Source organism: Thermogemmata fonticola (assembly GCF_013694095.1).
In the GTDB taxonomy this organism is placed as follows: Bacteria; Planctomycetota; Planctomycetia; order Gemmatales; family Gemmataceae; genus Thermogemmata; species Thermogemmata fonticola.
The window spans coordinates 1-57,671 of sequence record NZ_JACEFB010000020.1; the positions used below are offsets into that span (position 1 = coordinate 1).

Genomic DNA, 57,671 nt, shown 5'->3' on the forward strand with positions numbered 1-57,671 from the left:
ACGGTGGCGATGGTGACGGTGACGGCGATGGCGGTGGTGACGGTGGCGGCATCTCCGGCAAAGTTCCCTCAGCCGAGGGGGCGCCAAAAAACAATGACGCTACCCAGTCAGCAACCGGGAATGAAGCGGGAGAAGCAACGGGGATTCAAGGGCAGGCTGATGACGGCAGTGCGGGTCAGAGTGCGGTGGATCACGGGGGAACGGCGGGGAGGGGTGCTGAGGAAGGGGTGGAGGCCGGTTCATGGACGGAGGGGGAGGCGGAACTCGGTGTGTGGCGCTTCCTTCATCATCGTGCAGATTGCATGATCGGTCTTTCGTATGAATCAGTTATCATTAAATCTCTGGTTCCTGATCGATCAACGTATACTCAGATAAATCAGGTTGTCTTGAGTTTTTTGGAAAAAGATCGGAGAAATGCTTCAGCATATCCTGGTGGGAGGAGATATACTGTCATTGTTATGTCACCATTGCTCCTGGCATGTCGTAGTCGGGGTCCGCCGAGGGGGACGAGGCGGGATGGCCAGGGCGTGTCATCGGGGATTGCGGCCGCTGGATAGGGCAAAGTCCAGGAGTTTTGCCGGGGAGGTGCAGAGATGAGCGGGCCAGGCCGGTGTTTTGTCCGGGAAATTTCGGGAAAACGGGCTGTGCTGGGCTTGCCGTTACAATCGGCGCCAACGGCGGAGCTGGCAGTGTTGTTTGGGGGATTGAGGGAGTGGCCGGGGTCTTGGGGCGAAAGGCCTTCCAGGTGGGACTTTCGGCGTGCTAGGATAGCTGGAGCGGCGTCTCCGAGAGTTGAGGAAGCCGGAAAAAGGAGTGAGGCGGCGCAAGTTTGCGAATCCGGGACGTTCCTCATGGGGGTGTGTGGTATGGCGGTCCTTTTCGCCCTGGACCTGGCAGGGTCCGCAGGGCAGAGGCGGCAGGGAAGGGTAAGGACCGCGGAAACAGGAGGGTATAACTAGAAAGCGAGGGGTCATCATTTCATTTGTGGAGGAAGAGCCATGTTTCGTACCCTGCATCGCGTATTGGCGGTGTCCGCCTTCGTATTGACTCTGTGTGCATTGTTGCCGCTGGCCGGGGTGGTGAAGGCCCAACCGGGGAAGGCGCCGTTCCGTCCGGGGTTTTTGCCGTATGTGCCGCCTGGGGAGTGGCGGCCGGCGGGGAACCTGGGGGTGCAGGGGAACCAGGGCGTGCAGGGGAATCAGGGCGTGCAGGGGAATCGCGGGATTCAAGGGAATCAGGGAGGCGTTCAGGGGTTCCAGAACTTTGGGAACCGCGGGGGATTCAACGCTTTCGGGGGTAATTTCAACGCCTTTGGCGGCGGGTTTGGCAGCTTCAATGCGTTCGGCGGGTTTGGCAGCTTCAACGCCTTTGGCGGCGGCTTCAATATGATGGGGATCGGTGGCGGATTTGGTGGCATGATGGGGATCGGTGGCGGATTTGGTGGCATGATGGGGATCGGTGGCGGATTTGGTGGCATGATGGGGATCGGTGGCGGTTTCGGCGGGAACAGCGGCATTCAATTCCTGCCTACGATTCCCGGCGGCTACTTGGGCGGCATGGGTGGCATGATGGGCATGGGTGGCTTCAACTTCGGAGGGTTTAACTTTGGTGGATTCAACTTTGGTGGATTCAACTTTGGCGGGTTTAACTTTGGTGGATTCAACTTTGGTGGATTCAACTTTGGCGGCTTCAACTTCGGGGGCTTTGGCGGGTTCAATTTCGGGGGGTTCAACTTTGGCGGATTCAACTTTGGCGGGTTCAATTTCGGGGGGTTCAACTTTGGCGGCGGATTCAATGTGTGGGGCGGGATTGGAGGATTTGGCAAAATTGGATTTGCAGGTGAGTTGGCGCAATAGCGTCTGACGGACTCTACCGTGGCTCCGGGTGGGGAGCGGTGGGGTCGAGAGGTGAAGGTCTGAGGGCAGCGCGGCTTTCTCCTTGTGAGGGCCGCGTTGTCGTTTGAGGGAAATGCAAGCGGCGGCCGCGGGGTGGCGTTGCTCTGGAGCGGGGCGGGGGTGTTTCCCTATAATTGTCCTCCACACATCGATCCCCGGAACGGAGAGGCGCGGAGATGCACGAGCGAATCGTTTATCAAGGGATCACTTTCGATGACGTGCTGCTAGAGCCGGCGTACAGCGATGTGGTGCCGCGGGATGTGGACGTGCGCACGTGGCTGACGCGGAATGTGCGGCTGAACATCCCGATCGTGTCGAGTCCGATGGACACGGTGACGGAAAGCGAATTGGCAATTGCTTTGGCACAGGAGGGAGGCATTGGCATCATCCACAAGAACATGAGCATCGCCCGGCAGACACGGGAAGTGGACAAGGTCAAGCGGAGCGAGAATGGGATCATCACCGATCCGATCACGCTGTCGCCGGATGAAACGGTGGGCCAAGCTCGGCGGATCATGGAGGAGCACAACATTTCCGGGGTTCCGATCACGGTCAACGGCTATCTCAAAGGGATCCTGACGCGGCGGGACTTGAAGTTCCTGGATGACAACAGCCAGCGGATCAGCGAGGTGATGACCAAGGACAATCTGGTCACCGCCCCTGAGAACACGACCCTGGAGGAAGCGGAACGGATCCTGACGCGGAACAAGGTGGAGAAGCTGCTTTTGGTGGACAAGGAATACCGGCTCAAGGGGCTGATCACGATCAAGGACATCGACAAGACGCAGAAGTTTCCCAATGCTTGCAAGGATGCACGGGGGCGGCTGCGGGTGGGAGCGGCGATCGGGGTGTACGAATTCGAGCGGGCGGAATCGCTGATTCAGGCCGGGGTGGATGTGCTGGTGGTGGATTCCGCCCACGGCCACAGCAAGAATGTGATCGAGACGGTGCGGGAATTGAAGCGGCAGTTTTCTATTGACGTCATCGCGGGGAATGTGGCCACGACGGAAGGGGCGCGAGCGCTGGTGGAAGCCGGTGCGGATGGCGTCAAAGTCGGGATTGGTCCTGGTTCGATCTGCACGACGCGGGTGGTCACGGGAGTGGGTGTGCCGCAGATTTCGGCGATTGCGAATGCAGCCAAGGGGTTGGAAGGCAGCGGGGTGCCTTTGATCGCGGACGGCGGCATCCGTTACAGCGGGGACATCACCAAAGCCTTGGCAGCGGGGGCGTATTGCACCATGATCGGCGGGCTGTTTGCCGGCCTGGCGGAAAGCCCTGGACAGTTGATTCTCTACCGCGGCCGATCTTTCAAACAATATCGGGGGATGGGGTCACTTGGAGCAATGATGGCGGGTAGCGCTGACCGATACCAACAAGGGGACGCCCGGAGTGATTCCTCCCGGCCGGATAATGGCAAACTGGTTCCCGAAGGGGTGGAAGGACGAGTCCCCTACAAAGGCCATCTGGCTCCCTTTGTTTACCAATTGGTCGGGGGGCTGAAAGCGGGGATGGGATATTGCGGCTGCCGGAATCTGGAAGAGCTGCGGACCAAGACGCGGTTCATTCAGGTGACGGCAGCGGCGGTGCAGGAGAGCCATCCGCATGACATTACCATTACGCAGGAAGCGCCGAATTACAGCGTGGCTCACACGGTGGTGGACGACGGTCCATGATCCGACCTGGGTCGGGGGAATGCTGGCGATCGCCGCGACCGCCGGTCCGCTGCTTGCCCAAGGACCACCTCCATCGTCCCCTTCTCCCCCGCCGTTCCCGCCTCCGATCATGTATTACCATAAACCCGCCGACTCTTCGATGCCCCGGCTGAGTTCGACTCCGGACGGGCCGCAGCGGCCGACCGCCTCTCCCTCCGTTCCCCAACCGGCCCCTGCACCCTTCGTTCCCCCGGATGCACCGGCGGAGCGCAGTCGGCCTCCTCTGGGAGCAACGCCGGCAGTCCCCTGGACGAGTCCGGTGACCGCGCAACCTCCTGCCGCTCCGTTTTCTGCTCAGAAGACGGAACCACCTCTGGGAGACAAGCGTTCCTTTGAGGAAAAAGAGCGGGACGATCGGGCCAAGCTGGTGTACAGTCCCCGCCCGGAAGATGTGTTCACCTTGGCCAATGATGGGACTTTGGAGCGGCGGATCATCGAGCGCTTGCGGGAAGAGGAGCGCAAGGCGGGCCGAGACCCGTTCGCCAAGTATCCGAAAGGGATCACGTTTCCGCCAGCTTCGCCCGCGGGCGCCGGTCTGTCGTATGTGGCCAAGACGGCCGATTATCCCCCCCGGCAGGTGGAATACGTCAACGGTTATGTCGTGCACCGCCGCTTGCATTTTGAGGAAAAAAATGCCGAACGCTACGGGTGGGACTTGGGCATTCTCCAGCCCCTGGTGTCCGCGGCGTATTTCTACAAGGATGTTCTGCTTTGGCCGAACAGCCTGGCTTCCGGCGTCGCCTACGGCTTCTGGGACACCAACATGGGCAAATGCCTGCCCGGCAGCCCCACACCCTACTATCTCTATCCTCCGGGGTTGACGATCACCGGCAGCGCGGTGGAAGGGCTGGTCATCACCGGTGCAGCGTTCGCCATCCCCTGAGCGCATCAAGCGGAGGACGGCGCGGCTTTTCGCAGGGGAGATGTGTTTTTTCTTCCCGTGGGGCCGGAGCTGGGGGAGTTACGATCATGAGGCGCAACCGGGTCAAGCAGCGGCTGCGGGCAGGCCAGCCAGTCATCGGTACGTGGTTATCTCTGGGGAACATCATCGCGGCGCGCTTCCTGGCCCGCATCGGCTTCGATTATCTGACCATCGATGTCGAACACACCCTGGCCGGGATGGAAACGACGACGCACATGCTGGCGGCGATCGCCGATGCGGGATGCGTGCCTCTGGTGCGGGTGCCGGCCGGGCGGCATGATCATATCAAGCGGATGCTGGATAACGGGGCCTATGGCGTGGTGGTGCCGATGGTCAACACCGCGGAGCAGGCACGCGAGGCAACTCTGGCCTGCCGTTATCCTCCGCGGGGCAACCGGAGCGTGGGCGGAAGCGTCCATGCCCTCAACTTCGAGGCCACGCCGGCGGAGTATTATGCCGCTGCCGATGAGGAAATCCTGTGCATTCTCCAATGTGAGCACATCGACGCGGTGCGGAACTTCGACGCGGTCTTCGGCCATGAGGGGGTGGATGCTGTCTTCGTCGGACCCAATGATCTATCGGCGAGTTTGCGGGACTGTGAGGGCCGTCCTCCGGCGACGGAGGTGCTGGAGCAGACGCTTGCGGACATTCTCCAGGGCTGTCGGCGCTTGGGAATCCCGGCGGGGATACATACCTTCAGCATCGCCGAGGCGCGCCAGCGCCTCAATGAAGGCTGGCAATTCATCGCCATCAACAGCGAGCTGCGCTTCATGATGGAGACGGCCCGGCAGGTGGTCGAGGCCCTCGGCTGCCACACGGCTGCCCGCGAAGTCGCCCGCTATTGACTCCGCCTTTTTCTGAAGCTGGAAAAACGGGCCTAGCCTGGCTCCCTTCTGCCTGGAAGACACCCTGGATTGCCTTTGGGAAGCGCTTTGTGCCCCGCGCTTGGAGGAAAGCCTGCCCCGTGCGTCTCGTCTCGTGTGGAGGAAAACCTGCCTCTCCTTCGGAAGCGAACCTTCGGAGGTAAAAATGAAGAGACCCCGCCGAGACGCCACAGGCAGTCGCCCAACCTGCCGTATGACGCCACCGGACGGGGCAAGTAGTTTGTAACATCCCGTTCCAGGTCTGTCCAGAAAATTTTGCCCTTTTTTCTCTCTAAACATAATTTTATCTACTTCATTCTGTCGGGGGCTGAAAAGTCTTTTTCTGGAAGAATTGGCAAACTGATAAGGCGAGCCAGATTTTGAGCGTCTCCCGGCTCTATTTGCGTTTCTCGGAGCGGCGTGCCCGTTTCAAGGGTGGGCAGACAGCCGGAGGCGGTGGGGCGGCGGCGGAGTCACGTCCAAGGGGGCCGAGGAGGTGGTTTCGGCGGTGGCGGATTCTGCAGTGGCGGTCTCTGGGGCGGCGGAGAGGGAGCAAGTATTCGCGCCGGAGCGGAGCATTTGCTGGACGGCAGCGGTGAGGGCACGGGGCGTGTAGGGCTTATGGATGAAGCCAGTGTAAGGCTGGTCGGTGGGAAGCTCCGTGCCGGAATGGCCGCTGGCGAAAAGGATGGGGACGGTCGGGTGCAGTTGGCGGATCTGTTCGTAGGCTTCCCGGCCGCAGAGGCGGGGCATGCTAGCATCGAGGACAATCAGGTCGATGCGGTCGGCCGCTTGCTGGAACAGTTCGACGGCCTGGAGACCATCTTCGGCGGCCAGCACGCAGTAGCCGGCCTGTTGCAAAGCAGCCACAGCGACCGCCCGGACATACGGTTCGTCATCGACCACGAGGATGGTTTCGCTGGGATTCGGGGGGGAAGCTGGAGTGGACAATTCCGCCGTCTCCTGGCGCACCGGACCGCTCGGAGTGTCCACCGGCACATAGGGCAGGTAGATGTCGAAGCGTGTGCCTTGGCCCGGCGCACTCTCGCATGCGATCCAGCCTTCATGGGCGCGTACAACGCCATACACCACAGCTAGCCCTAAGCCGGTGCCCTTGCCAATTCCCTTGGTGGTGAAGAAGGGGTCGAAGATGCGGTTTTTCACTTCCTCGGTCATGCCGCAACCAGTGTCGGCGACGCTGAGACGGACATAGGGCTTGGGTTCGTCCGAGGCATGACGTTCGCCGGAGGTAGGCCCTGCGGACGGGGGCGGAGCGGCTTGGGGGAGAATGGCGGTGGTGATGGTCAGGAGGCCGCCTTCGGGCATGGCATCGCGGGCATTGAGGCACAGGTTCATCAGGACCTGCTGCATCTGGACGGGATCGCCCCGGATGGAAGCTGGCTCCTCAGCCGGCTGATAGTGGATAGTGATGCGGGGATCGATGCTGCGGCGCAATAGACGGATTTCTTCCCGGATGAGCGTGTTGAGGTCAATAGGAACGTTTTGCAGGGGTTGGCGGCGGGCGAAGCCGAGCATCTGGCGGGTCAGCTCGGCAGCCTGTTGTGCAGCATGAGCGGCGGACTCCAGACAGGCCCGGATGGGGGACGATTCCTCCGCCTGAGTCAGGGCCAGTTCCAGATTGCCCAGGATGACGGTGAGGAGGTTGTTGAAGTCATGGGCGATGCCGCCGGCGAGTTGGCCGAGGGCTTCGAGTTTTTGCGATTGCCGCAATTGTTCTTCCAGGCGGGCCTGCTCGGTGACATCGCGGGCCACGATGATCACGCCGGAAGGGGGCGACTCCGGTGCCGTCCGCAGCGGAGCCACGACGATGTCGAGCAGCAGGGGCGGTTCCCCTGGGGGGCGGGGGATGGCTTCGCGATTGCGGATGGTCTCGCCGGTCTTGAGGACCTCCTTTTCGATCTGCCGCCGTCGTTGAATGACTTCAAGCGGTACCGGGAAAACGTCCTCGCAACGCAAGCCGATGAGCTGCTCGATGGATCGGCCGGCATATTGAGCGAAAACGGCGTTGCCGCCGAGGAAGCGGAGATCGCGGTCCTTGTAGCAGATCATGTCCGGCACGGAGGCGAAGAGGCTGTGGAGCAGAGTATTCTGGCGGACCAATTCGGCCGCGGCGGCTTGCTGCTCCGTGACATCGACCAGGCAGCCATCGAGGCGGACGGCCCGCCCGCTTTCCTCCCGCACGATGGTTAGGCGGTCGCGGACCCAGCGCGTCTCCCCTTGTGGCGTACAGATGCGGTACTGATGCTCGCCGTGAAGCGCCTTGCTGGAGAGGAGTTGTTTGAGCCAGTTGTCGCACTGGTCGCGATCTTCGGGATGAACCGCTTCGAGCCATTGGAACAGTTGGTGGAAGGTTTCGACGGGCCGGCCGATGAGCCGCCCTAAAGCGGGGGAGATATAGCGGAAGCGCCAGGTGCTTTTGCCGCTGCTCGTGGTGATGCGTTCCGCGCTCCACAAGGCCGCCGGGGAATGCGCCAGGACCGAGCGCAGCTCCGCTTCGACGCGGCGGAGTTGCTGGAGGTTTTCGCGCCGCTCCCGGTCATCCCGGGCCACCAGCAAGCCGAGCGTGCGCTGCGGCAGATGCAGGCGGGACACCGTGAGGGTCACCGGAATCCAGCCCTGCTGCTTGCTGCGGAGCAAATACCCATCCTGGCCGTGAAAGACGACAGTTTTGGTGAACGCTCCCCGCAAGCGATGCTGGCCGTGACTGTGGTTGTCCTCGTAACGGAAGAGCGCCCCACTGCTGATACCGAGCAACTCCTGGCGGGAAAAGCCGGTCAAGCGCAACGCCACTGGATTGACTTCGAGAACCTGATCGGTTTCCGGATCGAGCAAGAAGAGGGCGTCCCCGCTTTCCTCGAACAGGATACGGGCCAGTTCCGCAGAGGCAAACAGAGGGTGGGATTCATACATGGGCACGGGCATGGGCGTGAAGAAAAGGGTGAGGAAATCGGGTTACGGAATCCTGGTCCAGTCCGCTTTGAGGCCTGCTGTTGGTATCGACAATTTAGCATTTGTTTTGTTGTTGGGCGGAGGGATCTGTCGGAAAAGGCGGCAATTATTCCCGTGCGAGTGATAACTTTTCGGTTTGGGGAGAAATGCGTGAGGCAGGACGAAAAGCGCCCAGGCGGTCCAAGCCGCGGGGTGCCTGCCGTTGGGGGAGTGGGAAGGGGAGGCAGGGGGAAAATCAGGGGGATGGCGGCGGTGCGGAGGGTGTGGAGGCGCCGAGGATTTCCACCATTTTTTCGGTCAGCATGGGGTGTTCGCCCAGGTGGTCGGCGCTGAGGCGGAGGCGGAACCAGGCCTGGGCCGGCTGGCGGGCTTGATAGGTGATGGTAAAGACGGCCTCACCAGAAGGGGGGATAGTTTGAGGGGGAAAGAGGAGCTTGGCGGCGGCGGGAGAGACGGAGGGCTGGCTGTCGCGGAAGGTGACGGCCTCGGGGAGTTCCACTTCCAGGCGGACGTTGCGTGCCGCTTCCCCCCCGCCATTGCGCACGCGGATGGTGAGGGTTCCCGGCTGACCGACGGAGAGGGAGAGCGGCTGGGGGATGGTTTCCCAACTGAGGGCGGGCGTGCCTTGGAAGAGGATGGCCAGTTCCTGGCGGGCCTGCTGGCCGCGGGCATCGGTGGCGGAGGCGGTGAGGAGGCGGCGTCCGGTCGTGGCGGCTTTCAGCTCGTAGCGGAAGGTGCGGGCTTCGCCCGGTTCCAGGCGGGGAATGATCCAGACGAGGGCGTCGGAGAGCCATTGTCCGCCTTCGGTTTTGCGGGTGGGTTTGCAGTCGGGGGGGATCGAGCCGCGGACGCGGACTTGCAGAGCCGGCAAGGTGCCGGTGTTGCGCACGAGGATTTCCACTTTGGCTGGAGCACCCGGAGGCACGGGGGCGTTGCCGGGCGGACCTGACACCTGGACGCTCAGGCCGGGAACCAGGACGCGGGTGTGTGCCTCGGCTTTCTCCTGAATCCCTCCGGCGGCGGACACGTGCGTGAGCGTGAGCACATCGCGGGATTCACGCGGAGTGAGGCGGTACTCGATGATCTGGTACTGTCCCGGCAGCAAGCGGGGGATTTCCCAGACCCACTGCTGGGCCGGCGGGCTGGACGGCGGAGTGGAGGCCCGCTTGCCTCCTGCGGTGATCGGCTCCACTTCCGCCGAGACGGGGACATTTTCCACCAGGCGGATGTTCTCTACCGGCACGCTGCCCGTGTTGCGGAGGCGGATGCGGACGAGCAGGGGTTCATCCCGCACGGCTTGTTGCGGCGCCGCTTTGCTGAGCTGAAGCGCAGGCGGGCGCAAGCGGGTCGTGACCGCCTGGCCATGCTCATAGCTGACATAGGCGAGGTTGCGGACTTCCTGGGCATCGGGCTTGGGCCGCAAGGTCAGGCGGATGGTCCGGCTCTCCCCGGCGGCGAGTGTGCCGAGCTTCCAGACCAGGACGGCAGCCGAGGGCGAAGGGGCGGGCGGGGGCGGTGCCGCGGCGGGATTTTGACCTGTGGGCGTCAACAGCGGTGGAGCGGCGGGCGGAGCGGACCCTGCCCCGGCAGGCTTTTCCGGCGCGGGATCGGCTGCGACAAACTCCGCCGCCTCCGGCACAGGGTTGCGCACCACCACATTGTAAGCCGGTGCCGTGGAGGTATTCCGTACGTGAATGTGGTAAACCAACTCCTTCCCCGGTGGAGACGCCGCCGGTACACGCACCTGAATCCGCACCAGTGGGGCTGGCGGGTCCACCACGGCCTGGCTGGGGGGTGGATGCGCGGCAGGCGGCAAGCTGGGCACCACGCCGGCAGGCAATAACCCCTGCGCCGGTATGACCGCAGGATCGAACCGCATTCCCTCCGGCAGTAGGGGGTCACTCCCTTCCGCGGGAAGAGTTTCGACGGGAAGTCCCTCCTCCTCCCCCGCCGCCGCGGCGGAAGCAGAGGGCAGCTCCGCTTCGCCGGTGAAGGTCATTGCGGCTTCCCCACAAATTTCCTCCGAGAATCCCCGGACGGACTTGCCCCCCAGCAGCCACAGGGCGGCCATCACGGCCAGAAACAGTCGGGAGGAACGGATCCTGATCCCACCGGTCAGAGGCAGTTTGAGCAGAGCCATCCTGGGCCAAGCTGGGCGGATCGGCAGGCCAGTCGGCGTAGTTGTCGCGAGCATGGTTCTCACCCTCTCCCTGGCGGAGGCGAAGCAAGGGGCGGCGGCACTCCTGGAAGACAGCGCCATAGCAAACCGGGCGTGCTGGGAAAAGAGCGCTTGGCCCAAGCGGAGTGGGGGCCAGGGTTGGAGGGGAGAGCGGCGCCGACTCGCCTTGACGCGACCGGCCAGCGGCGGGTAGGCAGTGGCCACACGGTGAAGGAGAAGGAATCGGCAACCCCCATCCGCCCTTGCACCGAAGCCGCCCGGTTCAGGCACGGCTCGGCGTGGGAGACAGGCGGCCGAGGAGGAAACAGGCGTGGTTCAGACAGCAGCCGAGGCGGTCTCAGTACCGCTGTGTGACATTGCGGGTCAGAATGCGGCGTTGGCCGGCGAGATCGAAGCGGCCTGGCGGCGGGTTTTGGCCAGCGGCCAGGTGATTTTGGGACCCGAAGTGTCGGCCCTGGAAGCCGAAGTGGCGGCGTTCTGCGGCGTGCGGCATGCCGTGGCCTGCTCGTCAGGCACCGATGCCCTCGTGCTCGCGCTGCACGCCTTGGGGATTGGACCGGGGGATGAAGTGATCGTGCCGGCCTTCACCTTTTTCGCCACGGCGGGAGCCGTCTGTCGTGTCGGAGCGACGCCTGTCTTCGCTGATATTGATCCGGCCACGTACCTGCTTGACCCCGCGGAGGTGGTGCAGCGGCTCAGTCCGCGCAGCCGGGCGGTCATTCCTGTGCATCTATTCGGCCAGGCGTGCGACATGGCAGCCTTGCGGGCCGTGGCGGAGGAACACACGCTTTACATCGTGGAAGATGCGGCCCAGGCCTTCGGCAGCGGCTATGCCGGGGAACAGTGCGGGCGCTTCGGCCATGCGGCGGCCTTGAGTTTTTATCCCACCAAGAACCTGGGGGCGGCCGGGGATGCGGGCATGGTCCTGACCGATGACGTCGGTTTAGCCCGGCGGATGCGCGCCCTGCGGGTCCACGGCTCGGAGGTGCGCTACTACCATCGGGAGGTGGGGTACAACATGCGGCTGGACGCCTTGCAAGCCGCGCTTCTGCGTGTCAAGCTCCGCTATGTCCCCCAGTGGCTGGAGCAGCGCCGCCAGGCCGCCGCCCGCTACGACGCTTTGATCCAGCAGGCCCAATTGCAGCAATGGCTCCAACCGCCCGTGGTTCTGCCCCAGCGCTACCACACCTTCAATCAGTACGTGGTGCGCGTACCAGCAGCCCATCGGGACGCCCTGGTCCAATTCCTCAAATCCCACCAGATCGGCGTGGAAATCTACTATCCCCTCGGCTTGCACGAACAGGAATGCTTCCGCCATCTCGGCTACCAGCGGGGCGACTTCCCCCGCGCCGAGGCGGCTGCCGCGAGCGTCCTGGCCTTGCCCATGTTCCCGGAAATCACCCCCGCCCAGCAACAGCGCGTGATCGAGGTGTGTGCCGCTTATGCGGCAGCGCATGCCCCTTCCCTCCGCCGCGCCGCCTGAAGAGAGCCGCAGGTCAGAAACGCCCTCAGTCCGAAAGCGAAAACGGGAGTTTCTCGGTAGCGAAGGCAGAGGTTCCCCCCGCAGAGGGCCAAAGTCCCAAAAGCGAGGGCTGAAGTCCCGACAGCGCGAGGCGGATAATGCCCCGCTAAGGCAGACCAAAAACAAGATCGCTCCGGTTTTCCCGGCGCACTGCGATGCCGAGCAGAGTCATCACCTCGCGGAGCAGTATCTGTCGGGCCGTGCGATCCCTTCAGCAACGGGATCAGAGGATTTGCCGGATCGGCTTGCCTTCGGGGCAGAGTTCGATGGGCCGGCCATCTGGCGTGCGGTACCAGGTGTGCAGGTTGATGCCCAGCACGGTGTAGATGGTGGCGGCCAGGTCTTGGGGTGTCACCGGATTATCGATGACATATTCCGCCAAAGCGTTGGTTGCTCCCACGACTTGTCCGACGCGCAAGCCGCCGCCAGCGAACAAGGCCACCCCGGCGGTGCTCCAGTGGTCCCGCCCGGCCGAAGGATTGACCTTGGGCGTGCGGCCAAAGTCGCCGAACCAGACGATCAGGGTTTCGTCCAGCAAGCCGCGGGCTTCCAGGTCGTCCAGCAGGGCAGACATTCCCTGGTCGACGCGCGGGAGCAAGCGTTCCCGGAGGCTGCGGAAGTTGTTCGTGTGGGTATCCCAGCCGCCATCGGTGACCGTGACGAACTGGACGCCCGCTTCGATCAGGCGCCGGGCCAGCAGGCAGGCTTGGCCCAGATAGTTCCGCCCATAGCGATCACGCACCTTGGCCGGTTCCTGCGTCAGGTCGAAGGCCCGCTTGGCCAGCGGACTGGTGATGATGCCGTGGGCCTTGGCGTAAAACTCATCGCGCGCAAGTACCGCCTCGTTGCGCTCCACCCGGCGCTGATAATTTTCCAGGTCCGCCAGCATGGAATAGCGGCGGTCGAGCCGCTGCCGCTCCGCTTCGCTGGATAGGCTGAGATCCCGCACGCGGAAAGCCGGAGAGTTGGGATCGTCCGGCACTTCAAACGGGTTGTATTGGTCGCCCAGAAAACCGCCGATGCCGCCGTTGAACCGCCGGTCGATATAGCGCCCGATCTGCACGAACGGCAGCATGCCGTTGACGTAACCCCGCTCCTTGGCCACGACCGAACCGTAGCAGGGGAAGGGAAGCGAAGGGTTGAACTTGTGGCCGGTCATCATGAGGTGGTCGGCGACGCCGTGGGAGCCATTTTGCGGATCATGCCCGCGGATGGTCACCAGCTTGTGGGCACGTTGGGCCAGCATCGGCAGGGGTTCCGCATAGCGCACGCCCGGCAAGGTCGTCGGCACGGTCCCAAACTCACCGCGAATCTCCACCGGGGCATCCGGCTTAGGATCGAACGTGTCGATGTGGCTTGGCCCGCCTTGCATCCACAGCAGGATGCAGCGCTTCGCCCGCGCCGGGGTCTGCGGCGCAGCCGCCCGCAGCCGCAAATACTCCGGCAAACCCAAGCCGAAAACCGACAAGCCTCCGACACGCAAAAACGTGCGCCGGGACACCCCAGAACAATCCGACGTCCGACCGGTGAAGAGATCGAGCATGGCAGGCACCCCTTGCAACAAGATAAGGGTGAGATTCAGGCGGGAAACTACCACAGGCGGGAAACACTGCCTGCGCCGCGCAGCACCGACGCGCGCAACCAGACAGCATTCTGCTATATAACATCCGCGATGCCTCCCCTTTTGTCAACGGAAAAATCTGCCCCGCCCCTCGTTTTTTCGGCCACCCTATCTGACTTTTGTTCACCACCTCCCCTGCCGTCCTATCCCCTCTCAAGCGGCTAGGGCTTTCTCAGTCTCAAGCGGCTCAGGGTTTCGATCCGAGCCAGAGGCAGCGCCGAAGGGTGATCACATAGTACCTACCGTCACATAACGGCCCTTCGCATCACAGAGCGGAATGTTCCGGCGCTCTCCAGCGACAGGGTTCTGTCGCCATTCTCCTGCGGCAGGGGTGGACCGCCGTTGGCCTGCGGCAAGAGGTTGTGTCACCATTCTGTCAAATTCGAGCCGTGCTGCCAGCGATGGGAGCAAAATATCGGCGGAATCTTCGGAAAAATACTCAGAGGGTTTGGGCAAGCGGTTGCATCGGAGCCGGAGCTGCGGTACAGTTTCTGCAAGGGCTGCGGGAACTTGCTCTGGAATCCCCTGCCGAGTGCGGGGATGGGCCTATCAGGACATTCCATCGACTGCCCATGTCCAACACCACACACCACCCGTCCGATGAAGCATGGGACCCCTCCGATGACGGCACCTGGGCGCGACGTTGGATTGAATCGGTGCGGGACCGTGCCCTGATTTTGACTGAGGCGGACGGATCGATCCGCTGGTGGAACCTCGGCGCAGTCGCCCTTTTCGGCTACACGGCGGCGGAGGTGGATCGCCAGGGCCTGGCCCGGTTATGTCCGGAATCTTCTCAGACGCTCTTGGCGGCGCTGTTGGCTCAGGCGGAGTCGGCAGGGGCGGCGGAAGGGGAGATGGAATGCCTGCGCCGGGATGGGAGCCGGTTCTGGGGTTTGGTCAACATCACCCCCCTGGAAGTGCAAGGGCAGCGGCGTTACGGAGTGGCCATCCGTGATCTGAGCGAACGCAAGGCAGCACAGGAAGCCCTGAAGCGGAGCGAGGCCCGTTACCGAACCACTTTGCAAAGCATCGGGGATGCCGTCATTGCCACGGATGCCCAAGGACGGGTCGAGTTGCTCAATAGCGTGGCGGAAGAATTGACCGGCTGGACCGCTGCCGAAGCGCAAGGCCGACCGCTGGAGGAGATTTTCCGCATCGTCAACGAGGAGACGCGGCAGCCCGTGGAATCGCCGGTCCGCCGGGTGTTGCGCGAAGGGGTGGTTGTGGGGTTGGCCAATCATACCGTGCTCCTCCGCCGCGATGGCCGCCCCATTCCGATTGCCGACTCCGGCGCACCGATCCGGGATGACCAAGGACGATTGGCTGGGGTAGTGCTCGTCTTTCGCGATCAGTCGGCGGAACGGTTCCACGAGCGGCGGCGCGAGGCGGAACGCCGGCTGCTCGAAGAGTTGTCCCGCGGCCGACCCCTCCATCTCTGGCTGGAGTCCCTCTGTCGTGAATACCAGGGCCTTTATCCCGAAGCGCTGGCTTCCGTGCTGCTTCTGGAAGGGAACCGCCTGCGCCACGGAGCTGCCCCGGATTTGCCAGCGGAATACAACCTCGCCGTCGATGGCGTGCAGATCGGCCCGACGGTGGGGTCCTGCGGTACGGCGGCTTTCCGCAACGAGTTGGTCATTGTGAGCGATATTGCCACCGATCCCCTCTGGGATATCGGGCGAGACCTGGCCTTACCATTCGGCCTGCGGGCCTGCTGGTCCATTCCGATCCGAGGGCGGCAGGGTGAAGTCTTAGGAACCTTCGCCGTCTATTACCGGACCCCGCGTTCGCCCCAGGAGCCAGAGATTGCCGACTTGGAGCGCTGGGCGGACATTGCCAGCCTGGCGATCACCGGCTTCCGCGACCGGCAAGCCCTGGAGGAAAGCGAGGAGAAATTCCGCCTGCTGGCCGAGGAATCCCTGGCCGGGGTCTACCTGATTCAGGATGGCCGGTTTGTTTACATCAACAACGCCATCGCCCAGATGTACGGCAGCACGCGGGAGGAGACGCTGGCCTTGCCGTCCGCTCTTGATGTGGTAGCTCCGGAAGATCGGGCCATGGTGGCGGAAAACCTGCGCCGGCGCCTCAGCGGGGAGACGGTGAGCCTGCGCTACCGGTTCCGGGTGGCCCGCCGGGATGGCAAGATCGGTATCGTCGAAGTCATGGGGCGGCGTATCTTCTTCCAGGGCCGGCCCGCGGTTCTCGGCACCGCCTTAGACACCACCGAACAGTACCAAGCGGAACAGGCCCTGCGGGAGCGGGAGGAATTCCTCCGGTCTCTGATTCGTTCGATCGACGGTGTGGTCTGGGAGGCGGATCCGCACACCTTCCGCTTCACCTTCGTCAGCGAACGGGCTGAAAAGCTTCTGGGTTACCCCGTGCAGCGGTGGCTGGAAGAGGAGAATTTTTGGGCCAATCACCTCCATCCGGAGGATCGGGATCAGGCGGTGCAGTTCTGCCAGTCGGCGACGGCCCGCGGCGAGGACCACACCTTCGAATATCGTATGGTGGCGGCGGATGGGCGGATCGTCTGGGTGCGGGATTACGTCACGGTGGAGAAGGACGCGGCAGGCCGGACGGTGGCGTTGCGCGGCATTCTCGTGGACATCACGGAGCGCAAGCGCTTGGAGGCGCAACTGCTCCAGGCCCAGAAGATGGAAGCCATCGGGCGGCTGGCCGGCGGCATTGCCCATGACTTCAACAACCTGCTTACGGTGATTCTGGGATACAGCCAGATGTTGCTCCAGCGGCTGCCCCCAGCGGAAGGGGGGCGGGAGTTGGTCCAGACTATCTTCGAGGCCGGGGAGCGGGCTTCCAGTCTCACGCAGCAACTGTTGGCCTTCAGTCGCCAGACGATCGTCGAGCCGAAGCTGATTTATCTCGACCAGTTGATTCACGACATGGAGAAGATGCTGCGGCGGCTCATCGGCGAGGACATTGTGCTGGCGACCGCTTCGGCGGGCCGCCTTCCCCCCGTGCGGATCGATCCCGGCCAGATGAGCCAGATCATCCTCAACTTGGCGGTCAATGCCCGCGATGCCATGCCGCAAGGGGGACGCCTGACCCTGGAATGCAGCACCATCGAGCTGGACGAGCACTACTGCCGCCTCCATCCCCAGGCTCAGGCGGGGCGCCACGTCTGCCTCGCGGTCAGCGACACCGGCATCGGCATGACCCCCGAAGTCCAGGAGCGCATCTTCGAACCCTTCTTCACCACCAAGGAGTTGGGCAAAGGCACCGGCCTGGGGCTGGCTGTGGTTTACGGCATCGTTCGGCAACACGGCGGGCACATCGAGGTGTACAGCGAAGTGGGGCATGGAACGACCTTCAAGGTGTATCTGCCAGCGGTGCAGGAGCCGGGTTGGCGGGAGTTGTCCCTGGTGGAAGAGACGCCACGCGGGCACGAAACCATCTTGCTTGTGGAAGATGACGAGGCGGTCCGCGGTTTGGCCCAGACCTCGCTGGAGATGTACGGCTACCGGGTGCTGTGGGCCGCCGACGCGGCTGAAGCCCTGCGTCTGGTCGAGGAGCACGCGGGCCGCATCGACCTGCTGCTGACCGACGTGGTCATGCCGGGCATGAGCGGCCGGGAATTGGTGGAGCAGGTCCGCCAGCGCCAGCCCCATCTGAAAGTCCTCTTCATGAGCGGCTACACCGACGATGCGGTGCTGCGCCACGGCCTGGTCCATGCGGAAGTCGCCTTCTTGCAAAAGCCTTTCACCCCCGCCGGACTGGCCCGCAAAGTCCGGGACGTGTTGGACGCCAGCCGCTAAAACAATCCGCCAGAGAATCCCTCCGGGAAGTGCTTTCGGAGCGAGCGGCCAGGCTAAGGGACCCGCCGCCGCCCGCCGCGAGGCGTCCCTCGATACCCCCCGCTTCCCGCCATTTCCCGAAGGGTAAGGGCCGTCCCTGTTTGGACCTGGAGACAGCCTCCTGGACCCTCTAGACAACAAGGATCAGGCGCATGAGCGGTATTCCGTGGTGGGGATATGTGCTATTAGCCGGACTGGCCTGGGGGACCTATGTGCCGTTGATTTTCTACGGCGGTACGGAGCTGACCACGCGCCCCGGTACGATCGGCGGGCGGCTCGCTTCCATCCTCTGCGTCGGCGTGGCTTATTTTGTCCTAGCGGTGGTCATCCCTGTAGCCCTGATGCTTACGCGGGACGATGCCAAGCCGGAATGGCGGCTGACCGGCCTGGTGTTCAGCGCCCTGGCCGGGGCGGCGGGGGCCGTCGGCGCCATCTGCGTCATCTTTGCCAGCAAAGCCGCGGTGGATCAGGCCCGCTTGGCCGGCCTGGAACCGGCTTCTTACCGCATTTACATCGCGCCTCTCATCTTCGCCTTGGCTCCGCTCATCAATACCTTGCTAAGTCTGGTCTGGCATCCGCAGCCGGGCAACCCCTGGCACTTCGCCTGGGAAACACCAGGGTGGAAGCTCCCCGCCGGGATCGTGCTCGCCGCCGTCGGGACCTTCCTCGTCCTCTTGTCCAAGGAAGACCTGGAAGCCCGTAAGGGGAAGCCTGCTCCGGCTGCCGCCACGGCCCGAACCTCCAGCGCGGCTGCTTCGCCGAGCGAGCCGGCCTCAGCGGGTGGGAAAGCGGAAGACAACCGCCCGCAGCCCCAGCCGTCCGCCCCAACCGCCGCGATGCCCGGTGGTTCCTGAAGCGGGAAAGTTCGGGAGCCGTCCCGCTGGGTCTAGCGTTTCCAGCGCTCCGGCTTGGCAGAGCTGGACAACCGCCTGACATGGGAGGACTGCCCCATGCCGTCAGACGAGGTGCAACCCCTCAGCCCGCAGGAAGCGGTGGAACGCCTGGAAGAAGTGCTTGCCCACGCCTGGATGGTCCGCACCTTCCTCAAGCACGCCGAGGAGATTCAGGGCTGCCCCGACATGCTGGCCGTGCCGCGGACCCTCTTCGACACCATCCGTGCGGTGGAACCAGCCCGTCAGCGCGGCGACCTGGCCGCCTACTTGCGCCGCCTCCAGGGCAAGCTCGCCAAGCTCCGCCGCATCACCCAATACTACAGCGAGCATTACGCCCGCTTCTCGCCGCATACCAACTACGCTATGGCCGCCCTTTCCCTGCGGGGCATTCTGCGAGCGATGGAGGACATCTTTCAGCGTCTGGACTGGGAGGCCGTCCGCCAGTTGCCCGCGGTGCCGCCCTCCCGCTCTGCCTTTCCCTCGGCTGCCTCCTCCGCTTCCTCCCCCGCCGCTCCCCCCGCTTCGCCCTCCGGCTCTTCCCCCCCCTCCGCGAACCCTCCCTCGGATCCCCTCGATTCCCTCGATATTCCTGAAGTCTGAGCTGCCCTCGCCGGCCCTGGAACCTGGCCCGCCGACGCTCCATTCCCCCCTGTTTCCCCAGAGCCGGGAGTGCTTTTCCCCTGGAACCCAAGCGGCGGGATCGGCGTTATAATGCAGGGGCCGTCCTTTCTACTGACTTCTTCGGTCCTTCTGGGAGCCTTTCCGATGTATCACGCCATTGGCCTTCTCACACCGCAGAGCGATTTTTCGCTCGCCGAAGCTGTCCGCCGCCTGCAAGCCCACCTGCCGGACCACCAGGTTATCCTGGAAGGACCGCGGATCACCGTCCGACAGCAGGATTGGTCCATCCACATCGAAGAGGAACAGGGAGAACACCTGCGTGAAGAGATCGAAGGGCTAGTGGACCGCCTGGCGGGCGTGGAACCGGACGAAGCGGAGCGCTACCTCGCTTCCCTCCGCCGTCTGCAAATCTTCAGCGAAGATGTCGATCCCAGGATGGAGCATTTCCACACTTACCTGGGCGTCATTGACGTGCTCAAATCCTTTGCGGGAGTACTTCTGGTGGACCCGAAAGAGCCGGGCGTCCTCTGAAAACGGGACCCTTCTGGAAGCCGGTGCAGGAAGCCGGTGCACACCTGAGAAAGGCCGCTCAAAAAGGCCGCTGAGGCGGAAGAAGCCGCCGTACCAATGTGCCTCCCCCCAATGGCGTGTCTGGGTCTGCCGGAAGCGGCCGAGCACCGTCAGTGCTGGGAAGCCGGCGGCGGCTCGGTCTCCGAGACTGTTTTGTTGGAGGGATCGCAGGGGGAGGTGTCGGCAGCGGAAGAAGAGGGGGAGGCGGAAGGTTCAGCAGCCGGCGATGTCGTGGCTCCAGCAGGCGGCGATTCCGCAGCGGAAGAAGGGGCCGACGCTGGATCAGCAAGCGAGGGATCGGCGGGATCGTCAGCAGAGGAAGCGTCGGGACCGGCGGAACGATCCGCGGCGGGGAAAGACGCCGAGGCTGTGACACCCCAATAGCGATGCATCACCGCGAAGAGAATGGCACCGGCTAGCAGGGAGGCCGCCCAGGGGCATTGCCAAAGCGCCGCGGGCAGGTAGCCGAAGGCCACCGCCGCCGCCGCCACCACCAAGCCATAGGGAAGCTGCGTGTAGGTATGGATCATCAGCGGGCAGCCGCTGGAGGTGGCGCTCAGGATCGTCGTATCCGAAATTGGGGAGCAGTGATCGCCGAAGATGGCCCCATCCAGCACCGCGCCCAGGGACATGATCGTGATCAGGCCATAGGTCTGCTGGTCAAGCTGGAAGGCGACGGGGATGGCCGTGGGGATCAGAATGGCCATCGTGCCCCAACTGGTTCCCGTGGCGAAGGCGACAGCGGCGGCCAGCAGAAACAGCAGCGCAGGGAAAAGGAAGGGGGCGATGTTTCCTTGCAGGGTCGTCGCCAGAAACTCGCCGGTGCGTAAGGCAGCACAGCTCTGTTGCAGCGACCAGGCCATGAGCAGGATCGCCCCTGGGTAGAGAGCCAGGCGCAGACCCTGGAGCAAGCAGCGGAGGATGGTTCCCCAGCGGAGGCCGCCGAGCAGCCAGGCGGACACGATGCCGGTGAACAAAGCGGCGGACGCGGCGAGGGCGATGACCTGAACCGAGCGGGTCACGCCGCCGAGCACGTCCCGCCAGTAGCTGATCTGCCAGAGCTGGCGGCCTTCCTCCTGCAAGCGGGCGAGACCGCCGCCATCCAGCCACAGACCCACGAGAATGCCGCCCACGAAGACGCTCAACGGCAAAAGGGCGGCCCAGGGATTGCGCCGCGGGGTAACGGGAGCGGTGGGTTCGTGGGGCAAGCGGCTCGGATCACGCCCGGCGACAGCCGCACGCTCCACCCGCGCCATCGGGCCGAAATCCCGGTCCAGCAGCACGTTGATCAGGAGGAACGCTATCATCAGCCAGCAATAAAAGCGGAAGCCCAGAGCATCCAGGAACATGGCAAAGCCATCGCGGCCCAAGTGCCACTGCTGGCTCACGTCTCGGAACAGGCCGACTTCGTAGCCGATCCAGGTGCTTACCAAAGCGACCCCCGCGACGGGAGCAGCGGTGGCGTCGATCAGAAAGGCCAGCTTGGCCCGCGAGATCCGCTGCTGGTCCGCCAGAGGACGCATGGTGGAACCGATCAGCACCGAGTTGGCATAATCGTCGAAGAACAAGACCAGGCCCATGAGGACGGTACAGCCGTTGGTCGATCGACGGCTGCGGGCCAAGCGGGCGAGGCGGCTGGCCAAAGCAGCAAATCCCCCCGTGGCGATCGCCAGGACAATCATCCCCAGCATGAGGCCCACGGAGCCGAGGATGACGGCGTGATCCGGGTCTTGCGCCGCGGCCAGGACAAAGCCCGCCGCTGTGGCGACCCCTTCCTGCCAGGCTTCCGGCTGATCTGCCCCCTGCTGGGGAAGCACGACTAGCAGGCCGCCCAGAAGCACCGCGAGGGTCAGGGCCAGCAAGAGGCGGCGGGTGGCAAAGGCCAGGCAGACGGCGGTCAGAGGCGGGGCCAGGCTGTACCACTGGCCCGCTTCCGCGGGTGCCTGCTGCGCCAGGAGCAGCACGGCTGCCAGGACCAAAGCCGCCAGCAAGCTGCGCCGCAGCACCGTGCCGATCCCGCCGCTTCCCCCCTCTGCCCCCTTGGCCGACATACCCTCCCTCCGCCCCGGCAGCTTCCCGCCTCACTTCCCGATCCCGCGCCAAGCCCTGACCTGGACCGGCACGGTGCTCTGGGCCGTTCCCCTGCCTATTTTGGCTTTTCCTGTTGAGCCTCCCCGCCTCTCCTGTTATACTAAACTTCCCACCGAATACGTGCCGGGGCTATTCCGGCGGCTGCCCACTACACACCTTCGGTTCGGAGACACGGTTTTCCCTCCTGAACACTAACAGATTGGCGGGTGCGAGGTAACCTAATCATGCGGTTGCGTACCATTGTGACAAGCGGGATGGGCCTGCTGCTCGCGGGTCTGTTGGCGGTTCTGCCTCCCTTGCCGTCCGCTTCGTTCTCTCTCATCGCTCAAGAGAAGAGCGGTTCCGGCAGCGGCCGGGGAGGGGCTGGCCCAGGGAGCGCGGCGCCGGTCAGCTACTACAAGGATATCCGCCCCATCCTGCAACAGCATTGCAACGGCTGCCATCAACCGGCCAAACCGATGGGCGGCTACCTCACTACCAGTTACGCCGACTTATTCAAGGCCGGGGAGCGCGAGAAAGTCGGTATTGTACCAGGACGGCCGGATCAAAGTTATCTGGTCGAACAAATCCGCATCCATCCGAACGGCAAAGCGGAAATGCCCAAGGGGCGGGACCCTCTCTCTCCGGCCCAGATCGACAAGATCGTCACCTGGATCGCCCAGGGAGCCAAGGATGACACTCCTCCCGCCGCTCGCACCGACGTGATCGATGCCGATCATCCCCCCAAGTACAATTCGCCGCCGGTGATCACCGCTGTGGCCTACTCCCCCGATGGCCAGTTCCTGGCGGTGAGCGGCTATCACGAGGTGCTGCTTTACGACGCCGAAACGTTGGAATTGCGCGCCCGCCTCATCGGCATCTCCGAACGGATTCAGTCCCTGGCGTTCTCGCCCCAGGGAGACAAGCTGGCGGCGGTCGGCGGCGCACCGGGACGCTTCGGCGAAGTCCAGGTGTGGGACTACCGCAAAGGCAAGCTGCTGCTCTCCGCCCCCTTCACCTATGACACGCTCTACGGCGTGAGCTGGTCCCCCGATGGCCGCATGATCGCCTTCGGCTGCGCAGATAATACGGTGCGGGCCATCGATGCCCTGACCGGCAAGCAGGTGCTGCAAATGGGCACGCACACCGACTGGGTGCTCGGCACCGTCTTCTCCCAGGATGGGCAGCATCTGGTGTCGGTGAGCCGGGACATGAGCATGCGTCTGACCGAAGTGGCGACGCAGCGTTTCATCGATAGTGTCACCAGCATTACACCAGGAGCACTCAAAGGCGGACTGATGGCGGTGGATCGCCGGCCCTGGCCCAAGACGATCCCGGTGCGGTTCTGGGGCCGGACCTTGCAGGTGCCGCGGCCGCCCCGCTACCAGAAGGTGCCGCCGGATACGCCTGGCGTTCCCCCCAAACTCTACGACGAGGTCGTGGCGGCTGGATCGGATGGCACCCCCCGCCTCTACAAAATCCATCGGGAACAGAAGCGGGAAATCGGAGACGACGCCAATAAAATCCGCGACTACCAGCCGATGCCGGGACGCATCTCCGCCGTGGCCTTCCATCCGGAGGGTCTGCTGTTCGCCGCAGCCAGCAGCCTCGACGGCACCGGCGAAGTCCGCATCTACGACGTCCGCCAAAGCGTCAAAAAGATCGTCTGCGAAAAAGTGAGCGGTCCGGCCTATACCGTGGCCTGGCACCCCAGCGGCCAACGGCTCGCCTCCGCGGGCTTCGACGGCATCGTCTGGATCCACGACGCCAACACCGGCAAACTGCTGCGGCAGTTCACCGTCCTGCCCGGCAGCCCGCCCCCCAGTAATCCTGGCACTCCCAACACCCCACGCTGACACGACAATGTCATTCCCTCCCCAGGGAAAACGGCAACCCCGCTGACCAAACCCGAACTCGACGGGGAAACCGGTGGAAAAAATTCCGAATCGACTAGCATACGGCGGCAACTACCGGCACAATAAAGTAGGTTCGGAAACACAATGAGATAAAGACAAACCACCTGCTGCGAAGACGACCTGCTGGGAATACGACAGTCGTTCTCCTCGCTGCGCATGTTGGAACCGCTGGAACCTGGATAGGAAGAACGTACCATGAGATGCCGACATTTTCTCGCTGTGGGATTCGCCTGGGTTGGAGTGCTGTTTCCCCTGCCGCTGAAGGCGGGCGAGGCGCCTGGAGGGTCCGCTCCCGCAGCTCGCGAAGCCTTGCCAGAGGGGGCCACAGTCACTCGGCTGGTGGTGCACCCCTCCCGGATCGAGTTGCGCGGTCCCTTTGCCTATGCCCAGGTGCTCGTGACCGCTCAGCTCAGCAACGGCGAAACCGCGGATGTGACCCGCCTGGCGCATTACGAATTGCCCCAGGGGCTGACTGTGGACGCCGGACTGATCCGGCCCCAGCGCGACGTGCAAGGCACGCTGACCATCCGCCTGGGAAACCAGAGCGTGCAGGTGCCGGTCCAGGCGGTCCAGGTGCAGAGCGATCCGCCAGTCAGCTTCGTGGCGGACGTGCAGCCGGTGCTGTCCAAGCTGGGGTGCAATGCGGGCACCTGCCACGGGGCCGCCCAGGGGAAAAACGGCTTCAAGCTCTCCCTGCGCGGCTACGATCCCCTCTTCGACTATCGCAGCCTCACGGATGATCTGGAAGGGCGGCGGTTCAACCGGGCGGCGCCGGAAAAGAGCCTGATGCTCATGAAGCCCGCCGGCGTGGTCCCCCATCAGGGCGGCGTGCTCCTGCAACTGGGTGACCCGAATTACGAACTGATCCGCCGCTGGATCGCCCAGGGGGTGCGCTTTGACCCGCAAACGCCGCGCGTCCGCAGCATCGAGGTCTATCCGAAAAATCCCACGATCTACCGCATCGGCCAGAAGCAGCAGTTTGCCGTCTATGCCACCTACAGCGACGGGCGGGTGCGGGATGTCACCGCCGAGGCTTTCCTGGAAAGCAGCAACACGGAAGTGGCCACGGTGTCGCCACGGGGCCTGGCCCAGACCCTCCGCCGGGGGGAAGCCACCCTGCTCGCCCGCTACGAAGGCGCCTACGCCGCCTCCACCCTCATCGTGTTGGGGGACCGCACCGGCTTTGAGTGGATCCAGCGGCCCGTCCACAACTTCATCGATGAGCTGGTCGATGCCAAGCTCAAGAAAGTACGGGTGCAGGTCAGCCCCTTGGCCAGCGACGAGGAGTTCCTCCGCCGGGTCTATCTCGACCTAACCGGCCTGCCTCCCACCTCCGCGGAAGTCCGGGCCTTCCTGGCCGACCCACGGGACAGCCGCGTCAAGCGGGATGAAGTCATCGACCGGCTCATTGGCAGCGAAGCCTTCATCGAACACTGGACCAACAAATGGGCGGACCTGCTCATGGTCAACCGCAAGTTTTTGGGCGAAGCCGGTGCCGCCGCCTACCGCCAATGGATCCGCGAGGCCATCGCCACCAACATGCCTTATGATCGCTTCGCCTATACGATCCTGACCGCCTCCGGTTCCAACCTGTCCGTACCCCCGGCGTCGTATCACAAAATCCTGCGCACGCCGGACGCCCTCATGGAAAACACCACCCAGCTTTTCCTGGCCATCCGCTTCAACTGCAACAAGTGCCACGACCATCCCTTCGAGCGCTGGACGCAGGATGACTACTACGGCTTGGCCGCCTACTTTGCTCGGACCAAGCTCAGCGAGGACCCGAAGTACAAGGGGCAGCGGATCGGCGGCTCGGCGGTGGAAGGGGCCAAGCCCCTCGTGGAAATCGTCGCCGACGCTCCCGACGGGGAAGTGCGGCATGAACGGACCGGGCAGATTGCCGCCCCCCGCTTCCCCTTCAGCGTGCCGGTGAGCCTCTCGCCCCAGGAACCCCGGCGCGTCCAACTGGCCAAATGGATCACCTCCCCGCAGAACCCCTACTTCGCCAAAAGCTACGTCAATCGCCTCTGGAGCTACCTGCTCGGCGTGGGGTTGATCGAACCGGTGGACGACATCCGCGCAGGCAATCCGCCGACCAACCCCGAATTGCTGGACCGCCTGACCGAGGAGTTCATCCGCAGCGGTTTCGACACCCGGCACATCATGCGCTTGATCTGCAAGAGCCGGACCTATCAGCTCTCGGTAGAAACCAACCGCTGGAACAAGGATGACGAGATCAACTACTCACACGCTTTGCCGCGGCGTCTGCCGGCGGAGGTGCTCTTCGACTCGATCCACCGGGTGACTGGCGCGGTTAGCCGCCTGCCGGGTCTGCCTCCGGGAGCACGGGCTGCGCAGCTTCTCGATAGCAACGTCGAAGTCCCCGGCGGCTTCTTCGAGCTGTTCAGCAAGCCGCCGCGGGAAAGCCCCTGCGAATGCGAACGCTCCAACACCCTCAACCTCGGCCCCATCCTGGCTATGGTCAACGGGCCGATCATCGGCGAAGCCCTGCGCGATCCCAACAACCGCCTCAATCAGTTCGTCCTCCAGGAGAAGGACGACGCCAAGGTCGTGGAGGAGATTTACCTCTCGGTACTCAATCGCCGTCCCACTCCTGCGGAATTGCAAGCGGGGATCAAGGCCCTGCACTCCGCCGACGCCGACCACAAGTACCTGGTCGAGGAGTACCTCAAGCGCAAGGCCGCCTTCGAGGCATACGAAAAGACAATTCCCCAGCGGCAGAAGGCGTGGGAAGCGGGCCTGCTCGCTCAAAAGCCGACGCAGTGGGTGACCCTGGACATCCGCAAGGCGGCCTCCCGCCAGGGTCCCTACGCTCAGCCGCGGCCCGGCGCCACCCTCACTGTTCAGCCGGACGGCAGCATCCTGGCCAGCGGCAACATCGACTCCCTCGACATTTACACCCTCGTCGGCCTGGCCGAAACCGATCAGCCGATCACCGCCATCCGCCTGGAAGTGCTCAGCGATCCGAGCCTGCCGAGCAAAGGGCCGGGGCGCGCTCCCAACGGCAACTTCGTGCTCACGGAGTTCCGCCTCCGCTATCACCGCTTGGATCAGCCCGACGGCCCGCAGGCGATTGTCCGCCTCACCGCCGCCGCTGCCACCTTCCAGCAGGACGGCTTCCCCTTGGCCAACACACTAGACAACAACCGGGCCACCGGTTGGGCCATCGCCCCGCAAACTGGCCGGGATCAGGCCGCCCTCTTCCGCCTGGCGCAACCAATCAGCGGGCCGGCAGGTGTCGCCTTCACCATCGAAATGGAGCAGCACTATCAGCAGGCGGCCCATCACACCCTCGGCAAGTTCCGCCTCTCCTACACCACGGACCCCAATCCGCGCCTGAGCAGCCCGCTCACGCCGGAACAGCTTGCCTTGCTGGAGACCCCCGAAGAGAAGCGGACGCCGGAACAAAAGGCCCGCCTGCGCCAGATGTACCTCGCCCAGGATCAGGAGTACCAACGCCTGGCTGCGGAAGCGGCCAAGGTCCCGCCCCCGGACCCCCGCGTCGTCGGCGCGCAGGACCTCGTCTGGGCTTTGATCAACACTCCCGCTTTCCTGTTCAACCACTAAGCCGCGGTTCCTGCGGTTTTTGCCCCCTCCGTTTGAGCCGCCGGGCCTGATCCCTCGGGTCTGATTCTGCGGGAGAAGGCGGAGGGCGGCTGACCTCAGAAGCCGGAACTTGACCAAACCCAAGCCTCGCGGACCGGGACAGCCTCCCTCACCCCGGTCTGCTTTGTTTTTTTCTCCCCGCAACGAGGGAAGCACGCCGAGCGGTGAAGACGGCAAAAAAGGGCGCCCGGCGCAGTCGGTTTTTCCACAATATCCTCAAAAGGAATCCTTCGAGAGGATAGCGGTTCATGCGACCGCGGTTCCCCTGTCCCTTGGGGGGAGACCCTCCTGCGGGGGGGGGCACCCAGTCAGTCTGCCGATTCAGGGGGAATAAGGGGAATAGGGGAACCGCGGCACCGCGGCACCGCACAGGAACAAACAAAGGCCAGCCAGGGCGAGTTGGGGAAGAATCCCATGGCAGGTGACGGACAGGAAGAACCGCAGAGCGTGCCGGAGGCTTTGCGGCGATGGCTGGAGTGGACGGTGCAGGTGGAAGCGTCGGACCTGCATCTGGTGGCGGGTCACCCGCCGATGCTGCGCCTGCATGGGGAACTGACGGAGATGCCGGAGCCACCCCTGGAGGCCGCGGCGCTGGAACCGCTGCTCTTATCGCTCTGCTCGCCGGAACAGGCGGAGCGGCTGAGTGCGAACCGCAACGTGGACTTCGCCGTGACGGTGGCCTTGGGGCAGGAGGTGGTCCGGTTGCGTGCGGCCTTGTTCCATGCAGGCCGGCAGTTGGCCGCCTGCTTCCGCCTTATTCCGTCACGCATTCCCGACCTGGCCTGGGCCGGCTTCCCCGCGGCGCTGGCGGATCGCCTCTGTGCCCTCCGCGATGGACTGGTCATCGTCACCGGGGCGACCGGTTCCGGCAAAACGACGACCCTGGCCATGCTGGTGGACCGCATCCATGCTCTCGGCGGGCGCCGCATTCTGACGGTGGAAGAACCTGTGGAGTATCTCTTCCCCCGCCGGCCGCATTCCCTGGTGACGCAGCGGGAAGTCGGCGTCGATGTGCTCAGCTTTGCTGACGGCCTCAAATACGGCCTGCGCCAGGACCCCGATGTCCTGCTCATCGGCGAAGTCCGCGATCGCGAGACGGCCCAGATGGTGCTCTCGGCGGCGGAGACCGGCCACCTCGTCTTCACCACCCTGCACACCCGCGATGCCAAGGGCGCCATCACCCGCCTGGCCGATCTGTTCGCTCAGGAAGTGCAGAGCCTCATCCGCGCGCAGCTCGCCATGAGCCTGCGGGCTATTCTCAGCCAGCGCTTGCTGCCGGGTCTGGAACGGGGCAGCCGCCGCGTCCTGGCCCTGGAGGTCCTCTGGAACACCCACCCCATCGCCAGCGCTATCCGCAGCGGCAAGATCGAAAGTATCGACAACTACATCCTCACCGGACGCGAAGAGGGGATGATCACCTTCGACGAATCGATCCGCCAGCTCTTCCGCGCCGGCCGCATCACCCGCCGCACTGCCGAAGAGCACATGGCCGATCCCACCCTCCTGCAACGCCCGTGAGAGCGCCCCTTCTGCCCCGGCAACGTGGAGAGCGCTCCTGCATCTCCCGGCAACGTTGGGAGTGCCCCTTCACCCGAAGCTGACAAAGGGCCGTCGCTGGCGAAAAAACTTCGCTTCCAGACCAGGGAAAGTTTCCCGAAGGGAACATCCCCTCGCCGACGCTGTCAGTCGTCGATCACTTCCCCGCCATTGCGGGTGATCAAGGCCTGGATCGTTTTGGCGTTGGGCAGCTTGGGGTAGTTCCGCACAGAACCATCGGCGAAGGCTGCCTGGAAGACGCCGCCGACTTGCCCCAACAGGGCGCCCATGTTCTTCTTCGGGTCGAAGGGCAGCTCCTCCGGCTTGGTCCACGGTACCGCCTCCTTGGCCACCACGACCATCCAGGTGTTGGACGTACCGTCGGTGAAGTCTGTGAACTGAAATCCTTTCCCCGCTTCCCAAGCGGCGCCGGGACCGAAGAAGACGCGGTAGTGCGTCAGGCCCTTTTTCGCCTCCTCCTCAGCCCCCGGCAGGGCGAATGTCTTGGGCATCCGCTCGATCAGCTTCTTGTTGTGCTCGCTGTCCCACGGCTCATCCAGCTTGAACTCTTGGTAAAGTTTATCGTCGATGTAGGGCAGGATGGCGACACGCCAGCTCAGCAGCGGCTTGCCGTTCCGATCCTCGAAGGCCGGCGCAGGGAGGCAGCCACGAGCGTCATGGTGGTTGTGCAAGGCAATGAGGATCGTTTTGAGGTTATTAGCAGACTCCATGAGAGCTGCCTTATTGCGCTCGGCTTTTTGGAAGTGACGGGCCGCGAACAACTCGCTGGGCGAGAGGGGATGGGCCGGGGACAGGGTGGGGGGCAGGGCGGATAGGGCCGGCAGCGGAGGCGGCGTTGTCCCCGACAAGGTCGGCTTCGGCCAGAAAGCGGCCGTGGCACTCAGCCAAGCTAGGAGCACACCGGGCACGGCAAAGCGGCGGCGCGTCATGAGCAATCCTCCTCGAACCAGAATGGAATGGACCGTGGAACCGTTGGGACCGAGATGGCACCCAATTCACAATAACCGCGACGGGTCTGACGTGCAACGCACTCGGTAGGAATTTTTCCCCCCACGCTCGGCCAGAGTTTTCCCTAAGCTCTACAGGCCGGTCTTACGTCCTGGGGTGAGGCCGCTTTCCGCTTTTCGGCTTGGCTGGAGTGCCAGAGGGCTTGGGAATGCCAGGCTGAAGTGACACCAGGCTGTCCCGGTGGTCCGAGGCGGGCGAACGCAGTCGGAATGCAGGCGGAGCCGTCAGGGTCTGGGATGCCATCCCTTCCCCAGGCAGGGCGAGCGGATCAATACAGCCCCAGGTCCAGGGCGTTGGCCAGGGTTCGGCCCAGCCACCAGGCGGCGCTGCGCCAGCGGGCGTGGATTTTGACGCTGGCCAATTGGCCCGGTTCGATCGCCGCATCCGGGTCGAGCAGTTCGACTTCGATGAGATAAACCTGGGCGAGGGGGATGAGGACGTTCGGGTCGTTGTGGGGTTTGACGGCCAGGGGGCCGCCGCCGCGATGGGTCAGTTGAATCGGGACGGTTTCGGCGTTTTGCGCGGGCAGAGTGGTGACGCGCCCGGTGAAGATGCGGTCGCTGCGGCCTTTGACCAGGATGGAGGCGCTGAGGGCGGGCTGCTGGGCGAGTTCCTCCTGGAGGAGGCGGTAATCCGGGGGTGTGACCGGTACGCGAACGACGAGGCGCTGCGGGTCCCCGATGGCGAAGACGGGATGGGCTTCGCTGTACCCTTTGTCGAAGAGTTTGCCGACATCTTCCGGCTTAGGGGCGGTCAGGACGGTGCCGGGGCGCGGGGCACGCAATTCCCGCACCTGCTGGAGGCGCTGCTGGAGCAACTGGAGGCGGCGTTCGGCGCTGGCGGCCTTTTTGCGGGCCTCTTCGCGGGCCAGGCGCAACTGGGCCAGGGCAGCCTCGTCGGCCACGCCCAACTGGCGGCTGATCTCCTGCTGGAGGCGTTCGGCGATGAGCTGCTCCGTTTCGGCGGCGGCCCTGGCCTGTTCGATTTCGACGAGCAGCGGCTCGCTGGTGAACTCGCCGAGCAACTCTCCGGCCCGAACAGTCTGACCGGCGCGGGCGTGCAAGCGCTGCAAGCGGGCCGGCTCCGGCAGCAGGACGCTTTCCATCGCGGCGGGATGCACCGCGACCAGGCCAGTTTCATGGATGCGGCTCACCGGCAGCGGCAGGACAAAGAAGGCGGCCACCAAAGAGGCCGTCACAGCGAGCGTCACATACACACGTTTGGCTTTCATGTCCGGCAGGCGTCCTCGTTGGCGTATGTTGCGGATGATCCGATACGTCGGCCATACGAAAATCGACAGCAGCGACGCGATCGCCAGCATCTGGCTGAGAATCTTCAGCTTCGGGCCGAGGAAGTCTGAGAGCACCCAGAGGATGCCGAAGACTACAATCCAGCGGTATACCCAACTGGCGATGGCGTAGAAGATGAAGGTGGCCTTGCGGGCCGGCGACATGTACGGCTCCGGCGGCACCTCCACACCCAGGCAGCGCGACAAAAACAGATTGTTGAGGAAACGATTGGACCGCTCCCGCAGGTTCGGCACTTCCATCCAGTCCGCCAAAATGTAGTAACCGTCGAAGCGCATCAGCGGATTGGCGTTGAAAATGATCGTGGAAATGGAGCACAGGATCATCAGACAGATGGCGATGTTGTTGACCACCGGCAGATGGGGCGTGTACCACCAGACGAAGGTGGCGGCGGCGGCGATCATCAGCTCCACATAGATGCCCGCAAAGGAGATGATGATCCGCTTCCACTTGTCCGCGAGCGTCCAGGCATCGGTGACATTGCAGTAAAGGCAGGGACTCAGGCACATGAGCAACAGGCCCATCTCGTGGCTTTCCCCGCCGAAAGCTTTGCAGGACAGGCCGTGGCCAAACTCGTGAATGATCTTCACCACGCCCAGAGAGAGCCAGATGTAAAGCATCGAGCGCCAGGTGAAGAACTCGTGGTAAGCGGGCAGGCGGGCGTAGAAAGTGTCGAAGTGCAGCAGAACGTGGAAGACCGCGGCGCCAATGAACAGCACGCTCAGCACAAAAAACCAGCGGGTGAAGATCCACCAGGTGTAGCGGTACAGCCAACTCAGGATGCGGTCCGGATCGAAGACGGGGATTTTGATGTAGAGAATGTTGGTCAGGGTCATCAGGCGGCGGAGGCGGCGCTGTTTGGCGCGCCGCTCGAAGAGATGGGCGCCGGCACCGGGCGCCTCGTGCTGCACCAGCCCCGCCATGACCAACTGCCGCGCGAAACTCTCCAGGTCGTGATATTCCAGCCGGTGGGGCTTAAATTCCTCCTCAAAGCGTTCCCGCACCTGCTCCAGGGTGTGTTCCCCATCGAAGAGCCGGAAGACAAAATACTCCTGCTTGTTGAAGCGATAGTAGCGCAGGCAGACGGGGTCCTTGACGACGTGGTAGGTTTTGCCTTCGTATTTCTGCTCGAAGACTTGCAAGTCTGGCCGGACGCGCAGGCGGACCGCCTTACGGCGCACAGCGGGATCGTTGAGGCTATCGGTGGCGCGGCTCATGGCTCCTCAGCAGGCAAGTCCGCAGGCAGCAGTTCCCGTCAGGCTCCCGGCGAGGGGGAAACCCGACGTAGCCCGGCGTCCTACGGCAGCTTGTCCGGCGGCGGCACAATCACCGTCGCCGTACTCTTGTCCAGCAGGCGCAAGGCCCGGTTGTCCATTTCCACACGGACGGTTACAGAGCGAGGATCGGCGGCGTCGATGGTGACGATCCGCCCTTCTTGGCGGTGGGGCGGGGCTTTCGGCAGGGTCCAGAGGTGGACCGTGCCTTTGTCGGTGCCCAGGACAAAGAACGGCGTGGCGGCGGGCGGGCTGAACGCCGCGGCGGTAATTGCCACTCGACCCGGAGGAATCAAGCGGGCGATTTCCGCGGCCCGGCCCCCACTACGGGGCAGATGCCAGAGCTGGACGGTGCCTTTGAGGTCCCCTTCTCCGCCCACCGTGGCCAGGGTGTACGGCGGCCACTGCTCCGGCGGCAGCTCCGCGGGCAAAGTCTGCGGTTGGAACAGAGCCAACGTGGCGAAACCGAGGTGAGGGCTGAAATTGATCACTTGTCCCACCGTTTGTCCGCTGTCCAGTTGGAGCAGGTCCAGGCGGCTCTTGTCATGATCGAAGAGGACGCGGGCGCCGTCGGGGCTGAGGCCGAGCACATCGAGCAGGCCGGCGCGGTGTTCCAGGGTGCGGGTCAAAGCGGCGCCTTCCCGGCCCAGTTTCCACACCTTGAGGGTGCGGTCGCGGCTGGCCGTCACCAACTGCCCCTGGGGGTTGAAGGCCAGGCTGGTGACGGTATCCCGGTGATCGGGGGGCAAGGCGTAGAGCCGCTCGCCGCTGGGCAGCGCCCAGAGCCAGACTTCACGCCCGGCGGCGGAGGCAGCGTAGCGGCCATCGGGACTGATGGCCACAAAACCGATGCCGGTCACGTGCGGCGGTTCGGCCTCCACCTTCGGCTGAGCGGGGAGGTGCTCCGGGTCGTCGATGTCCCAAATGCGCAGGCGGCCATCCTCGGCCCCGGTGACGACGAGTTGCCGCGGCGCTCCCGGAGGAGTGCAGGCCACGGAGCGGACCGGCGCCGGATGCGGCAGATTATGCCCCAAACTGGAACGTTCCGCCACCTGGGACAGGTTCGGGTCCCACACCACGGCGGTCCCATCTAGTCCCACCGACACCACCAGGGGGCGCTCGGCATGGCCGGAGACGGCCACCCCCGCCACCGGCTGACGGTGCGCGGACAGCGTCATCAGCGGGGCAGTCGGCAGGGTCGGCTCCACACTCACCGTCATGTGGCGGCGCAAGCGGGCGGCATATTGCACATCGAGCTGCCCTTCCAGGCGGACTTTGTCCGTCGATTGAATCTCCAGGATTTTGTCTCCGGCCCGCACATACTCGCCGGGCCAGCGGGCAATGTTGCGGATGATGCCGCTGACCGTCGCCGTCACCCGGTGCTTCTGGATCAACAGGTCCGCCTCCTTGAGTTCCTGCTCGGCCTTGACGATCTGCTGGTTCACCTGGGCCAGGTTCTCCAGGAACCGGCTGAGCATGATGCGGTCGTCCAGAATGGTCGATTGCGGGATGACGTCGGGGTTGTTTTTGTACAGGTCGATTTTGCGTTGGGCGAAGTCGGCTCCCTTTTGGGCCTGTTCGCGGACTTCCTGGGCGGCGAGGCGGTTCTTCTCGGCCGCTTCCCGCCGGGTCTGAATCAATTGGTCATCCAGGAGGCAAACCGTCTGGCCCGCTTGGACGAAATCCCCTTCCTGAAGCCGCCAGTAGGGGTATTGCCGCTGGGGATCGCGGGGATGGAAGACGATGTTGGGATGGGGGCGCTCCGGGTCGTAGAGGATGGGGGGGCCATCGGGGCGGGGCCATTCGTAGCGGCCATCGGGTCGGCGCGTCAGGGGGGCGGCCAGCAATTCGATCCGGCCATCCACTTCTGCCGAGACCTGTTGCCGCTCCTCGTATTGCACGAAGCAGTTGGGAATGATGATCGGTTCCGGGCCGACACGTAGGGGAGGAAACTGGGGGACGGGCTGCCCCTCGTAAAGCGGAGCCCCGATGGAGGCGGCAGCGGCAGTGGCGGATGAGCCATCGTCCGGCGGCGGCACCGGAACGGGCGAACCTGTGGGAGCACATCCCGCAGCGAGCAGCAGGAGCCAGCCGCCCTTCTTCCACCAGGGACGTAACCTGGTTATCGCAGGTGCTGGGTTTCGATAGGCCGTCGATGTCTTTCTCACGCGCTTACCCTCAATCCGGACAATGACGCCTCGCGGACAGTTCCTGACCAGGTGATTGCTCAGCCGAAGGTTTCCTAGCCGAAAGTTTGCCTCGGTGCATTTTCACGTGCGGCGGTTCAGGGTCCGGGTTCCCCCGGTTCAGAAGAAGAAGATGATCTTTTCGTAGAACCACTCCCAGACGCCGTGGAAGAGGGAATATCCCAGGGCATGTTGGCCGCAGCGGATGCGGGTGCGCACTTCCAGGCCGGTGACGAACTGGCTGCGCGGGGCTTGCAGGTGCGGCGGAATGTCCGGGGCTTGCAGCTTGACATAGGCGGTGACGACCGGTTCGTTATCGGTCAGTTCCTGCTGGTTGGGCACCGCCTGGGCAGTCAGGCCGTTTTCGTAGAGCCGGCCGAGGAAGCGGGTATCGGGCATGCTGGACAGGAGAAGGTCCACATCCAGATATTTGCGTCCGGTGGCGGCCTCGACGTGATGGAGGCGCGGGTCGGCGAACGCCCGGCGGATGTGGCCGATGTTGCGCTGGGGGATTTTCAGTTCGACGTGCCACACTCCTTCCAGGTTGCCGACGCGGAGCAGCTCTTCGTGGGGCCGAATGGTGCGGCCCAGGAGTTTATCCCGCCGGTCGTCGTCCAGCACCGTCCAGATGGGGGGGCGTTCCCGCGGCAGGGCCGGATCGAAGCGCGGGGCAACGGCGCGGAACTTGCCCAGCGGTTCCGGCAGGCAGAGGTATTCGCGCAGCAGGGCCTGGTATTCGCGGTCGGCAGCCTCCCGGCGCAGGCGGGCCGTCTCCCGCTGGGTCTCGTAGGTGGCTCGGTCGCGCACGTCTCGCAACTCCCGCAGGATTTGCTCGGCGGCCTCGAATTGCCCCTGGGCTTCATTGCGCTGGCTCAGGGCCTGCTGCAACCGCTGCGCCAGCTCCGCACTGTAAAGATGCACGACATCGTAATCCGGTGCGATCTTCTGACCGGGACGCACGCGGATATCGACCACCACCCCTTCGGTGCGGGGAAAGATTTGGGCGATCTCTTCCGGGAGCAATTGCCCCTTGGCGTCCAGACGCAGAGGGTAGGGGACGGCGATGAGGCAGCCGATGAGGATAGCCAAGAGCAGGCCGATGGCCAGGGCGTAGAAGCGTCCTTTGCCGCCGAGACCCTCCTGGATCGCCAGCAGGGGTTTCCAGAGCAGCCGCAGAGGGACGCGCTTCATTTCCGCGGCGTTGTAGAGGGCGGGCGCGGCATGCTTGCCGACCACTTCCAGGCGCTGGATGAGCGGTTCCACCTGCTCCGGCGGATTGAACACTTCCAGCACCAGAATGGAGCGAGGCGGCTTGTTGGGGTCTTTTTCACGGGGATCGCGGATCGGTTGGGCCACGAGGAACTTGGGATGGCTTTCCGCCAGGTAGGCATCTAAGGCCGTGGCGACCTGCGGCGGCAGGCCAGCTTCCCGCGTTCCCTTGAATACCAGGGTTTCCCCCCAGTGCAGCACCTGCTCCATCAAGCGGCGCAGGCAGCGGATGTGGGTGCTCGCCTTTTCCACCACGTCCGCCCCGCTGACGGCTTCCACCGTCACCCGCGAGCGCCCGTGCCGCACTCCCACGCTGAGCCGGTCGCAGTCGATCAGTTTGCGGCCTTCGTTGGCCACGTGATACGCCACTTCCGTCGGATGCAGGGAGGAATGAATCAGCCGGGCGAAGGCTTCGATCTGGGTAAAGGTCCGTTCGATGTTCGGATCCGCCCGCTGGCTCAGATAAGCGTGGAACTGGCTGGCATAGCCCGCCATTTGGGCCGTATAGTTGAGGAAGGCGGGGTAAAGCCGGGGGTCATGGTTCGGTTCCTGGAAGACTTCCAGCAGTCCCAGCGAGTGTTTGTCAGGGGTGAGAATCGGGGCAAGCAGAATGAAGTAGTTGGTGAGGTTGGCGGCGGGGATGGGGGCATTCTCGGCGCCGGGGGGCGTGAGGCGGCCATTCGGTTCGAGCAAGGCCGGCCGCGGCGGCTGAGCCTGAAACACCTGGCGGAGCAATTCGTTATGGCATTGTCGGCAGCCGCGCTTCTCGTCCAAACCCACCTGGTCCAGACGCACCTGACACGCCAATTGTAAAAAGCCTTGCGGGGTCCGCAGCCAGATCGCTCCGGCCTTCGCCTCGATCGTTCCTAACGTCTTGTGAAGCAACTGCTCGTAAAAATCGCTGGGGGGCAGATGGGAGCCGGCCAGCTTCGCTGCCGCCTCGAAGCTCTCCTCGATCCGGCGCGTATAACGCTGCCGCTCATCTGTTACCGCAGGATTGACGCTCACTCTCGGTTCTCCCCAAGCTCAGGGGACAGGATGACACCCACGCAGGACCCAGGCCCCCAGAGGGCGATTAGCTCCCAGCCTGATGGCAGCGGATTCTGTTCTCAACCAGTCCTGCACTCACTGCTTCCGATACTTCGATACCATCGGCAGATGGCCCGAACCCCAATAGCAGATTCTACCCCGGAGTCCTTCCGGTCGCTGGCCGGCTCTGCCCTCTGCTTTTTCCTCAGGGGCGGGCCTGATCTCTTTCCTCCGGGGCATGCTGGTCTGCTGATGGGGCAGTGATGCCGCCTTCTCCGGGCCATCATGCCGGGTTATACAGTCTATAGCATACCTGTTATAGGGAATATGCTGCAAGGCCGTTCCCGGCGGACAGAATTGGCAGGGAATACGGGGCAAGGCCCTTGTTGGCGGACAGCGGCCAGGTTCCTGTCGGGAATGCGCGGCAAGACCGTTGTCGGCGGGGAGGGGAAACGATGCGCGCCTGGCTCTGCGGTCTGGGACTGCTCCTAAGCGGGCTGCCCGTGCAGGCGGCCCCTCCGAACCTCGTGCTGATCATCAGCGATGATCAAGGGTATGGGGACCTGGGCTGCCACGGCAATCCGGTGTTGCGCACACCGCACTTGGACCGCTTGGCGCGGCAGAGCGTTTGGCTCAAAAACTTTTACGTTTCCCCCGTCTGTTCGCCGACGCGGGCCAGTCTGTTGACCGGCTTGTACTCCTACCGCACCGGCGTGGTGGACACCTACCTGGGCCGAGCGCTGATGCGCCCCCAGGTCCGCACCCTGGCAGAGCATCTCGCCCAGGCGGGTTACCGCACCGGCCTCTTCGGCAAGTGGCACCTGGGGGACAATTACCCCTTGCGCCCGGAAGATCGCGGTTTCCACGAGACGCTCTGGCACTTGGGCGGAGGATTGGCCCAGCCGAGCGATCCGCCGTGGGTCGATCCGCGCCGGGCTTATTTTGATCCGGTCCTCCAGCGTAACGGCCAGGAGGTACAGGGGCGCGGCTACTGCACCGATCTATTCACCCGCTCGGCGATCCAGTTCATCCTCCGCCACAAGGACCGGCCGTTTTTCGCGTACATTGCCTACAATGCGCCGCATGCTCCCTTCCAGGTGCCGCCGGAGGGAGTGCAGTTTTACCGCCAGCGGGACCTAACGCCGCGAGCCTTTCCCAAAATCGGGCAGCCGTGGTGGAACGGTCCGAAGAAGCTGGACACCGAGGCGATCGCCGCCGCTTACGGGATGATCGAGAATCTGGATGCGAACATCGGGCGGTTGCTTCAGACTCTGCACGAACACGGGTTGGCAGAACGGACGCTCGTGGTGTTCCTGACGGACAACGGTCCGGGCGGGGTGCGCTGGAATGCCGGCTTGCGCGGCCGCAAGGGAACGGTGTACGAAGGGGGCATTCGCGTGCCGTGCTATGTGTGCTGGCCCCACCGCCTCAAAGGCGGGCAGGTGCTGGAATGGCCCCTGGCTCATATCGACCTGGTGCCGACGCTGTGTGAATTGTGCGGCGTGCCGTGGCGCGAACCCTGCGATGGCCGCAGCTTCGCCCCCTGGCTCCTCGGCTCCTCCGAACCCTGGCCGGACCGCACCCTCTTCTTCCAGTGGCATCGCGGTGACACCCCGGAACAGTTCCGGGCCTTCGCAGCGCGGGGACCCCGTTACAAACTGGTGCAGGCCGCCGGTACTGGCCCCGGTTCCTCCTGGAAACCCCGCTACGAACTGTTCGACCTGAGCACCGACCCTTACGAGGAAACCGATCTGGCGGAGAAGATGCCGGAGATGGTCGAGCGCTTGCGCCGGGAGTACGCCGCCTGGTTCACGGAAGTGACGCGGCAGGGTTTCGCTCCGCCGCGGCTCGTGCTGGGCAGTCCCCAGGCGCCGGAGGTCCGTCTGAGCCGGCAGGACTGGCGCGGTCCGCGGGCCGGTTGGTCCGCCGACAGCCTCGGCCATTGGGCCGTCCATGTCGCCCGTCCTGGCCGCTACCGCTTCACGCTCCACGCTGCCGTGCCAATCCAGCAGTGGGAACTCCTCTGCGAGCAGGCGCAACCGCCCCGGCAGCACGGCCACGGCACGGGCCAAACCACCCTCTGCCTCGATTCCCTCCGCTTGCAGGCCGGAGAAGCCCGCCTGGAAATCCGCCTCAATGACCCTCCCGTGGGACCCACCCACGTGATCGTCGAGTATCTCGGCCCCTAGAGCCTTGCTGCCAAGCCCCATTCCGCCAGCCACACTCATGCCGTCCGGTAGGGTTCTGCCAGGCGCCATAATCTGTCCGGCAGGGGGAGCAGCATTGTTTCAGCTTGCCCCGGATCGTTCAGCCAGCGGATTCGGAAGGAGGCGTTTCCCTGGACCGACCTTGCACGCCGGTCCGAGAGCAGGGAAAATCGGCAGGGGTTCTCCCGGTTCAGCAATGGAGCGGGGGGAATGGCGAAACCTTCCCGTCGCAGAGGGGGACTTTCCCGTAACGGGGGAAGGTGAACCTTCCGGCAGCATGGGAAGGCGGATTTTCCGGCGAGAGGGATCAGGGATCGAGCTATGGCAGCCTCGCAATCCTCGGCCAAGGGTTCCGGTCGAGCGTCTCAGCCCGCCGCGGCGTCGGACCCCGCGGAGCGCATCGCCCAGTTGCGGCGCGAGATCGAGCGGCACAACTACCTCTATTATGTGGAAGCCCGGCCCGAAATCTCGGATCGGGAATTTGACCGCCTCATGGCGGAGCTGATCGAGCTGGAGCGGCAGCACCCGGAGTTGGTGACACCGGACAGTCCCAGCCAGCGGGTCGGGGGCGCTCCGATCAGCGGCTTCCGCAAGGTCAGGCACGCCGTGCCGATGCTCTCGATCGACAATACCTACAGCGCCGCCGAGTTGCGGAAGTTCGACGCCGATGTGCGCAAGGCCCTGGGACCTGCCGCGGTGGTGGAATACATGGCCGAGTTGAAGATCGATGGCGTGTCGCTGTCGCTCCTGTACGTACAGGGCAAGCTGGAAGTGGCGGCGACCCGCGGCGATGGTGAAATCGGCGATGATGTCACCCACAACGTCAAGACCATCGCGGCCATTCCCCTGCGTCTGCGTACCGAGCACCCGCCGGCACGGATCGAGGTCCGCGGCGAGGTGTACATGACCCGTGCGGAACTGGCGCGCATCAACGCGGAACAAGTCCGGCAGGGCCTCGAACCCTTCAAAAATGCCCGCAATCTCACCGCCGGCACCCTCAAACTGTTGGACCCCCAATTGGCCGCCCAGCGGAAAATGCTCTTTTTCGCCTATGCCGCCGGCCTGGTCGAAGGTGTGACCCTACGTTCCCAGCAGGAGCTTTTTACCGTCTTCCGCCAGTGGGGGCTGCCGGTCAATCCCCACGCTCGGCTCTGCCGCACGATTGAGGAAGTGATTGCCTATTGTCAAGAGTGGGCGACAAAGCGGCGGGAACTGCCGTATGACATCGACGGTGTGGTCATCAAGGTGAATGACTTTGCCCAGCGGGAGGTGTTGGGGGCCACCAGTCGGGCGCCGCGCTGGGCCAGGGCCTACAAATTCGAGGCGGAACAGGCGGTGTCCCGCATCGGAGCGGTGGAGTTTTCCGTGGGCAAATTCGGGGAATTGACCCCCGTGGCCCTCTTCGATCCGCCGGTGGAACTGGCCGGGACCACGGTCAGCCGGGCCAGCATGCACAATGCCGCCTGGGTGGAGGAGAAAGATGTCCGCATCGGGGATACGGTGGTCATCGAGAAGGCGGGTGAGATCATCCCGCAGGTGGTGGAAGTGCTCCGGGAGCAGCGCACGGGCGCGGAACGCCCCATCGTCTGGCCGCAGAAATGCCCCCGCTGCGGCGGGCCGGTCGAACGCGAAGACAGCGGTACCAGCTATAACTACGTCTGCGCCAACACCGCGTTGTGCCCGGCGCAACTGGCCAAGCGGATCGTGGCCTTCGCCCGCCGCACCCATATGGACATCGATGGACTGGGCGAGCGCGTCGCGGAGCAACTCGTCGATGCCGGCCTGGTGCGCTCCGTCACCGATCTGTACCGCCTGCGCAAGGAGCAGGTGGTCAAGCTGGAGCGCTTCGCGGACAAAAGTGCGGAGAATCTGATTCAAGCGATTGCCGCCAGCAAGGAGCGCGGACTGGCCCGGCTGCTAGCCGCTCTGAGCATCTACTCCGTCGGCGATAGCCTGGCGGAGGAATTGGCCGCTGCCTTCCCCTCGCTGGAGGCCATCGCCGCCGCCTCGGAAGACGAACTGGCGCGGGTCAAGGGGTTCGGTCCCAAACGGGCCAGCTTCGTGCGGCAGTATTTTGACAGTCCCGAAGGGCGGAAAATCCTGGCGGATTTGCAGACCTTTGGAGTGCGCACCACCGCCGACGCCCGGCCAGCGGCTAGCCGCCAAGCTTCCCCCCTGGCGGGCAAGACCGTCGTAATCACCGGCACGCTCCAGGCGATGGACCGGGCCAGTGCGGAACAAGCGGTGCGGGCAGCCGGCGGCCATCCCTCCAGCAGCGTCTCCCGCAAAACGGACTTCGTCGTCGTCGGAGCCAATCCTGGCAGCAAGCGGGACAAGGCCCTGGAGCTGGGAATCCCTTTGCTGAGCGAAGAGGAATTTCTGCGGCTCTTGCAGGCAGGGTCAGGGGCCGGTGCGGCACCCGCGGCGAAGGCTTCCTCCCGTCATGAGAACGAGATTGCGCCGGAGGAACCGGCGGTGAAGCCGGATGGACCGCTCCCCCCGCCGGCTCGCTCATCCTCGTCCCCGCTTTCAGCAGAACAGACCGGGTCGAAAGAGGCCCCCGCGAAGAGTCCGGCCCGGCGGTCCTCCGCAACGAAAAAACCCCGGTCGCTCCGTTCTTCACCTCCGCCGTCCGAACCTGGCCTGTTTTCCTAATCTACAGGATGAGAGAGGCGCGCCGGGAAGAAAAAGGGGCTGGACGAGCCGGCTTCCCCTTTTAGCGGGGACTTTCGTTCCGGGGTTCGCAGCGAGTATTGGCCCGCTTCCTGGTGGTCCGGGATACTCTGGCGAGGTCCAGCAGGCGTGAGGTGGTGAGCGAGGAAGGATTCCCCTTGCGACGTGATTGAGGAATGAGGCTGTGGACGCTCCGCGCGATGGTTCTGATACCGCAAGGCTGCCCGTGTGGACCCCCGCGGAGCAGTGGCAGCGCACGGCCCTGTTTCTCTTCGCCCGCCTGCAATTTCCCCGCTTCCCCTTGGCGGACGATCTGCTGCTGTCCCACCTGGAGCGCACGTTCCAGCTTTATCAAGCCAAGCAGGAGGCGCCGCTGAGCTGGCAGGCGTATCTGGACGGATTGTACATCTTGGACTGGTATGTGTGCGTTGGCTGCCTGGAGCGTCTCGAGACGGCCTGGGAGACGCTCTTCGCCGCTCGGACGGGCCGCACGGACTGCCTGCTGGTGGATGCCTTGCGCCTGCGAGCCGCCCGCCTGTATCCCTCGGATCTCGCCGCTCAGGAGCAAGCCGTCAGCGAGTTCTGGAGCCGCTTGCTGGTCCCGGACCGCCCCGCGAGTTTACCCATTCTGGCCCGCTACGACGGGCGGCGGCCCTTGGTCCCCTGGCTCATCCGCGTCTTCCAAAACGAGCATATCTCCCGTTTGCGTCAGACGCCGGACAACTCGCTGGAAGAAGACGATCATTTCGTCCCGGCCGATCTGCGCCCGGCAGATGCAGGGGCGAGCCGCTGGCGGGAACTGTTCGTACAAGCAGCCCAGGAATGGCTCAGCCAGTTGCCGGAGGAAGACCTGCTCCTTTTGGGCCTGCGCTGGCGCTACCGCCTCAATCAACGGGAGGCGGCCCGCCTCTTCGGACTCAATGAAGGGACCTTGACCCGCCGGACGGACAAACTCCGGGAGCGTGCCCTGGACTACTTCCGCCGCCGCCTGGAAGCCGAAGGCTGGACCGGCGAGGACCTCACCCCCTTCATCCTCTCGGAACTGGGCCAGGTGCTCACCGACGACCCGCGCCTGTCCGCTGATCACCTGGCTTTCCTCCTCGCCCAACGGCAGGCGAAACAGGCCGCTTCCTAACCCCTGCCTGGGGGCTAGGCACTCTCCTAATTCACCGTCATTTCCTGACGGATCCCCGTTGGTAGGACCGCTTCCCGCTGGACCGCTTCTTCGCTGAAGTAATGCCGTCTAGCGCTGGGAGAGATAACGTTGCACGGCGAGGAGCCACGGGGTGGCTTCATCTCCCTGTTCGGGGAATCCGAGGGGTCGGGCGCGGAGGCGAGCGGCATCGTCGTTGAGGACCTCGACGGTGCGGAAGTGGAGATACCAGAGCACGCCGGCGCGCACGCCGTCGTCATCGAAGACATAGAGAGGATGGCGGGAGTCATCCCCCACGACGGCGTTGAATTGGGCGAGGGCTTGGGGCAGATTTTCCGGCGTGACTTCCAGGGAAACCAAGTCGAGTTGGCGCTGGCTGGCGATCTGGCGGAGGGCGGTCACATCCGCCTGGGGAGGATGGAGGTAAAGGAGGGTGCGGAAGTTGGCGCGTTGCAAGGCGTCGAAGCCGTCGAGGGTGGGCCGCCGGCCGCTGGCCACGCCGCGCTTGACGCGGGTATACCCCGGCAGATGCGCCGGCGGCGGTGGGGAAGTGCTCGCCGCGGGGGATGGCCCGCCGGACCCTCCCGCTTGGGGCGGCCGCGCGCTGGAGGAGGAGCCGTTGGCGCTCGGCGGCAAGCTCTCCGGCAAGAGGATTTCCGGCGGCGGACGGTCAGCCGGCCGCGGCGCGGGAGCGGGAGCCGCCGGCGGGGCCAGCCAAGAAGGAGCCGGCGGATACTGCCGCGTCTCCGGCGGCGGAGCGACCGGCGGCACCAGGTTGCCATTGGCCAGCGGCGGAGCCGGCGTGGTCGGCACATTCGCCGGGGGAAGCAGATACGGACTGCGCGGTGCGGCGGGAAGAAAGGGCCGCGGCTCACGGAAACGGTCCGACACACAGCAGCGATGCTTGCAGCACCCCGCGGCGACCACGAGACCGCCACAAATCAATATCATCGGCCAATGCATCCCGAACCGATGACGCAGGATTGTCATGGCTGCTTCCTCCTCCCGTGGCGGGCGTCCTGCCGTGCGCATCTTCTGGAAAACCCGCCCAGCCGCTACATCTCTTGTACATTCTACTGCACGCTTTTTGCCGTCCTACGGAACTTCCCCGTGGCAGAGGGCACCCGCCCTGCCTGCGCAAGCGACTGTAGCGATTGTACCGAAAAGGTAAGCCGGGCGGAGCGGGAAGCGGCAGCGAAAAAACGGGCAGCGAACCGAGAAGATAGAGGCCCTCATGGGTCAGAGGATGGGTCGCCACTTCTGTTGATCCCGGCCTATGGCAATCTGTCGATCCTGGCCTATGGCAACCGGTCCATTCCGCGGGTCCCACCGTCCCGCTCGTATATTTTCCTCACCGGGATGTCTCCTACTTTTTCCTTACTGCGATGTCTCCGGGGAAAAATCTCGGTGGAAAAATCTCGGTGGAAAAATCTCGGTGGAAAAATCTCGGTGAGGCGGACGATACCCAGAGGCGGAATCGGCTTCTAGAGTGAAGGGATGATGGAGAGCGGCGCAGGAGGTGAAGGTCGGCAGGCGAGGCCGAGAACGAGCCGCAGAGGGAAGATATGGCGGAGGGAAGCCCAGCACGGCAGCCGCTGGAAGCGCCGCAGATTCGCCGGGCGCGGCGTGCGGGCCTGGCTTTGCTGCTCTTAGGCAGTGGGGCGGCGAGCGGGACGATTGGGCTGGTGACGGCGGCGGCGGAGACCACTGAGCGGGCGTGGGCGGCGGGCAGTTTCCTCTTGGTGCTAGTCCTGGTAGTGGCGGGGTTGCAACTGTACTGGTCGGCGTATCGGGCCTGGGGCTGGGCGGTGTACGGGGCGTGGCTCTGGCTGGCCCTAGTGGCGCATGGCGGGTATTGGCAGCACTGGCCGGGTTGGGCGCATGGGCTGGCGTTGGGTTTGCTCCTGGGCGGCCCCTTGCGGGCGTTGCGCTACTATCGGCGGCGCTCCGGGCCGGAAACCCTGCTCCTCCTCGTGGCCGGATTGGTGCTAGCCGGGGGTGTTGGAGCGGTTTTGCTGCGAATGGCCGGCGCCGTCGGGGAGGAATGGCTGGATGTGGTGTCTCGCTTCGGCGGGAGCGGCGGGGCTTTCTGGGGCTGGCTGACGGGTGCGGCGGGCATGGCACTGCTTGCCAGTATCGGCCTGTTCCGGCCTGCTTTTGCCCTGGCCTGCGAGCCGTTGCTGTGGCTGATGTATGCGGTGCGCTGGCGCGGCGGAGGAGAAGAGCAGGTTCCCGCGCACAGCCCCTGCCTGGTCATCGCCAATCATGCCTGCTGGGGAGACCCGCTGTTTCTGGAAAAAATGCTGCCCCGTCCGACCACCCCGATGATGACCTCCCGCTTCTACGACCTGCCCGTCCTCCGCTTCTGGATGCGGCATTTTGGGGTCATTCGCGTGCCGGAACAGCCGCTCAAGAAGGAAACCCCGGAAGTCCAGGAGGCCATAGCGGCTCTGGAGCGCGGCGAATGCCTGGTCATCTTTCCGGAAGGGTATCTGCGGCGGCGGGAAGAACAACCCCTGCGCCGCTTCGGACGGGGCATCTGGCTGATCTTGCGTGCCTGCCCCCAGGTGCCCATCTTCGCCTGCTGGATCGAGGGGAACTGGGGCAGCTACACTTCGTACTGGAACGGTCCGCCCACGAAAAACAAGCGCCCGGATTTCCGCCGCCCTATTCGCATCGCCGTCACCGGCCCGCATTGGGTCCCCGCCGCTGTGCTGGCGGATCACTGGCAGACTCGCTTTTTCCTGATGGACCTCGTGGACGCCGCCCGTCAGCAGCTCGGCTTGCCCCCGCTGGGTCCGTTTGCAAGCGCCCCGCCTGCTGCCCTTCACCGAGACCCCGGCCACGAACCGGACGGAGAGGAGGAGGAACCCGACAGCGGACCCCACAATGCGGGTGAACCCGATAGCGGACCCGACGGTGAGGGCCAACCGCACCGCCCTACTGAGCCGCCGCTGGAACATCGTTCCTGATTCCCTTCCAACATCGTCCCTGACTCGTTCCAGCATCGTTCCTGATCTCTTTTCAAAAAAGCGGCGGATCACCCAGTTGTTCATGACTTGGGACTCATTCAGGAATTAGTCCACTTGCTGGAGAAAGAATCGGCGTCCGCCTCTACACCGTTGCCGGTGCATCCCGTAGCATGGCTTGCGGAGCCTGTGGGGGGCCGGAGCTGAGGGTTGGCGGCCTCCCGATCTAGGGCTTCGCCGGTGTTTGCGGGTTTCCCGTCCTTTACGCAGGAGAAGGTCACCATGTGGACGCGCCGGGAAGTTCTCCGTTACAGTGCGTGGGGTGCCGTGGCAGCGTGGGGTTCCTCCGTGTCGGGGTGGGCTGCCCAACAACCTGCCCAAGCCGCAGCCGCGGGCTTTACCTTGCCCAAGCTCCCCTATGCCTACGACGCCCTGGAGCCGGTCATCGATGCCGAGACCATGATGATCCACCACAGCCGCCATCATCAGGCGTATATTGACAACCTCAACAAAGCCCTAGCCCAAGCCGCCCCCGAGTGGCTGAAGAAGGACATCAGCGACATTGTCCGCAACTACGCGCAGTTGCCGGAGTCGATCCGCACCGCGGTGCGCAACAACGGCGGCGGGCACCTCAATCATTCCTGGTTCTGGGTGATGATGACCCGGCCCCGTTCGACGGCCCCCAAAGGCGAATTGCTCCGGGCGATCGAGGCCAGCTTCGGCTCCCTTGACGGCTTCAAAAAAGAGTTTCTCGCCGCGGCACTCGGACGCTTCGGCAGCGGCTGGGCCTGGCTCATCACCGGCAAGGAAAAACCCCTGGCCATCACCAGCACCGCCAATCAGGACAATCCCATCAGCGAGGGGCAAACCGTCCTGCTCGGCTGCGATGTCTGGGAGCATGCTTACTACCTGAAGTACCGCAATGCCCGCGGCAAGTACGTCGAAGCCTGGTTCGACGTTATCAACTGGGACGATGTGGCGGAACGCTTTGCCAAAGCGGGCCGACAGTGAGGATTCCTGCAATGCAGGGTCGGAGGCAGACCGCCAGGACCCGGTTCCCAGCGCCGGGGTCCCCCGTCCTGGTTCCGCGATGAGAAGGCTCCCCCCGTCCTGGTTCCGCGATGAGAAGGCTCCCCCCGTCCAGGTTCCGCGATGAGAAGGCTCCCCCCGTCCAGGTTCCGCGATGAGAACGTGAAACTGTCATGACCACGACACTGCACGAGGACGAAGTGCTGGCGACGCCGGAGGAGGCGTACCAGTTGCGCGCCACAGCGGAAGGGCCGGCGGGTCGCTTGCCCCTGACGGCCGAATGGCTGCGGCAGGCCCCCAGCGGCGACATTTTCGGCTGGACCCAGAACGTGGGCATGGGCTGGCGTCCGGAGCGCCTCGGCGCGCCAGAGTTTTTGCTGCTGAGCACTCAGGGCGGCTTGCGCGCCGCCGACGGCACGCCCGTGGCCCTGGGCTTACACAGTGGGCACTGGGAGGTGTCGCTGCTCGTCCAAGCCGCCGCCGAGGAATTGCAACGCCTCGGTTGCATCCCTTTCGCCGTGGCGGTGAGCGATCCCTGCGATGGCCGCACTCAGGGCACCACCGGCATGTTCGACAGCCTGCCCTATCGCAACGACGCCGCCGTGGTCCTCCGCCGCCTCATGCGCAGCCTGCCCACCCGCCGCGGCGTCCTGGGAATCGCTACCTGCGACAAGGGACTGCCCGCGATGATGATGGCCCTGGCGTCCCAGCACGATCTGCCAGTGGTCCTCGTTCCCGGCGGCGTCATGCTGGCTGGCCCGGCGGAGCATGAGGATACGGCCAAGGTGCAAACCCTGGGCGTGCGCTTCGCGCATGGAGAAATCACGCTGGAGGAAGCCGCCGAAGCGGGCTGTCATGCCTGTGCCAGTCCCGGCGGGGGCTGCCAGTTCCTGGGCACCGCGGCCACCTCGCAGGTCGTTGCTGAAGCCTTGGGATTGACCCTGCCCCATGCCGCCCTGTCCCCCTCCGGGCAGCCGATCTGGCTGGACTTGGCCCGCCGTTCCGCCCGCGCTTTGCTTCGCTTGGCCCAGCGCGGCCTGCGCGCTTGCGACCTCCTCACCGAAGCCGCTCTGCATAACGCCCTGGCCGTCTTCGCCGCTGTCGGCGGCAGCACCAATCTCGTCCTGCACCTGCCCGCCGTCGCCTTTCACGCTGGTCTGCCCCGGCCCACCCTCGACGACTGGATCCGCATCAACCGCTCCGTGCCCCGCTTGGTCGACGCCTTGCCCAATGGCCCGATCGGCCATCCCACCGTGCGCGTCTTCCTGGCCGGCGGGGTGCCGGAAGTGATGCTCCACCTGCGCGAACTGAACTTGCTCCGCCTCGAGGCCCTGACGGCCAGCGGCTACCCTCTCGCCCAAGTGCTGGATTGGTGGCAGCAGTCGCCGCGGCGGCACCGCCTGCGCCGATTCCTCCAGGAGCACGAAGGCATCGACCCGGACACGGTCATCATGTCTCCTCAGCAGGCCCGCGCTCGCGGACTGACCAGCACCGTTACCTTCCCGCGAGGCAACCTCGCTCCTCAAGGCAGCGTCATCAAGTCCACGGCGATCGATCCAAGCGTGGTCGACCCCGACGGCGTCTATCGCAAAATCGGACCCGCAAAAGTCTTCATCCGCGAAAAGGATGCCATCGCCGCCATCAAGGACGGGCGCATCGCTCCCGGCGATGTCCTGGTCCTCTGCTGCCGGGGACCGCTTGGCAGCGGCATGGAGGAAACCTATCAACTCACCTCCGCCCTGCGCTATCTGCCGTGGGGGAAGCAGGTTGCCTTGCTCACCGACGCCCGCTTCAGCGGCGTCTCCACGGGCGCCTGCATCGGCCATGTCGCCCCGGAAGCCCTCGCGGGCGGACCCATCGGCAAACTCCGCGACGGCGACCGCATCCAGATCATCATCGACCGCCATCGCCTGGAAGGGAGTGTGGACCTCGTCGGCGATGCCAATGGCATCTATGGCCCGCAGTGGGGCGAGGCTGAATTGGCCCGCCGCCCGCCCCGGCCTGACCTGGCCCCCGATCCCGACCTGCCGGCCGATACCCGCCTCTGGGCCGTCCTCCAGCATCTCAGCGGCGGACCCTGGGCTGGCGCTGTCTATGATCCCCAGCGGCTCCTCGAAGTCCTCCAACCGCTCCTCTTACGCCAGAATTGACGCCAGAATTGACACCGCTTTGCGCTTTCCCTGGGCCACTTCCTCCCTCGCCGCTTCCCTCGTCTTTTGTCCCACAGGCCAGCCCTCGCCGCGCTGACAAAGGTATGCCTGGAACCAGCAGCCCCGGCTTCCCCGGCCCGCCGCCTCGTCCTTCAACCCCGCCGAATTGTTATGCCGAGATGGAAAAATCTGGTCGGACATACGCTGCGAGCAACACAAGCGGACCCGGAAATCCGCTGCCGCCACTTTTTGCCGCTTGTTTTTCCGACACCAGCAGCGTCAAAAAGATAAAATGGCAATACACAGGTTTCTCTGGGGAAGCCGCGATCATGCGTGCCGTGCTGATTCCGCTCGACGGCGGACTGCCCATCGAACTGACGAAGGAACTCGTCCTGATCGGCCGGGATGAAGAATGTGACGTGCGCCTGGAACAAAAGAGCATCTCCAAGCTGCATTGCGTGATTGTCAAAAGCGATGGCGTGCTGCTGTTGCGCGACTTGGGCAGCACCAATGGCACCCGCGTCAACGGCCAGCGCGTCCGCCGGGCTGCCCTGCTGCCCAATGACATCCTGGCCTTGGCCAACGTCAAGTTCCGCGTCTATTACGGTCCCGATGCTGCCGGCCAACCCCCGCCGGAAGCCATCCCCTCCGACCGCACCCTCGACGAAAGCGATCAGACCGCCTTCCCCGCCGTTCCCAATCCCCTGCCCGATGTTTATCCCCCCGATCCCTCCGGCATGCCAGGAAGCGGCCCTGTCGCTCCGCCTCCCCCGCGACCGCAGAACTGAAGCCGTTGGCCTTCCCCGCTCAGCTTTTCCCGATCCGCCAGCAGCAGCCACTCCTACAGGTCGAAGTACAAGGCGAACTCATACGGATGCGGGCGCATCCGCAGGGGCGCCACTTCATATGTCCGCTTGTAGTCGATCCACGTCTCGATGACGTCCTCGGTAAAAACCCCTCCTTGCAGCAGGAAATCGTGGTCGCGCTCCAGGGCGCTCAGGGCCTCATCAAGGGTTTGCGGCGTCCGCGGCACGTCCTGCAACTCCTCCGGCGGCAGATCGTAAATGTCCTTGTCCAGGGGCGGACCCGGATGAATCTTGTTGCGGATGCCATCGAGCATCGCCATGAGCATCGCGGCAAACGCCAGATACGGATTGGCCGTTCCATCCGGCACCCGGTACTCCAGGCGCTTCGACTCCGGACGGGCCGAATAGACCGGAATCCGCACCGCCGCCGAACGATTCCGCTGGCTGTACGCCAAATGCACCGGTGCCTCGTACCCCGGCACCAGCCGCTTGTAACTGTTCGTCGTCGGATTGGTGATGGCACACAACGCCGGCGCATGACGCAGCAAACCGCCTAAGGCGTACATCGCCATCTCCGACAGATTCGAATAATCGCTGCCGTAAAACAGATTCTGCCCGTTCTTCCACAGCGACACGTGGACATGCATGCCGCTGCCGTAGTCCTCAAACAGCGGCTTGGGCATGAAGGTGGCCACCTTATTGTGCCGCCGGGCCACGTTCTTGACCACGTACTTGTACTTCAGCACCTGATCCGCCATCGCCACCAATTCGTCGTAGTGGATGTTGATGGCGCATTGTCCCCCGCTGGCCTTCTCGTGATGATGGCTTTCCACTCGCAGGCCGCATTCCTCCATCGCCAGCATCATCTCACTGCGCAGATCGTGCAGCGAATCCGCCGGCGGACAGGGGAAATACCCTTGCCGGTGCGGTATCTTGCCCCCCAGATTCGGCCCTTCCTGCCGCCCGCTGTTCCAAATCCCCTCGGCGCTGTCCACCCAGTAAAACGCCGCATGCGCCGTCTGCTCGTATCGCACCTCGTCGAAAATGAAAAACTCCAGCGACGGACCGAAACAGGCCGTGTCTGCCACCCCCTGCTGCCGCATGTAATGCACCGCCTTACGCGCCACATTCCGCGGGTCCCGGCTGTAATCCTCCCGTGTCAGCGGGTCCTGAATGTTGCAGATCATCGCCAGCGTCCGCTCCCGCGCGAACGGATCGAGAAACAACGTGTCCGGTTGCGGCACCAGCAGCATGTCGGACTCATTGATCGCCTGCCAGCCTCGCAAACTCGACGCGTCGAAACCGTAACCCTCCTCGAATATCTCCTCCGTCAGTGCGGCGGCAGGGATCGTGAAATGCTTCCACTGGCCGGGGAAATCCATGAAGCGCAGGTCCACCGCCTTCACCTCATGCTCCCGCAAATAAGCCAGCACTTCCCGCGGCGTCCGTGGTGCTTCGCGATGCGGCACGATGGCGACCCCCTTGGGGAGAGGCATCGGTTGTTGTAAACGGACATCCCGCCGCTTGCAAGGGAGCCGGCGCAGCCGCTCCGCTCGCCGACCGCCGCCAAGGCCGACTCTGGAACCGCCGACTCTCCCTCACTCACCGCTCAGATGGACAAGGGGACATGGAAGCTCCACCCTGGACCACTCTCAGACTAAACGAGCTGTTCCGATTCAGGGTGAAGCGAAGGTGAAAAGGGTTTTGGGACCGCGTGCTGTCACCAGTCGGGGCCGAGGACCTCGCCGCCGTTGGGAGTCACCGCCGCCCAGAACGTCTGCGGACTGATCTGAGGAGAGATCATCCGCACGCTGCCGTCTGCCAGTCCTGCCAACAGGCCATGCGTGTAGGGACTCTGAGGAATGCGGGGGTCGGCCTCCTCGATCTTGGGACGGAGCTGGAAGGTCACGCTCTGCGCCTCCGCCGACCCCGGCAAGACATCGCCATAAAACGGATTGGCAAATGCGGCTGGACGCATTTCGATAGTCATATTGACACCATCAATGTCGATAGGAGGTACAGGGGGCAAAACAATATTTATTTCCATACCCCATGATCGTAACATACGATATATATCTTGATCACTTCTCTTCATCTTCTTGTTGGCATAACAGGTTGTGATCTCGATGGTGTTGGACATGCCATCACGAATCAAGGCTGATCGATTAGCATGGAATTCCTTGTAAATCTGAGCATTGATGCAGTAACTCGCCACTCCAATTCTTTGAATGGCAAGGGAGGGATCATCCTCGTTCAGATAGGGCGGCATCACTTCGGCACCCCACAAGGCCTCTCCTTTGGGTCCGTTCGGGAGCATCTTCTCGTAGTATGCACCGCGCTCCATGTAGGGGAGAATTTCCACGAAGATGCTGTTGTAGCCAATGCGGTCATGGTTATCGGCATACATATGGATCGCCAGCGCGATCTGTCTAACCTTGTTTTTCTCCCGCGTCACGGAGGCGCTGAGCCGCACCTTCTGCACCGCGGGCAGGAGCAAGGCCAGCAGGATCGCCACAATGGCAACCGCTACCAGGAACTCCAGCAGGCTGAGCGCCGGGCGTCTTTCTGACATTTGGAAAGGGATCATGGTTGTGCCCTCGTGCTGTCACCAGTCGGGGCCGAGGACTTCGCCGCCGTTGGGAGTCACCGCCGCCCAGAACGTCTGCGGACTGATCTGCGGGGAGATCATCCGCACGCTGCCGTCTGCCAGTCCTGCCAACAGGCCATGCGTGTAGGGACTCTGAGGAATGCGGGGGTCGGCCTCCTCGATCTTGGGACGGAGCTGGAAGGTCACGCTCTGCGCCTCCGCCGACCCCGGCAAGACATCGCCATAAAACGGATTGGCAAATGCGGCTGGACGAAATTCAAGAGTAAATTGTATACCATTAATGGTGATAGGAGGTGAGGGTCGAATAAAATTTATCTCGAAGCCCCAAAATCTTTTGACATCATGCTGTGAATATTGTCCGTTTTGTTTCATTATGTTGGCATAACAGGTTGTGATCTCGATGGTGTTGGACATGCCATCACGAATCAAGGCTGATCGATTAGCATGGAATTCCTTGTAAATCTGAGCATTGATGCAGTAACTCGCCACTCCAATTCTTTGAATGGCAAGGGAGGGATCATCCTCGTTCAGATAGGGCGGCATCACTTCGGCACCCCACAAGGCCTCTCCTTTGGGTCCGTTCGGGAGCATCTTCTCGTAGTATGCACCGCGCTCCATGTAGGGGAGAATTTCCACGAAGATGCTGTTGTAGCCAATGCGGTCATGGTTATCGGCATACATATGGATCGCCAGCGCGATCTGTCTAACCTTGTTTTTCTCCCGCGTCACGGAGGCGCTGAGCCGCACCTTCTGCACCGCGGGCAGGAGCAAGGCCAGCAGGATCGCCACAATGGCAACCGCTACCAGGAACTCCAGCAGGCTGAGCGCCGGGCGTCTTTCTGACATTTGGAAAGGGATCATGGTTGTGCCCTCGTGCTGTCACCAGTCGGGGCCGAGGACTTCGCCGCCGTTGGGAGTCACCGCCGCCCAGAACGTCTGCGGACTGATCTGCGGGGAGATCATCCGCACGCTGCCGTCTGCCAGTCCTGCCAACAGGCCATGCGTGTAGGGACTCTGAGGAATGCGGGGGTCGGCCTCCTCGATCTTGGGACGGAGCTGGAAGGTCACGCTCTGCGCCTCCGCCGACCCCGGCAAGACATCGCCATAAAACGGATTGGCAAATGCGGCTGGACGAAATTCAAGAGTAAATTGTATACCATTAATGGTGATAGGAGGTGAGGGTCGAATAAAATTTATCTCGAAGCCCCAAAATCTTTTGACATCATGCTGTGAATATTGTCCGTTTTGTTTCATTATGTTGGCATAACAGGTTGTGATCTCGATGGTGTTGGACATGCCATCACGAATCAAGGCTGATCGATTAGCATGGAATTCCTTGTAAATCTGAGCATTGATGCAGTAACTCGCCACTCCAATTCTTTGAATGGCAAGGGAGGGATCATCCTCGTTCAGATAGGGCGGCATCACTTCGGCACCCCACAAGGCCTCTCCTTTGGGTCCGTTCGGGAGCATCTTCTCGTAGTATGCACCGCGCTCCATGTAGGGGAGAATTTCCACGAAGATGCTGTTGTAGCCGATGCGGTCATGGTTATCGGCATACATATGGATCGCCAGCGTGATCTGTTTGACCTTGTTTTTCTCCCGCAGCAGAGAAGCAGCCGAGCGCACCTTCTGCACCGCGGGCAGGAGGAGGGCCAGCAGGATCGCCACAATGGCAACCGCCACCAGGAACTCCAGCAGGCTGAGCGCCGGGCGTGTATTAGACTTCAGCACACTATGCAACATAATTGATTTCTCCTTGTCAGTTAATTCCTCAAAATTTTATTTTACATTTATCGTTACCACCTTTGTTGTATTTTCGACCTTCTCATTATTTTCATTTCTAGCCTCTATGTAAGCCCAGCATTCATAATCTCCGGCTGGATTAACTAACAACTTTTGTTGCCATTTTTTATTGACAAAATCTAAATATACTGAATTATAAAATATTTGACCATTAGCTTTACATCTCGCCATAAACAACATCATTGAAAGTCTTTCGCCCTTTTCTAGGTTATACGTACCTGAACCTTCGATCGTTAGCGGCATGTTGTTCGGATTGGGGACGGGGCTGTTGGGGTCGAAAGCGATGTCGGCACCGAGCAAGCAGCAGAGGGTCAATCCGAGGAGGAAACACATAGCCTTCCGGCTCAGGCGGCTAATTTTTGCTCCTCCCCGTGGTGTGACGAACCGTTGACATGGCAAGACCTCCTCCCGAGACTTTGGAACTCCGATGAGAGACGGATGGGAAAGGTTCCTCCCCAACGAACCGGGAGACATTCGATCCGACAATGGAGATGGGCAGTATCGGATCAAACTGGGAACATAACGAATCTCCCGCAAGCGGTCAAGAGGAATTGGCAAAAATTTTTTGCCGGTTTAAAGTCTTGGTATCCTTGGATGTTGCGCTACAAGAGCGGGTCAGTCCGACGAAAGGGAGGGACGACGCACGGGGCCAGGCCGCGGGTGGTGATGCTGGAGGGATTAGGTGGTGCTGGAGGGATTAGGCTGCCCAAGGGGGCCTCCGGGCGGCGAGGGGGACGGGGAAAAAGGCTCCACCTTCGGATCAGGATCAGGCGGTGCCGCTTCCCCTTTCACTCACTCAGGTGTGAGGTAGAATACATCCCAGAAGAGGAAAGAGAGGCGGAACCCGATCGACCTTGGAGCACGGCACCATTGAAGTGGAGAAATCGCAAGCGGCGTTGGGGTTTCCGGCGGGAGAAAAAGCATGCTCGTGGGTCAAACGATTGGTTCCGGGGCCTACCGCTTTGAGGTGGAGGCGGAGCTGGGGGCGGGGGCGATGGGGATGGTCTATCGTGCCCGCTTTTACATGGATGGCAAAGTGGTGCCTGTGGCCTTGAAGATGGTCTCGCTGGGACTGTTGGGGAACGAAGCGGCCCTGGCCCGGTTTGAGCGCGAGGCGAACATTCTCAAGCAACTGCGGCATCCGAACATTGTCCGGCTGTACGCCTCTGGCCAATATCGCAAGATGCCCTTCATCGCGATGGAGTTTATCGACGGGGAGTCGCTGGACCGCGTGCTCTCCCGCCGGGGACGCCTGACGTGGGAAGAGGTGGTCGCTTACGGCAAGCAACTCTGCGCGGCTTTGCAACATGCCCATGACAAAGGGATCATCCACCGCGATCTGAAGCCTTCCAACATCATGATCACGCGCGAAGGCGTGCTCAAGCTGACCGATTTCGGGATTGCCAAGGACATCGATGTGACGGCCCTGACGGCGGCCAACAGCACGATTGGTACGGCGGCGTATATGTCCCCGGAACAGTGCAAAGGAGATCGGGACCTGACTCACAAGTCGGACCTGTACTCGCTGGGGGTGGTCTTCTTCGAGCTGCTGACGGGGCGCAAGCCCTTCCGGGCGGAAACGACGATGGACATGTTTCTCAAGCATGTCCAGGAAGCCCCGCCGCGGCCCAGCCGGCTGACCGTGGAGGTGCCGCCGAAGCTGGAAGCCCTGATTCTGCAACTGATGGCCAAGGACAAGGACGACCGGCCCACGGATGCCGCCTGGGTCGGCCGCATGCTCGAAGAGATCGAAGAGGATGCCCTAGCCCTGCGCAGCGCCGGGGAAGCCCTGCTCCATTCACGCAATTTGGACAAGCCCCGCCATGCGGACGGTTCCCGCCTGACCGCGGAGGATCGCGAGGCGCTCCGGGCTTTGCGCGGCAAGAAAGTGCGCAAAAAGAAGCAGCGCGATGACCGGGCCTGGTGGGAAAAACCGCTATTCCAAGCGTCGGCGGCTGTGCTCGGTTTAGTGGCCGTCGCGGGGCTGGCGGCCTGGGCCTTGTGGCCCCCTTCCGCAGATAAACTCTGGCATGCCGTCGAGACCGCCACCGAGCCGGACCAGCAGCGCAAAGCCGCCGAGACCTACCTCAAGCGCTTCGGCCAGAACGAGGATGAACGCACGCAGAAGGTGGCCGCCATCTTCCGGGACCTGGTGGTTCGTGAGCGCAACCGCGTCCTGCAAAACCGCTTCAACCGGGGCATGTCCCAGCCGCTGGAAAACGATGATGCCGAAGCCTACAAGCTGGCCTGGAAAGCCCTGGAATACGAAAAGCTGGGGAATCTGACCCTGGCCGAGCAGCACTGGAAGCAGCTCCAGGAACGCTTTGCCGAGAGCGCCCAGCTTCCCTTTACGTTGGAGGAGGCGACGTTGCAAAAGGCCCGCTGGGGCTGGCTGGCCCAACACCGCCTCCAACTCCTTCAGGAGGTCCGCAAGCTCGCTGACACCCTGCGCAAGCAGGTGGACGAATACCGGGAGTTCGAGCGGCCCTTCCCCACCGATGCCACCCAGCCGGAAACCCTGGCCCTGTTCGCCCAGCGGTTGGAACTGTTCGGCGACCGGGAGAAAGCCTTGCGTATCTGGACCCAGCTCCACGAGCGCACCGAAAAGGACGAGGAGCAGAAATCCTGGCACTTGCTCGCTGGTGAACGCAAGCACCGCCTGACCACCGCCTCCACCCCCGCCGACCCGCTCAAGCAGCGCCTCAACCTCATCGAGGGGCATCTGCAAAAGGCCCAGCAACTCCTGGCCGTCCTTCAGCCCGACGATCCCGCCATCAAGCGCAAGCGGGCCGACATCCGCATCCTTTGCCGTGACATCGCCGATCTGTATGCTGACGAAGGCGAGCCAGCCATCGAGAAGCTGGTGCAGCAAGCCCGCACCCTGTTGGAAAAAATGCGAGACTAGTGAGCGGCCCTCCCCAGCCCTCGTTCTGCCGCAAGCGGCAGGAGCCGGTGGTGCAGCCGGGCCAACGATGGCTTCCGGGAGCGATTATCCCGCCGCTCCGACTGCGGTCAGTATTCCGAGAGATCATCCCCCAAGGATCCGTGTGTATGCGTGAGCGACCGTCCAGTGCCGCTGCTTTCGAGCGAGCCAAGCGCAGCATTCCTGGTGGCGTGAACAGTCCTGCCCGTGCGTTCGGGGCGGTGGGGGGACACCCGCTGTTCATCGCCCGCGGAGAAGGGCCGTATCTCTACGATCTGGACGGGCAGCGGTATCTGGATTTCGTGGGTTCCTGGGGGCCGCTCATTTGGGGGCACTGCCACCCGGCGGTCCAGGAAGCGGTGGAGGCCGCCTTGCGGCGCGGTTCCACCTTCGGAGCGCCCTGCGAACTGGAGACGGAACTGGCCGAGCTGGTCATCGCCGCGGTGCCGTCGATCGAGATGGTCCGCTTCGTCTCCAGCGGCACGGAAGCGACGATGAGCGCCATCCGCCTGGCACGGGGGTTCACC

Annotated in this window: 36 protein-coding genes (1 of these 36 running past the window's edge); 22 read left to right on the plus strand and 14 right to left on the minus strand. The window is 63.6% G+C overall.

The genetic code is table 11. The features are described from left to right. From H0921_RS18050 to H0921_RS16785, 5 genes are all read left to right on the plus strand, one after another. The coding region (locus H0921_RS18050) for a hypothetical protein (protein ID WP_228500023.1) at positions 1 to 306 on the plus strand (306 nt) is incomplete at its 5' end. A 716-nt stretch (positions 307 to 1,022) separates the two neighbouring features. After that, positions 1,023 to 1,856 (plus strand): hypothetical protein, encoded by an 834-nt coding sequence (locus H0921_RS16770; protein WP_228500026.1) that lies wholly within the window; start codon positions 1,023 to 1,025, stop codon positions 1,854 to 1,856. 215 nt (positions 1,857 to 2,071) lie between these two features. After that, on the plus strand, positions 2,072 to 3,568 hold the full coding sequence (gene guaB / locus H0921_RS16775) for an IMP dehydrogenase (protein ID WP_194539684.1): 1,497 nt from the start codon (positions 2,072 to 2,074) through the stop codon (positions 3,566 to 3,568). Next, complete coding sequence (locus H0921_RS16780) at positions 3,498 to 4,490, plus strand: hypothetical protein (protein WP_194539685.1); 993 nt, start codon at positions 3,498 to 3,500, stop codon at positions 4,488 to 4,490. Before guaB ends, H0921_RS16780 begins: the two co-directional genes overlap by 71 nt. 86 nt (positions 4,491 to 4,576) lie before the next feature. Beyond that, a complete protein-coding gene (locus H0921_RS16785; protein WP_194539686.1) occupies positions 4,577 to 5,374 on the plus strand; it encodes an HpcH/HpaI aldolase family protein in 798 nt (265 codons plus the stop codon). 447 nt (positions 5,375 to 5,821) lie between these two features. Here H0921_RS16785 and H0921_RS16790 read toward each other — a convergent pair whose 3' ends face one another. Both H0921_RS16790 and H0921_RS16795 read right to left on the minus strand, forming a co-directional pair. Then, complete coding sequence (locus H0921_RS16790; RefSeq protein WP_194539687.1) at positions 5,822 to 8,323, minus strand: hybrid sensor histidine kinase/response regulator; 2,502 nt, start codon at positions 8,321 to 8,323, stop codon at positions 5,822 to 5,824. Between the two features lie 274 nt (positions 8,324 to 8,597). Then, positions 8,598 to 10,556, minus strand: a complete 1,959-nt coding sequence (locus H0921_RS16795; protein ID WP_194539688.1) for a DUF11 domain-containing protein — start codon at positions 10,554 to 10,556, stop codon at positions 8,598 to 8,600. Positions 10,557 to 10,851: 295 nt separating this feature from the next. Between H0921_RS16795 and H0921_RS16800 the strand changes: the two genes are divergently transcribed. Further along, positions 10,852 to 12,024, plus strand: a complete 1,173-nt coding sequence (locus H0921_RS16800) for a DegT/DnrJ/EryC1/StrS family aminotransferase (RefSeq protein ID WP_194539689.1) — start codon at positions 10,852 to 10,854, stop codon at positions 12,022 to 12,024. 262 nt (positions 12,025 to 12,286) lie between these two features. Here the strand turns inward: H0921_RS16800 and H0921_RS16805 are convergent, their stop codons facing one another. Further along, entirely contained in the window at positions 12,287 to 13,606 is a 1,320-nt protein-coding gene (locus H0921_RS16805; RefSeq protein ID WP_194539690.1) for a DUF1501 domain-containing protein, read from the minus strand. Positions 13,607 to 14,256: 650 nt separating this feature from the next. On the opposite strand from H0921_RS16805, the gene H0921_RS16810 reads away from it, so the two are divergent. From H0921_RS16810 to H0921_RS16825, 4 genes are all read left to right on the plus strand, one after another. Continuing rightward, positions 14,257 to 17,454 (plus strand): PAS domain S-box protein, encoded by a 3,198-nt coding sequence (locus tag H0921_RS16810; protein ID WP_194539691.1) that lies wholly within the window; start codon positions 14,257 to 14,259, stop codon positions 17,452 to 17,454. Between the two features lie 191 nt (positions 17,455 to 17,645). Next, entirely contained in the window at positions 17,646 to 18,347 is a 702-nt protein-coding gene (locus H0921_RS16815) for a hypothetical protein (RefSeq protein ID WP_228500028.1), read from the plus strand. Between the two features lie 96 nt (positions 18,348 to 18,443). After that, positions 18,444 to 18,986, plus strand: a complete 543-nt coding sequence (locus H0921_RS16820; protein WP_228500031.1) for a hypothetical protein — start codon at positions 18,444 to 18,446, stop codon at positions 18,984 to 18,986. Positions 18,987 to 19,151: 165 nt separating this feature from the next. Then, positions 19,152 to 19,538, plus strand: coding sequence for a hypothetical protein (locus H0921_RS16825; RefSeq protein WP_194539692.1), 387 nt, complete (start codon positions 19,152 to 19,154; stop codon positions 19,536 to 19,538). A 149-nt stretch (positions 19,539 to 19,687) separates the two neighbouring features. Here H0921_RS16825 and H0921_RS16830 read toward each other — a convergent pair whose 3' ends face one another. Beyond that, complete coding sequence (locus H0921_RS16830) at positions 19,688 to 21,628, minus strand: Na+/H+ antiporter NhaC family protein (RefSeq protein ID WP_194539693.1); 1,941 nt, start codon at positions 21,626 to 21,628, stop codon at positions 19,688 to 19,690. A 264-nt stretch (positions 21,629 to 21,892) separates the two neighbouring features. Between H0921_RS16830 and H0921_RS16835 the strand changes: the two genes are divergently transcribed. From H0921_RS16835 to H0921_RS16845, 3 genes are all read left to right on the plus strand, one after another. Next, a complete protein-coding gene (locus tag H0921_RS16835; protein ID WP_228500035.1) occupies positions 21,893 to 23,503 on the plus strand; it encodes a WD40 domain-containing protein in 1,611 nt (536 codons plus the stop codon). 255 nt (positions 23,504 to 23,758) lie between these two features. Continuing rightward, complete coding sequence (locus tag H0921_RS16840) at positions 23,759 to 27,151, plus strand: DUF1549 domain-containing protein (RefSeq protein ID WP_194539694.1); 3,393 nt, start codon at positions 23,759 to 23,761, stop codon at positions 27,149 to 27,151. A 453-nt stretch (positions 27,152 to 27,604) separates the two neighbouring features. After that, positions 27,605 to 28,708 (plus strand): type IV pilus twitching motility protein PilT, encoded by a 1,104-nt coding sequence (locus H0921_RS16845; protein ID WP_194539695.1) that lies wholly within the window; start codon positions 27,605 to 27,607, stop codon positions 28,706 to 28,708. A 164-nt stretch (positions 28,709 to 28,872) separates the two neighbouring features. Here the strand turns inward: H0921_RS16845 and H0921_RS16850 are convergent, their stop codons facing one another. The 4 genes from H0921_RS16850 to H0921_RS16865 all read right to left on the minus strand — a co-directional run bounded on the left by H0921_RS16850 (position 28,873) and on the right by H0921_RS16865 (position 36,799). Then, complete coding sequence (locus H0921_RS16850; RefSeq protein WP_194539696.1) at positions 28,873 to 29,676, minus strand: DUF1559 family PulG-like putative transporter; 804 nt, start codon at positions 29,674 to 29,676, stop codon at positions 28,873 to 28,875. A gap of 347 nt (positions 29,677 to 30,023) precedes the next feature. After that, the gene (locus tag H0921_RS16855) at positions 30,024 to 32,279 is read right to left on the minus strand and encodes a hypothetical protein (RefSeq protein ID WP_194539697.1); all 2,256 of its coding nucleotides are present in this window, start codon (positions 32,277 to 32,279) and stop codon (positions 30,024 to 30,026) included. 80 nt (positions 32,280 to 32,359) lie between these two features. Then, complete coding sequence (locus H0921_RS16860) at positions 32,360 to 34,504, minus strand: HlyD family efflux transporter periplasmic adaptor subunit (RefSeq protein WP_194539698.1); 2,145 nt, start codon at positions 34,502 to 34,504, stop codon at positions 32,360 to 32,362. A gap of 138 nt (positions 34,505 to 34,642) precedes the next feature. Next, complete coding sequence (locus H0921_RS16865) at positions 34,643 to 36,799, minus strand: efflux RND transporter periplasmic adaptor subunit (RefSeq protein ID WP_194539699.1); 2,157 nt, start codon at positions 36,797 to 36,799, stop codon at positions 34,643 to 34,645. Between the two features lie 476 nt (positions 36,800 to 37,275). On the opposite strand from H0921_RS16865, the gene H0921_RS16870 reads away from it, so the two are divergent. The 3 genes from H0921_RS16870 to H0921_RS16880 all read left to right on the plus strand — a co-directional run bounded on the left by H0921_RS16870 (position 37,276) and on the right by H0921_RS16880 (position 42,835). Next, positions 37,276 to 39,009, plus strand: a complete 1,734-nt coding sequence (locus tag H0921_RS16870; protein ID WP_194539700.1) for an arylsulfatase — start codon at positions 37,276 to 37,278, stop codon at positions 39,007 to 39,009. A 339-nt stretch (positions 39,010 to 39,348) separates the two neighbouring features. After that, positions 39,349 to 41,682 (plus strand): NAD-dependent DNA ligase LigA, encoded by a 2,334-nt coding sequence (gene ligA / locus H0921_RS16875; RefSeq protein ID WP_194539701.1) that lies wholly within the window; start codon positions 39,349 to 39,351, stop codon positions 41,680 to 41,682. Between the two features lie 202 nt (positions 41,683 to 41,884). Continuing rightward, complete coding sequence (locus H0921_RS16880; protein WP_315851930.1) at positions 41,885 to 42,835, plus strand: RNA polymerase sigma factor; 951 nt, start codon at positions 41,885 to 41,887, stop codon at positions 42,833 to 42,835. A 108-nt stretch (positions 42,836 to 42,943) separates the two neighbouring features. Here the strand turns inward: H0921_RS16880 and H0921_RS16885 are convergent, their stop codons facing one another. Next, complete coding sequence (locus H0921_RS16885; protein WP_194539702.1) at positions 42,944 to 43,843, minus strand: protein-tyrosine phosphatase family protein; 900 nt, start codon at positions 43,841 to 43,843, stop codon at positions 42,944 to 42,946. 575 nt (positions 43,844 to 44,418) lie between these two features. On the opposite strand from H0921_RS16885, the gene H0921_RS16890 reads away from it, so the two are divergent. From H0921_RS16890 to H0921_RS16905, 4 genes are all read left to right on the plus strand, one after another. Continuing rightward, on the plus strand, positions 44,419 to 45,825 hold the full coding sequence (locus tag H0921_RS16890; protein WP_194539703.1) for a lysophospholipid acyltransferase family protein: 1,407 nt from the start codon (positions 44,419 to 44,421) through the stop codon (positions 45,823 to 45,825). A gap of 279 nt (positions 45,826 to 46,104) precedes the next feature. Then, positions 46,105 to 46,833: a superoxide dismutase gene (locus H0921_RS16895; protein ID WP_194539704.1), complete on the plus strand. Its 729-nt coding sequence runs from the start codon at positions 46,105 to 46,107 to the stop codon at positions 46,831 to 46,833. Positions 46,834 to 47,024: 191 nt separating this feature from the next. Next, on the plus strand, positions 47,025 to 49,001 hold the full coding sequence (locus tag H0921_RS16900) for a YjhG/YagF family D-xylonate dehydratase (protein WP_194539705.1): 1,977 nt from the start codon (positions 47,025 to 47,027) through the stop codon (positions 48,999 to 49,001). Between the two features lie 329 nt (positions 49,002 to 49,330). Further along, positions 49,331 to 49,789: an FHA domain-containing protein gene (locus H0921_RS16905; RefSeq protein ID WP_194539706.1), complete on the plus strand. Its 459-nt coding sequence runs from the start codon at positions 49,331 to 49,333 to the stop codon at positions 49,787 to 49,789. Between the two features lie 53 nt (positions 49,790 to 49,842). On the opposite strand, the gene glnA is transcribed toward H0921_RS16905, so the two are convergent. From glnA to H0921_RS18605, 5 genes are all read right to left on the minus strand, one after another. After that, positions 49,843 to 51,276, minus strand: a complete 1,434-nt coding sequence (gene glnA / locus H0921_RS16910) for a type I glutamate--ammonia ligase (RefSeq protein WP_315851931.1) — start codon at positions 51,274 to 51,276, stop codon at positions 49,843 to 49,845. Between the two features lie 251 nt (positions 51,277 to 51,527). After that, positions 51,528 to 52,379 carry a hypothetical protein gene (locus tag H0921_RS16915; protein ID WP_194539708.1) on the minus strand — a complete coding sequence of 284 codons (852 nt, stop codon included), beginning with the start codon at positions 52,377 to 52,379 and terminating at the stop codon, positions 51,528 to 51,530. Positions 52,380 to 52,412: 33 nt separating this feature from the next. Beyond that, positions 52,413 to 53,261, minus strand: a complete 849-nt coding sequence (locus tag H0921_RS16920; RefSeq protein WP_194539709.1) for a hypothetical protein — start codon at positions 53,259 to 53,261, stop codon at positions 52,413 to 52,415. Positions 53,262 to 53,294: 33 nt separating this feature from the next. Further along, on the minus strand, positions 53,295 to 54,161 hold the full coding sequence (locus H0921_RS16925; RefSeq protein ID WP_194539710.1) for a DUF1559 domain-containing protein: 867 nt from the start codon (positions 54,159 to 54,161) through the stop codon (positions 53,295 to 53,297). Positions 54,162 to 54,197: 36 nt separating this feature from the next. Beyond that, entirely contained in the window at positions 54,198 to 54,620 is a 423-nt protein-coding gene (locus H0921_RS18605; RefSeq protein ID WP_228500038.1) for a hypothetical protein, read from the minus strand. A 523-nt stretch (positions 54,621 to 55,143) separates the two neighbouring features. On the opposite strand from H0921_RS18605, the gene H0921_RS16935 reads away from it, so the two are divergent. Further along, complete coding sequence (locus tag H0921_RS16935; RefSeq protein ID WP_194539712.1) at positions 55,144 to 57,126, plus strand: serine/threonine-protein kinase; 1,983 nt, start codon at positions 55,144 to 55,146, stop codon at positions 57,124 to 57,126. A 146-nt stretch (positions 57,127 to 57,272) separates the two neighbouring features. Then, positions 57,273 to 57,671: the start of a glutamate-1-semialdehyde 2,1-aminomutase gene (hemL, locus tag H0921_RS16940; RefSeq protein WP_194539713.1), read on the plus strand. Its footprint extends 906 nt past the window's final position; the window shows 399 of its 1,305 coding nt (coding positions 1–399); the start codon lies at positions 57,273 to 57,275; its stop codon lies off the right edge, out of view.

Coding starts and splice junctions, on each gene's coding strand:
- guaB (WP_194539684.1), top strand. CDS start 2,072: ATGCACGAGCGAATCGTTTATCAAGGGATCACTTTCGATGACGTGCTG.
- H0921_RS16780 (WP_194539685.1), top strand. CDS start 3,498: ATGACATTACCATTACGCAGGAAGCGCCGAATTACAGCGTGGCTCACA.
- H0921_RS16785 (WP_194539686.1), top strand. CDS start 4,577: ATGAGGCGCAACCGGGTCAAGCAGCGGCTGCGGGCAGGCCAGCCAGTC.
- H0921_RS16790 (WP_194539687.1), bottom strand. CDS start 8,323: ATGTATGAATCCCACCCTCTGTTTGCCTCTGCGGAACTGGCCCGTATC.
- H0921_RS16795 (WP_194539688.1), bottom strand. CDS start 10,556: ATGCTCGCGACAACTACGCCGACTGGCCTGCCGATCCGCCCAGCTTGG.
- H0921_RS16805 (WP_194539690.1), bottom strand. CDS start 13,606: ATGCTCGATCTCTTCACCGGTCGGACGTCGGATTGTTCTGGGGTGTCC.
- H0921_RS16810 (WP_194539691.1), top strand. CDS start 14,257: ATGTCCAACACCACACACCACCCGTCCGATGAAGCATGGGACCCCTCC.
- H0921_RS16815 (WP_228500028.1), top strand. CDS start 17,646: ATGAGCGGTATTCCGTGGTGGGGATATGTGCTATTAGCCGGACTGGCC.
- H0921_RS16820 (WP_228500031.1), top strand. CDS start 18,444: ATGCCGTCAGACGAGGTGCAACCCCTCAGCCCGCAGGAAGCGGTGGAA.
- H0921_RS16825 (WP_194539692.1), top strand. CDS start 19,152: ATGTATCACGCCATTGGCCTTCTCACACCGCAGAGCGATTTTTCGCTC.
- H0921_RS16830 (WP_194539693.1), bottom strand. CDS start 21,628: ATGTCGGCCAAGGGGGCAGAGGGGGGAAGCGGCGGGATCGGCACGGTG.
- H0921_RS16835 (WP_228500035.1), top strand. CDS start 21,893: ATGCGGTTGCGTACCATTGTGACAAGCGGGATGGGCCTGCTGCTCGCG.
- H0921_RS16840 (WP_194539694.1), top strand. CDS start 23,759: ATGAGATGCCGACATTTTCTCGCTGTGGGATTCGCCTGGGTTGGAGTG.
- H0921_RS16845 (WP_194539695.1), top strand. CDS start 27,605: ATGGCAGGTGACGGACAGGAAGAACCGCAGAGCGTGCCGGAGGCTTTG.
- H0921_RS16850 (WP_194539696.1), bottom strand. CDS start 29,676: ATGACGCGCCGCCGCTTTGCCGTGCCCGGTGTGCTCCTAGCTTGGCTG.
- H0921_RS16855 (WP_194539697.1), bottom strand. CDS start 32,279: ATGAGCCGCGCCACCGATAGCCTCAACGATCCCGCTGTGCGCCGTAAG.
- H0921_RS16870 (WP_194539700.1), top strand. CDS start 37,276: ATGCGCGCCTGGCTCTGCGGTCTGGGACTGCTCCTAAGCGGGCTGCCC.
- ligA (WP_194539701.1), top strand. CDS start 39,349: ATGGCAGCCTCGCAATCCTCGGCCAAGGGTTCCGGTCGAGCGTCTCAG.
- H0921_RS16885 (WP_194539702.1), bottom strand. CDS start 43,843: ATGACAATCCTGCGTCATCGGTTCGGGATGCATTGGCCGATGATATTG.
- H0921_RS16890 (WP_194539703.1), top strand. CDS start 44,419: ATGGCGGAGGGAAGCCCAGCACGGCAGCCGCTGGAAGCGCCGCAGATT.
- H0921_RS16895 (WP_194539704.1), top strand. CDS start 46,105: ATGTGGACGCGCCGGGAAGTTCTCCGTTACAGTGCGTGGGGTGCCGTG.
- H0921_RS16900 (WP_194539705.1), top strand. CDS start 47,025: ATGACCACGACACTGCACGAGGACGAAGTGCTGGCGACGCCGGAGGAG.
- H0921_RS16905 (WP_194539706.1), top strand. CDS start 49,331: ATGCGTGCCGTGCTGATTCCGCTCGACGGCGGACTGCCCATCGAACTG.
- H0921_RS16915 (WP_194539708.1), bottom strand. CDS start 52,379: ATGTCAGAAAGACGCCCGGCGCTCAGCCTGCTGGAGTTCCTGGTAGCG.
- H0921_RS16920 (WP_194539709.1), bottom strand. CDS start 53,261: ATGTCAGAAAGACGCCCGGCGCTCAGCCTGCTGGAGTTCCTGGTAGCG.
- H0921_RS16925 (WP_194539710.1), bottom strand. CDS start 54,161: ATGTTGCATAGTGTGCTGAAGTCTAATACACGCCCGGCGCTCAGCCTG.
- H0921_RS16935 (WP_194539712.1), top strand. CDS start 55,144: ATGCTCGTGGGTCAAACGATTGGTTCCGGGGCCTACCGCTTTGAGGTG.